Below are 56,075 nucleotides of genomic sequence, written 5' to 3' on the forward strand. Positions count from 1 at the left end.
CCTTGCCGCGCTTGAGCGCGAACAGCATCGCGTCCGCCGGCTCCTTGATATTGACCGTCAGCGTTTCGTCCGGGCGAATGAATTCGAGCGCGGCTTCGGCATCGGCTTCGTCGTGCTGGGTGCCGTACGGCAGCCGCATCGCGACGAACTTCGCTTCGTAGCCACGCGCGCGCAAGCGTTCGACCGACAACTGCGCGAGACGGCCGGCGGTCGATGAGTCGACGCCGCCGCTGATGCCCAGCACATAGGTGCGCAAGCCCTGCGACGACAGATAGTCGCCGAGGAATGCGACGCGTCGCTCGCGCTCGTAATCGACGTCGAACTCGCGCGCGACGCCGAGTTCGCGAATCACTTCCTGTTGCCACGTTTGGGTATCGAGTGAAGAGAGCAGGTTCATCGTGCGGTTTCCGGATGGCGTTCCCGCTCTCATCGTGCGGTTTCCGGATGGCGTTCCCGCTCGGCGAGCGGGAGCTGGTTGAAGTAGTGTGCGACGAGCGACAGCGCGTATAGCGCGGCCTGCGAGCGCACGTCGTTTCTGTCGCCGGCGAAGCGGCGCGTTTCGGTGAAGGTCTTGAGGGCGTTGCCGTCGCGCAGCCGGAACGACCACGCGAAGCATTGCGTGCCCGGCGGCGGCTCGTTTCCGGCGCCGTCGTTCGGGCCACTGTCGGCGAGGCCGGTGTTCGATACCGCGATGTCCGCGTTGCAGCCGTCCTGTCGCAACGCGCCTTCGGCCATCTCGCGTGCGACCGCTTCGCTGGTGAGTCCGCAGCGTTCCATCGTGCTGCGCTGCACGCCCAGAAAACCGGCTTTACCGGACGGTGAGTAGCTGACGAAGCCGACGTCGAGACACGCGCCGCTGCCCGGCACGCCCGCGAGATTCGACGCGATCAGACCGCCGGTGCAGGACTCGGCGGTCGCGAGTTTCAGCTCGCGCGAAGTCAGAAAGGACACGACCTGTTCGGGAATGTTCATCGATGGGCCTCCGTGTCGAGTGTCGCGGACACGCCGAGCAAGGATCGGTCCGCGTTCGCGCGGACCGGCTTGTCTGCAACGGCTGGCCCGGCGGCATGTGCGTTGCTCAGCTAACGTCGGTTGCGCGCCCCGTTGCCGCGAGGGGTGATCTTCGCCGTTGGACGATCGCGCGTATATCGACACGCTGGGGACGGCACCGCTTCGCATCCCTGAACATCGTTACATTCGGCGGCCCGCGCACTGGGCCCATCAACTTTGGAGTACGACATGAGAGCCCTGTGTTGGCACGGCAAAAAAGACGTTCGCGTGGATAACGTTCCGGACCCGGTCATCGAGCATCCGCGCGATGCGATTGTCAAGGTGTCGAGTTGCGCGATCTGCGGCTCGGACCTGCATCTGTTCGACGGTTTCATGCCGTCGATGAAATCAGGCGACATTCTCGGCCACGAATTCATGGGCGAAGTAGTTGAGGTCGGTCCCGGCAACTCGCGGCTGAAGATCGGCGACCGGGTGGTGGTGCCGTTCACGATTGCGTGCGGCGAGTGCGATCAGTGCCGGCGCGGTTTCTATTCGGTCTGCGAACGGTCCAATCGCAACAAGGAAATGGCCGACAAGGCATTCGGTCACACCACCGCGGGACTGTTCGGCTATTCGCATCTGACCGGCGGTTATCCGGGCGGGCAGGCCGAATACGTGCGGGTGCCGTTTGCGGACGTCACGCCGGTCAAGGTGCCGGACAGCCTGACTGACGAGCAGGTGCTGTTTCTCGGCGACATCCTGCCCACCGGCTGGCAGGCGGCGGTCCAATGCGAGATCGAGCCGACCGATACGGTCGTGGTGTGGGGCGCGGGGCCGGTCGGGCAGTTCGCGATTCGCAGCGCGATCGTGCTGGGCGCGAAACAGGTGGTCGTAATCGACCGCGTGCCGGAGCGCCTCGCGATGGCCGTGCAGGCCGGCGCGATTGCGATCAACTTCGACGATGAGAGCGTGCTGGAGCGGCTGAAAGAACTCACGAACGGCAAGGGGCCGGAAAAGTGCATCGACGCGGTCGGAATGGAATCGCATGCGACGCGCTCGTTCGATTCGCTCTACGACCGCGCGAAGCAGGCTGTGATGCTGGAGACGGACCGGCCGCATGTGCTGCGCGAAATGATGTATGTGTGCAGGCCGGCCGGGGTGTTGTCGATTCCGGGCGTGTATGGCGGACTGATCGACAAGATTCCGTTCGGCGCGGCGATGAACAAGGGGCTGACTTTCCGGATGGGGCAGACGCATGTGAATCGTTGGACCGATGATCTGTTGAAGCGGATTCAGGAAGGGCAGATCGATCCGTCGGTGGTGATCACGCATACGGTGCCGCTGGAGAAGGGCCCGGAGATGTATCGCGTGTTCCGGGATAAGGAAGATGGGTGTGTGAAGGTGGTTTTGAAGCCGTAGGCGGGGCGGTAGGGCGATGCCGTGGCCGGTGATTCATTAACCCCTGCTGCGCCGGTCACCTGTCAGTGGCGTCTTCGTCTTGATACGTGGATCAATCCTTTAGAAGGCGCTGTATCTCGTCAAGGAATGAGGTGACCGTGTAGCCCCAGGGTTCCGGGGAAAATTCTGTCAAGTAGGTCTCCTCGAACGCAAAGGCAAGATCATCTATGTGCTCCTTTCGGTAAGAATCGATTTCCAGAATCAGATTTTTAAAGCGATGAGGGGAATTTTTCTTATAGGAATCGACAATCTCTGAAACCGATCTGCCGAATAAATCGAAGTCCTGGCCGAAATAAATGCTGAAAAATTGATCCATCTCGGGATAGTGTTTTGAAGAATTCATTGAATTGTGGACGATCGGTGGCGAACATACCCGGACGAGTTCACTCGTTCAGGCCACGTTGCACCTCGTCGAGGAAAGATGCGATTGTGTAGCCCCATCCTTCGGGACGGAACCCTCGTCTAAACGGATTGAATGCAGCTTCCAGATCGTCCGGATGCTGCTTCCTGAACGACTCGATCTCGCGAATCGCGTCAGCATAACTGTGAGGACTATGCTTCCTGTAACACGCGACAATCTCCGGGACAGTCTCCCCGAATAAATCGAAGTCCTGGCCGAAATAAGTGCCGAAAAGATGGTTCATTGCCGGATAGCGATCTGACGGAGTCATTTTTCGTTCAATTGATGTAAGCGGTAAGGATGTAATACGGCATGCCGTTATATCGCTCGCATTTCAACACGACGGAGACTTCGTTCATTCGTGTAAGTTTACCAGTCGATCGCGTCACGCCGTAGGCGATATCACCCGACACGAGTTTCAACACCGCAAGCGTTTGGTATCGCTAGACCTATCTGTCATTTTCTGGGAGACAGCGGACCGAGCGCCACTGTCTGAACTGCCCAACGCGCTGCGGGACAAATTGGTCAAGAGGCCGATGAGACTGGCCCGAGTGCAGAATCTGATGCTGGCGTTCAATAAGGCGGTCGTCGAACGCGCGATAGGTGCCGAACGAACCTTCATTTGGGCTACCCGCCGGGCCAGTCCAAATCAGCCGGGCAAGCCAACGAGCGCAACGGCGCCCGTGGCAGGACAGTCATTCCGGATGGCAGCCCCGTGTCGGCGAGGTGCCCCATGAACCAGTTTGCTATTCCGTTTGACGCCCGATTCACGCAAGCGCGCGGGTAACGACTACACTAAGCGCCTCAAGATGCGCCCTGAGACGAAGGGGCACCCACATCAGCCGACGCCGGCGGCGCACGGATCACTCGTGCAGAAGGCGCTGAATTTCGTCGAAAAAAGAGGTGACCGTGTAGCCGTCCCCTTCGGGGCGAAACCCGCGTCGAAAATGTTCGTAAGCGATATCCAGGTCGTCGGGGTGTTCGCTCCTGAAGGACTCTAGTTCGCGGATCAGGTCTTTATAGTGGTGAGGGCTATCCTTCTTGTAACAGGCGATTATCTCAGGAACCGTTTCGCCGAACAGATCGAAGTCTTGCCCGAAATAGATGTCAAAAACATGCTCCATTTCTGGGTAGCGGTTTGAAGAAATCATGGTTTTTCTCATTGCAGGAAGGCGGTCAAGATGTAATAGGGCATGCCGTTGTACGTTTCGTATTTGAGCGTTACAACCACCTCGTTCATCGGTGTAAGTTTGCCAGTTTTCCGTGTCAAGCCATAGCCGATGTCGCCGGAAACAACCTTGATTACCCGTTTCGGAGTTCTTCGATTTGCAGTTTGTGCCCACGCTTCAATTAATGCTGCGTTAGCACGCAAAGTCTCAGAGATGGCGTGCTCGGCGGCGTGAAGATTGGTAAATGACGATACGACGTCCCTCTTTGGCTCCCGCTTCAACCTCGCCCGAAGCCACGCTTCATCCTTCCCAACATGTTTTCGAAGTGTATGCCCACCGAGATTCGGCTGCGCGGCTTTCGCTTCATGCAGATGCAGGTCGATCCGGCCACGCGTAATACTGGCCGCCCGCGCAGCCTTGATAGACCCCGCAAATCCGAACGGCACCATCAGATCGAGTGAGACGGCGATATGGTTCGCCATCTCCGGCCCGGCCTTCATGGCTTGAGCCAGCTTGCTGGTGCCCTGCTGCGTGAGTGTGAAGCTGTCGTAGCCGGTCCATACCTGCCGCAAACCCGCAGCCGCGGTGTCCGATCCATGCGCGCCGAACACGATGCAGCCGGCTTTGCTCGCCATCGTCGGGTCGGGCAACACACATAGTGCCGCCGCGCCGACCATCTCCAGAACTCCACCGACCACCTGCAAGCCGCCCCAAAGCCGGTTGGTCAGCATCTCTGTCTGACTGATCGACTGACGGGCCAACACCGCCGCCAACTGCGGCGCGCTCAGCACTATCCGCAGGCCGTCTGAATCATCTTGATAAGACATCCGATTCGCTCTCCTTTTATGGCGAGCGAGAAAGCTAACAATTAGCCCGGATGTATTAAATGGGCGAAGGATGATTTTTGGATGTCACTTGTCCTAGTTTTGACTTGGGTCAACGAATCGCAGGGCGTGAAGTCCGCTTGTTTTCACGCAGTTCTGGGAATGCGACAGCGCTGGATAAGATGCACCGCAGCCGGCAAGTTTCGTTACCTGATTTCATCGAGCGCTAGCAGTAGGCGTTGCCCCAGCCTGCTCAACCATTGTCCAACCACAGGATTTACACAACACCTAGGGCCGGGCACGATGCATCGCGCCCGGCAAGTTTTGCCCACACCTTCTTCGGCCCCTGGCGTGCGCGGCCCACATCACAGTGCGTGGGTAGACGACCGCCGCTAACGGGCGCCCGGCGGCCCGTCTCTTTTGCGAACCCGCCCGAGCGGCAATTGCATCCAGCGCACGCAGGCGATGCTTCGAGCCGGGCCCGAGCGCTCCCCCATGTGGGCGCGGCCCTGTCAGTTTTCCGGGGACACTCCCCCGCTCCCATGCCGCACGGCATCACGACAACCGCGCTGCGAATTCCACGCGATCGAACCGGCTCCCGGACGCTTATGGACAGCGTTCGTCACTGGATCGGCGGCACCGCGCCAAGCTTCTCCGCGAGCATCCGTTCGTAGACGCCGAAGTGCAGATCGACCTCGTCCTGCGTCACCGGGTGGACCAGGATGTTGACCTGTTCGGGCAACAGTCCCATGACGGTGGCGATCGCGCTCTCCAATTGCGCCGCGCACGTCCGGTCCTCGGCCAACGTAGTGCCGATAGTGATGTCATAAGTCTTTTCATGGTGGAAAAAAATCTCCACGATGCGTGCGCGCGCGCTCATGTTGTTGTCGACGGCCACGCGTGTCAGCTGCGCGACCTGGTGCATCAGCTCGGTCGGAAAGCCCTTTGACGAGCGCAGCTTGATCCGGTGTTTGCCCAGGGTTATCCAGTCTGTGTCGAATTCCATACTAGTCTCCGGAAGTACATCGGTGGGGCGGACGATATGGGCGACGGCGGCAGAATTCAAGGCCCCGATTTCGTCATTCGACGCCCTTGAAATTTTCGGCAGATGTCCTATTTTGTTTTTCGCTCAGGCAGTGGAACCGGCGGTTCGCGGTCACTGCGTTCTCAACCTTGATCGTCCGCGGCGTGGGGCCTCCGGACCAAAGCATGTATGCCGGTTATCCCCTTGCCGTCAGAGGAGAAATCGACCATGAGTGACCTTTACTATGGGACCGAACTTTTCGGCGAACTCGATCGTCTGCAACGCCAGATGTCGAGTCTATTCGGCGGCTATCCTGCAAGCCTTCGTTCCAGCCGGTTCGGAACCTTCCCTCAGATCAATATAGGCACGACCGATGACTCGATCGAGATCGTCGCGTTCGCTCCCGGGCTCGACCCGTCGAAATTTGACATCTCGATAGACAAGGGTTTGCTGACCATCGCGGGCGAGCGGACGGACAGCCAGACTCCACGTTCCGAAGAAAACCGCCGCTATGCGCAGGAGCGCTTCAGCGGTTCGTTTCGCCGTGTGGTCGAGCTGCCGCAGCAAGCCGACCCCGACAACGTTAAGGCGCGCTATGTGGACGGCTGTCTGCTGATCTCGGTCGGCAAGCACGAGGCGTCCCGGCCGCGTGCAATTACCGTTCAATGACGAGGTGACATCATGACCGACAATACGCAACTTGCTCCTCGCGAAAACGGCGCGGTGGCCCGCGCGAATACCGATGAAGCGGCCCGTCGGGTGACGCTGACACCCGCGGTCGATATCTGGGAGGACGCTCACGCGGTCACGCTGCTGGCCGATCTGCCGGGGGTGCAGAAGGACAAGCTCAACATCGCGGTGCACGACGGCAGCCTGACCATCGAGGCGGAATCGGTGGTGCCGGTGCCGCCGAACCTTGCGTTGTCACATGTGGAGTTGCGGGTGCCGCACTTCTCGCGCCGCTTCTCGATCAGCGACGATCTCGACACGTCGAAGATCGAGGCGTCGCTCAAAGATGGGGTGCTGAAGTTAAGCATCCCGCGACGCGATGAAGCCAAGCCGCGCCGCATCGAGGTGCGGGCCGGGTGAACCGGAGCGTTAGGGCGATAGCCCGGCGCGCCGGGGCGGTGTAACGCAAGCTGGAGTCCGGTCTTTGACTGGGCTCCAGCGCTCGACTGTGGTTTGCAGCCGCGCCAGGCGCCTGGCCGGGCGAACCCAGTGTGCGTGGCTGGAACGCTGCGGATAGTACGGAGGGCAAAATGAATACGAACAAGTGGAATCCTTTTAAATTTCTTCGTGGTGCCGGACGGAAATTAGAGGCGGAGAGCCCGGAAGCAGCGTCGGCGAATGAACAGCGGCGCGCTGCGTGGACTGAGGTTTCGAAACTTTTCTCACGCGAACCTTTCCGGTCAGTGGAAGAATTCTTTCACGACCCGTTCGCGGGACGCGGTGCTCTGGAGCGCTGGTTCGGAGACTTCAGTTCTTCGAGGTTTCAGCCGCGAATCGACGTAGTGGACGAAGGCCCTGTGTTGCGAGTCACCGTGGAGCTGCCCGGAATCGAGCGCGAGGATATCTCCGTTGCCGCGGAGGACGGGACACTCATCTTGCGAGGCGAAAAAAAGCAGGATGTGCGCAGTGAGGAGGACGGCTGCTACCGGCTCGAACGGGCCTACGGAAGCTTCGTGCGCACGATTCCAATGCCGGACAACGTGGATCCCGAACGCACTTTGGCCAAATTCGATAACGGCATACTGACATTGACCGTTCCGAAGATCGAGCCGTCTCGCTCCGCGGGTCGAACCATCGATATCAGCTAATGTAGAAAGGCGAGCCGGTGGAGAAGCGTTAGAGAGTGGGGCCGTTAGCTCAGCTGGTAGAGCAGCGGACTTTTAATCCGTTGGTCGCGTGTTCGAATCACGCACGGCCTACCACACACACCCTCGCGAATCAGTTACTTAATCGCCACTCTGAAGCGCGCTGCCCGTAGTGATTCGGGACCGGTTACTGCATCGATTTCCACGTAGTTTTTTACAGGTCCGCGCAGGGTGGTCACCCTGTGCGTAGCTTCCAGCCCTCCACGAGACTCACGTCCTTCCAGCCCCCCGCGATGCATAGGTGCATCGGCGTCGCGCAGCTTGTGCGCAGCCATCGATTGAAAATGGCTTCGAACGCGAGCATCGTTCGAATGTAGGGAATCTCCGCTGAATAATGCAGAATAGCCGGATTCCAGGATGCGGAGATCAGTGGTGGGCATTAACTTCGACTTGAACGACTTGCAGGCGTTTCGCGCGGTAGTGGAGCTGGGGAGCTTCCGAAAGGCCGCCGACGCGGTGAGCATTTCCCAGCCAGCGTTGAGTCGTCGGATCGACAAACTGGAGGACGCGCTCGGCGTGCGTCTGTTTGAGCGCACCACCCGCAGCGTCGCGCTGACCACCGTCGGCCGCGTGTTCGCCCGCAGCGCGGAACAACTGCTCGATGATCTCGACATCGCGCTGCTCGGCATTCGCGACGTTTCATCGAGCCGCCTGGGGCATGTGACTATTGCCTGCGTTCCTTCGGTCGCCTACTACTTTCTGCCGAGCGTCATCGCCAGCTACCATCGCCGCTTTCCTCGCATCAGGGTCAAGCTGCTCGATTCGAGTGCGAACGAGGTGCTGAGCGCGGTCATCAGCGGCGAGGCTGATTTCGGCGTGAGCTTCATGGGCAGCCAGGAGTCCGAGATCGAGTTCAAAATGCTGCTGGAGGAGCGCTTTGTTGCGGCCTGCCGCCGTGATCATCCGCTCGCGCGCAAGAAGCGCGTGACCTGGAGCGAGCTTTACGAACACGAATACGTGTCGGTGGACAAGACATCCGGCAATCGTCTGTTGCTCGACCAGGCGCTCTCGAGCGTGGCGCCGAGTGTGCCCAGCGTCTGCGAGACCCGGCACGTGACGACGATGCTCGGATTGATCGAAGCGGGGCTCGGCGTCGCCGCGGTGCCGTCGATGGCCATGCCCGGCCTCGACCATCCGATCCTCACGAGCGTGCCGCTCGTCGAACCGGTGGTCAAACGGCGCGTGGGAATCGTAAGGCGGCGCGGACGGCCGCTGACGCCGGCCGCCGCGGAATTTCACCGGACGATCATCGAGACGAGGCGCGCCAACGGCGCAAGCAATGATGCCGTGGGCAACGGCGCGGCCACGGCGACCACGGCGACAACGACGGCGACGGCGACCACGACCACGACCACGACGGCAAAGTCGAAGACGAGAAGGAAGAGCGCATCGTGAGGTTGGCAAGACCGCTTCGTTTCCTCTATTTGCAGGTCCTGCTGGCGATGGCGCTCGGCATGACCGTCGGCCACTTCTGGCCTGCAGCGGGCGCGCTGCTCAAGCCGCTCAGCGACGCGTTTGTCGGGCTCGTAAGAATGATGGTCGCGCCGATCGTCTTTTGTACGATCGTCTCGGGCATTACATCGCTTGCCAGCGGCAGGGCGATCGGACGAACGATCATCCAGGCGCTGGCGCTCTTTTATGTGCTGACGGCCGTCGCGCTGATGGTCGGACTCGCGATCGCGTTCGTGCTGCGACCCGGCGCCGGCATGCACGTCGATGTTCGTCATCTGGATCCCAGCATCCTCGCGCAATATGCGCAGCACGCGCAGACGGGGGGGCTGGTGGCGTTCGCGTTGAGCGTGATCCCGGAGACGATGCTCGGCGCGTTCGACAAGGGCGAGGTGCTGCCGGTGCTGCTGGTCGCGCTGCTGTTCGGCTTTTCGCTCAATGCGTGTGCGCAGGCCGGCCGGCCAGTGCTGGCGCTCATCGACGGCATCGCGCAGATGCTCTATCGCGTGCTCGCGATGATCATGCGACTCGCGCCGCTCGGGGCGTTCGGGGCGATGGCTTTCACGGTGGGCCGGTTCGGCATCCGCTCGGTCGGCTCGCTCGGCATGCTGATGGTGTCCTTCTACGTCGCATGCGTGCTGTTCGTTGCGCTGGTGCTCGGCGTGCTCGCGCGTCTGCACGGTTTCGCGATCTGGCGACTGTTGCGCTACATCCGTGAGGAATTGCTGATCGTGCTCGCGACCTCGTCGACGGAGCCGGTGCTGCCGCGTTTGATCGTGAAGCTGGAGGCGCTAGGGTGCGAGAAGGGCGTGGTGGGGCTGGTACTGCCCGCGGGCTATTCGTTCAATCTCGACGGCACCGCGATCTATCTGACGCTCGCGTCGATGTTCATCGCGCAGGCGTGCGATGTGCCGCTTTCCGCGGCGCAGATCGCGATGATGCTCGCCGTGATGTTGCTTACGTCGAAGGGCGCGGCCGGCGTGTCCGGCAGCGGGCTGGTCGCGCTCGTCGCTACGCTCACGGTGATTCCGGACTTGCCCGTCGCCGGGGTGGCGCTGCTGGTGGGCATCGACCGCTTCATGTCCGAGGCGCGCGCGTTGACGAGCGTGATCAGCAACGCGTGCGCGGTGATCGTCGTGTCGATCTGGCAGGGCGCGTGCGACCGCGCGCGTCTCGCCCAGATGCTGCGGGCGGCCGGGCCGGGGCGCCCGGAGGTCGCGAAGGACCCCGCCAAGGACCCCGCGCCAGGCACGCCGGGGTGACCGGGAGCCTGGCCGGGAAAGGCGTTGCCGTCGTGCCGCGTCAGTGCGCGGAGACGGAATCGAGCCCGGTCGATCTCACTTCGGTTTGCACATCGGGCGATGCCAGGTAGTCGAGCAGCGCCTTCGCTTCCTTCGGATGCTGCGCGCCGACCGGGATGCCGGCGGCGTAACGCGTGACGGACTGCAGCGACTCGGGAATCTTGCCGACGAACGTGACGCCCTGGACCGGCAGCAGTTCGCTCACTTGCTGGAAGCCGATTTCGTAGTCGCCTTTCGCGACCACCGACGCCACCGGAATCCGCGGAATCATCTTCGCCTTCGGCTTCACCTGGTCCTCGATGCCGAGCTTCTTGAACAATTCCCGCTCGATATAGACGCCGCTCGCGCTGTCCGAGTAGGCGACCGACTTCGCATGCAGCAAGGTCTGCCGCAGGCTTTCGGGCGAGCTGATGTCGGGCTTCGCCGCACCTTCGCGCACGACCACGCCGATGCGCGAGTCCGCCAGTTCGACCCGCGATTCCGGAATCACCTTACCTTGCTTGATCAGCTCGTCGAGTGCGTAGCCGACCATGATCACGGCGTCCGCGGGCTCGCCACGCGCGAGCCGGTTCGGAATTGCCTCGGGCGATTTGCCCATCGACGGCCCGAGTGTGGTGTCGAGCGTGTTGCCCGTCTGGGAGGCGAATTTGGGGCCGAGCGCCTTGTACGCGGCGGTGAAGCCGCCCGAGCTCATCACGTGAAGGTCGGCGGCCTGGACGTTCGCCGGGGCGGCCGAGCTGGCGACGAGCGCCGCCGCGCAAAATTTCAGAAGCAGATTTTTCATGGTTGTGGACATGCAGGGTTGCGATGGATGCAGGACAGACGAATCAGTGGGCCGGCGTCAGCGTCACTGCGCGCCGGCGATACAGCGCGAAGGTCGCCAACAGCGCGCATGCCGCGGCGAAACTCATCCAGTAGCCGGGCGCGGCCTTGTCGCCGGTCATATGAATGAGCGCCGTCGAGATCGCAGGCGTGAAGCCGCCGAACACGGCGGTCGCGAGGCTGTAGGCGAGCGAGAAACCAGCGACGCGGACGTGCGCCGGCATCACTTCCGTGAGCGCGACGACCATCGCGCCGTTATAGATGCCGTACATGAACGAGAGCCACAGCAGGACGAGCAGCATGTTGACGAAGCTCGGCGCGTGAGCGAGCAGCGAAAGCGCCGGGTAGGCGGTCGCGATGGCGAGCACCGTCATGCCGACGAGCAGCGGCCGGCGGCCGATCTTGTCGGAGAGCGCGCCGCCGATCGGCAGCCACACGAAGTTCGACACGCCCACACACAGCGTCACGAGCAGACTGTCGGCCGTGCTCAGATGCAGGACCGTCTTGCCGAAGGTCGGTGCGTAGACCGTGATGAGATAGAAGCTGGTGGTGGTCATCGCGACCAGCATCATGCCGGCGACGACCACGGCCCAGTTGTGGGCCAGCGTGCGGAACACTTCCTTCATGCTGGGCCGGTGCTGGCGCGCCTTGAACTCCTGGGTTTCCTCCAGATTGCGACGCAGCATGAAGATGAACGGCACGATCATGCAGCCGACGAAGAACGGTACGCGCCAGCCCCACGCGGCGATGGCCGATGTGCTCAGCCACTGATTGAGCGCGAAGCCAAGGCCCGCCGCCACGACGATCGCCACTTGCTGGCTAGCGGACTGCCAGCTCGTGAAAAAGCCTTTGCGGCCGGGCGTGGCCATTTCTGCGAGATACACCGACACGCCGCCCAGCTCGGCGCCCGCCGAGAAGCCCTGGAGCAGCCGTCCGAGCAGCACGAGCGCCGGCGCGAGAAGTCCAATCGTTGCATAGCCCGGTACGAACGCGATCAGGATCGTGCCGCTCGCCATGATGGACAGCGTGACGATGAGACCCTTGCGGCGGCCGACGTCGTCGATATACGCGCCAAGCACGACCGCGCCCAGCGGCCGCATCAGGAAGCCGGCGCCGAACACGGCGAACGTCATCATCAACGACGCGAACTCGCTTTGGGCGGGAAAGAAGACGTTGGCGATCTGCGTGGCGTAGAAGCCAAACAGGAAGAAGTCGAACTGCTCGAGGAAATTGCCGGCCGTTACGCGAAAAACCGCGGCGGCCTTTGACTGTCCGGGCGAAAGGCTAGACGAGGGGTGCATCGAGGTGTCTCCTGAAATCCAGAAACGCTGCGGCGTTCCGGGTGGATTTTGATTTCGGCAATATTCGCCCGGCGGGGGCAAAACGTTAAGTGCAATTTTCGGAACGATTGATGTTCATTCGTTATCAATCGAGGTCCATAAACACCACCGCGTTGGCCGGCCCGGCTGCGTCGCAGCGTTTCAGCGAGGCAGCGCCAACCCGCCGCCTTCAGAGGGTTCGCTGTGCGACAATGTCGACCTACTCTTCCGGGAGCACGCATGTCCGAACCGACATCTTCCGCATCTTCGGCACCCGCAGCCGACTGTGGGAGAGAGCCGATCCACATTCCTGGCGGCATCCAGCCTCACGGCTTTCTGTTCAGCATCGCCGACGACGGCACCGTCCTGCAGGTCAGCGCAAACGTTGCGCAACTGACCGGCGCGCCTCCCGAGACCGCACTCGGCCAACCGCTCTGCCGGCTGGTCGGGGACGAGTGGTCGGCGCGTATCGTCGCCGCGCTGGCCTCGCACCGGGAAGACGGCATTCCTCTTTATGTCGGTTCGATGGACGACCCGCGCCGCGCCGCGAGTGCAAAGACTGCCGGGCACCCGTCGCCGTTCGCGGTCGTCGTACACCGGCATCAGCAACTGGCGATCGTCGAACTGGAACCGGCGCGCGGCACCATCGACGTGTTTTCGTCGATGTATCCGCTGGTGCGCACTTTCATCAATCGTCTGCAGGACGCGGATTCGGTCGAGGCGCTCGCGCAGCTCGCGGCCGACGAAGTGCAACGGATCACCGGTTACGGTCGAACGCTGGTCTATAACTTCGACGACAGCGGCAGCGGTCATGTGATCGCCGAACACGTCGAGCCGGGCTACGCGTCGTATCACAATCAGCATTTCCCGGCCTCCGACATTCCGCCGCAAGCTCGCGCGCTGTACGTGCGCAACCGCATTCGCCTGATCGCGGACGCCGACTATCGGCCGACGCCGCTCGTGCCGCCCCATCATCCGTCGACGCACAAGCCGACCGACCTTACCTACGCATCGCTGCGCAGCATCTCGCCGGTCCACGTGCAGTACATGAAGAACATGGGCACGCTGTCGTCGATGTCGATGTCGATCGTCGTGCGCGGCAGACTGTGGGGGCTGATTTCCTGCCACCACGACAGCGCCCGCGTGCCGCCATTCGAAGTACGCACCGCCTGCGAACACATCGCGCAGATCCTGTCGCTGCAGATCGAGGCCAAAGAGGACAACGCGCAGGCCGAATACCGGCTCGAATTGCGCCAGACGCTGGCGCGGCTGCTCGCCACGATGGCCAATAGCGAAAGCTTCACGGACGCGCTCGCGAACGACCCGAAAAACCTGCTCGGCCTGACCGCGTCGGACGGCGCCGCGATCGTGTTCGACGGCCGCATGCTGCTGGTCGGCACGACCCCGGACGAAGCGGCCGTCGCGAAGCTGGTCGAATGGCTCGACACCCAGGTGGACGACACGTTCGACACCGACACGCTCGCCACCGCGTGTCCGGTGTTGCCTTCCCATCCCGATCACGCGGGTCTGCTCGCGGTGTCGATCTCCAAACTGTTCCGCAATTACGTGCTGTGGTTTCGTACCGAGGTCGTGCAGTCGATCGAATGGGCCGGCGACCCGCGCGCGAAACTGGCCGGCTTGTCGGCCTCGCTGTCGCCGCGCCAGAGCTTCGACGTGTGGACGGAAACGGTGCGCGGCCGCTCGCTGCCGTGGCGCGCGGCCGAACTGGAAATCGCGCTCGAGTTTCGCACCGCGCTGCTCGGCATCGTGCTGGGACGCGCGGAAGAACTCGCGCAGCTCGCGCTCGAACTGGGGCGCGCGAACCGCGAACTCGAAGGCTTTTCGTACACGGTCTCGCACGATCTGCGCGCGCCGTTGCGGCACATCGTCGGCTATGCGGACCTGTTGCGCGAAATGGAAAGCGCGCGGCTCAGCGAGCGCGCCCGCCATTTTCTCGAACGGATCATTTCTTCGGCGAGCTTCGGCGGCAAGCTGGTCGACGACCTGCTGGCGTTTTCGCAGATGGGGCGCGCGGCACTGCGCCCGCAGTCGATCGACGTGCAGGCGATGACCGAAGCGTTGATCGCCGACGAACTGCGCAATGCCGAGGCGCGCGAAATCAGCTGGAAAATCGGCGAACTCGGCGAGGTCACCGCCGACGCGGTGCTATTGCACGTAGTGCTGCGGAACCTGATCGAGAACGCAGTAAAATTCAGCTCCACGCGCGAGCACGCGGTGATCGAAATCGGCCGCTACGCGGGCAGCGGTGAACTGGCCGGCCAGCAGGTGTTCTTCGTGAAGGACAACGGCGTCGGTTTCGACATGCGCTATGTCGACAAGCTGTTCGGCGTGTTTCAGCGCTTGCACCGCAGCGAGGAGTTCCAGGGCACCGGGATCGGTCTGGCCAGCGTCAAGCGGATCGTCGAGCGACACGGCGGCAGCGCGTGGGCGCAAGGCGAACTGGAGCGCGGCGCGACCGTGTTCTTTTCGCTGCCCGACGCGTTCGTTGCGGACTCGCGACCCGGGGAGGAGTCGGCCGCCGCGACCGTCGCCCGGCTCACCGCACTGTCGCCGGGCAAGCAGTTCCGGCCCGTGCCGAAAGAGTCGAAGGATGAATCGAAATGAAGGACAACAACGTGTTGAGACCGATCCTGCTGGTTGAAGATAATCCGAACGACGTGGAACTCACGCTGATCGCGCTCGAGAGAACGCGCCTCGCCAATCCCGTGCTGTCGTTGCGCGACGGTGAAGAGGCGTTGCAGTATCTGCGCCGCGAGGGACAGTGGGCCGATCGCGACGAGGAAAATCCGGCGGTGATTCTGCTCGACAAGAAGCTGCCGAAGATCGACGGCCACGAGGTGCTGAAGGAAGTGCGCGGCGACGAGCGCCTCAAGCGCATCCCGATCGTGATGCTGACGTCGTCGCGCGAGGAAAGCGATCTGCTGCGAAGCTACGATCTCGGCGTCAATGCTTATGTGGTGAAGCCGGTCGCGTTCGACGACTTCATGGCCGCGATCAGCGACCTCGGCTTGTTCTGGGCCGTCCTGAACGAACCGCCGCCGTATTCGCGCTGAAGCTGGCGGGGGTCGCGCGGCCCGCGTCTAGCGATACACCGGCAACGTGACGCGGAAAACCGAGCCGTGGCCGAGGCCGGCGCTTTCGGCGCGGATCGTGCCGCCATGCATCTCCAGCAGATTTTTGACCAGCCACAGGCCGAGGCCGAGCCCGGCCACCCGTCCGCCGCCGCTCGCGCCCGACTGTTCGAAACGCTCGAAGATCCGTTCGAGCGACGCCTGATCCAGACCCGCGCCGCTATCGCGCACCGTCAGTTCGACCTGCTCGCCAAGAGCCCGCACCGACAGTTCGATCGTGCCTTGCGCGGTGAACTTCAACGCGTTCGACACCAGATTCCAGACCACCTGTTTCATCCTGCTTTCGTCGGCCAGCACCAGCACCGCCGCCAGATCGTCGGCGATCAGGCGCAGGCCTTTCGCTTCGGCCTGCATGCGCAGGTCTTCCGCGACGATCCCGGCCAGCGCGCCCAGATCGACCGGCTCCAGCCTGACCGACAGCTTGCCGGTGACGATCGCACCGCTGTCGAGCAGATCGTCCACCATATGGGAAAGCTGCCGGGCGTTGCGGCCGATCACGTCGGTTGCGCGGGTGACGTGCACGGGGTCGGGCAGGCGCCGCAACAGATCGGTCCACGACACGATCGCCGACAGCGGCGAGCGCAATTCGTGGCTGACGGTCGTCACGAAATGGTCCATCGCCATCGCCAGACGCTCGCTCTGCTCACGCGCGCGCTTCTCGGATGCGGCGATCGCGCGCTGCTCCAGTTCCGCCTCTTTACGCACCGTGATGTCCAGCGTGAAGCCGATCACTGAAGCGAGCGTGCCGTCGCGGACGAAGCGGCCCACTCCACGCACCAGAATCCAGCGCACCACGCCGCTGGCCCAGCCGACCCGGTAGTCCACTTCGAAATGCTCGCGCGCGGCCAGCGCGCGCTCCATCGCGACACGCACACGCTCGCGGTCATCCGGATGAACCACCTGCTCGAGCAACAGCTGTTCGGTCAGCGTCGTGCCCGGCGCGAGGCCGAGATTGGCTTTGCATTGATCGGTCGCGTCGATCGCACCGGTCGCCGGATACAACTCCCACGCGCCGAGCTGCGAGAACGCCAGTGCCAGCTGGAAACGCTCCTGATGTTCGCGCAACTGCTCGCGCGCTTCGTCCGCCAGCACCTGACGCAATTGCGCCTGCGATCGCAGCTTCGCGCGCTCGCGCTGGTTGCGCTCGTCCTCGAAAACCTGCGCGGTCTCTTCGCTCACGCGCAGCAGGATATGGGCGGTCGCGCTGTCGGAGCGGCTGCCGGCGAGCGGCGTCGCCAGCAGGCTGGCCTTGATGCGCCAGTAACGCGGCACAGCCGGGGCTGGGCGTGCCGCTGCGCCGGCGCTACCGGCGCTACCGACGTTCGGGGGTTCAGCGGGCGCGTCGTAACGAAACTGCGACGACCACTTGCCGTCGCCGCCCGACAACTCGCGCAGCGCGGCGCTCAGCCATGCGCGCCGCGCGTCGCGTTGTGCCGCGCTGCCGACCTGGTTGGTGTCGAGGATCGACTGGCCGAGCAGGTCGTCCAGCTTCTGACCGGTCAGTTCCAGATAGCGCGCATTGGCCAGCACGATCTGATAGTGGCCATTGAGGATGACATAGGCTTCGGGCAGCAGATCGAATGCGCTCGCCGCATCGAGCCCATCCTGGCCGGCGACGCGTCGTGACATGCCCATCAGCGCGCCTGGTGCTCGAGGCTAACGCCGCGCGGGCTTGCCGTGCCGGCGGCCTCGCGTGCGAGTTCGATCAGGCGGTCGAACGCATGGGCCGCGCCGCGGCAGGCGTCGTCGATCGCCGTGGGCGTGTGCACGTCGGCGGCCAGCGCGCGGATGAAGGCTCGCCAGCGTGCGGCGAGCGCGTCGCGCCCAGCGTCGAGAAAACACAGGGGATGGGGGGCGAGGCGTTCGCGCAAGCGCGCGTACAACACCGCGCCCCCCAGCTGCGAGCCTTCGATCACATAGCAGATGCCCCAACGATAGGCGGCGTTTTGCGCTTGCGGCCATGCGGCGCTCTGATCGCCGCAATGCGTGGAAGCCGCACGGAGACCGGCGAGATCGTCCGGCTGCACCGACTCGTGCGACAGGTCGGCATCGATCAGCGCGAGGCGATCGACGTAGGTTGCCGGGTGAAGTGACTGCGGGCCGTCGCCGAAGGTAGCGAGCCACGCTTGAAGCGGCGCGAGCCAGTTGCGCAGTACCGCGAGATGAGCGACGTAGTCGCGCAGCGCGACGCTGTGCACCGACAGCGGCATCAGCTCGTGCAGCAACTCGTGGCGCTGCGCGGTCGCGTTGCGCAAAGCGGCCAACACGGCAGGCGTCTCTTCCTGTCTGCCTGGCGAGCGGGCAGTCGGGTCGGCGGTAGCGATCAAGTGGTACGGTTCCACATGAGGGGGAAGAGGTCGATTATAGAGGTGCATTCCCGTTTAGGCGATGGGTTGGGGCGGCCTCCCAAATAAGCAGGTGTGCAGGTTGCTCACCGGGTAAACGTCCCTTTCGGGGTTTTGAACTGGCCTCTTAGCAGGTCGCTGCAGAGGTCGCTGCAGAGGTCACTTCAGAGGTCGCATCCCAGGTCGCATCACAGGTCGTATCAGGCGCTGCAGCAGGGGGCCGCGATGAGCGATTTCAACGAAGCGCGCGAATGGATGGTCGAGCGGCAGCTCGCGCAGCGCGGCGTGCGCGATGCCCGAGTGCTCGCGGCGATGCGGCATGTGCCGCGCGACGCGTTCGTGCCCGCCGACGTGCGCGAGTTCGCGTACGACGATACGCCGTTGCCGATCGGCGGCGAGCAGTCGATCTCGCAGCCGTTCATCGTCGGCAAGATGCTGGAGGCCGCGCAATTGCGGCCGGGCGATCGCGTGCTCGATATCGGCACGGGCTCGGGTTACGCGGCGGCCATTGCCGCGGAAATCGTCGCGCGCGTCGATTCGATCGAACGCGATGCGGCGCTTGCCGAGACCGCGCGCGAGTGTTTGCAGCGGCTCGGTTATGCGAACGTCGAGGTGCATATCGGCGACGGCACGGCCGGGCTCGCCGCGCACGCGCCGTATGACGCGATCATCGTAGCGGCGGGCGGCCCGCATGTGCCGCAGGCGCTGCGCGCGCAACTCGCGCCCGGCGGCCGGCTGGTGATGCCGGTCGGCGGCAGCCCGAGCCGGCAGCGGCTGGTCAAGGTCGTGCGGCGCGGCGAACACGACTACGACGAACAGGCGTTCGGCGATGTGCGATTCGTGCCGCTGGTCGGCAGCGATGGCTGGCCGGATTTGTCGGATGCGGGGCAGGGCGATCACCGGGCGGCCACCGCAGCGACGACAGGAATGGAACCGCGTTGCGCAGCCGCCGAAGCGACAACTCCGGGGAACAACGCCAGCAACGAAGCCGCAAGCACCATGCAGGCCTCGACGGCGAACCACCCCGCCGAACGCAACGAAACTCCTGAACCCGGCCGCCCCCTCACTTTGGAAGCCGCCATCGGCGTGGCCGCCGAACCCCTGCCGAACCTCGACTCCGACCAGTTCGCGACCTTCATCGACCGCTTCGCCAACCGTCGCGTGATCCTGCTCGGCGAAGCCAGCCACGGCACCTCGGAGTTCTATCGCGCGCGCGCCGCGATCACGCGACGCCTCGTCGAGCAGCACGGCTTTTCGATGATCGCGGTCGAGGCCGACTGGCCCGATGCCGCGATCATCGATCGTCATATCCGCGCGCGTCCCGCGCCGCCCTCGCGCGCCGCGCCGTTCCGCCGCTTCCCGGTATGGATGTGGCGCAACGCCGAGTTCATGGCGTTCGTCGCGTGGCTGCGCGCGCACAACGCAACGCACGCGGCGCAACCCGAGCGGCAGATCCGCTTCTACGGACTGGACATCTACAGCCTGTCGGAATCGATCGAAGCGGTGTTGCGCTATCTCGACACCGTCGACCCGGACGCCGCGCGTGTCGCGCGCGAGCGGTACGGCTGTCTGAGTCCGTGGCAGAAGGACCCGGCCGTATACGGCCGCGCCGCCCTCAGCGGCGGCTACGCGCAGTGCGAAGAGCACGTGATCGCGCAACTGGCGGATCTGCTCAAGCACCGGCTTGCGTACGAACACGCGGACGGCGAGCGTTTTCTCGACGCCGCGCAAAACGCGCGGCTGATCGCGGTCGCCGAACAGTACTATCGCGCGATGTATTACGGCGGCGCGCAAAGCTGGAATCTGCGCGACACGCACATGTTCGACACGCTGCGTCACGCGCTCGACAGCGGCGGCGCCGACGCGCGGATGGTCGTGTGGGCGCACAACTCGCACATCGGCGACGCGCGCGCGACGGAAATGGGCCGCGCGCAGGAAGAACTGAACCTCGGCCAGTTGTGCCGCACGCATTTCGGCGACGCGGCCGCACTGATCGGTTTCGGCACGCACGGTGGCACGGTCGCCGCGGCCAGCGACTGGGGCGGTCCGCTGCAAACGATGACGGTGCGTCCGTCGCGCGAAGACAGTTACGAATCGCGCATGCACGGCGCGCAGATCGGCCGCTTCGTGCTGGACCTGCGACCGGGCGTGCACGACGCGTTGCGCGAGCGTCTGCGCGAACCGCTGCTCGAACGCTTTATCGGCGTGATCTATCGTCCGGATACCGAACGATATAGCCACTATGCGCAAGCATCTCTGGCCGAGCAGTTCGACGCGTATCTATGGTTCGACCATACCGACGCGGTGACCGCGCTGCCGGTGTCGGACGGCGAGCAGGACGGCCCGGCGGAAACTTTTCCGTTCGGCATGTGAAGCAACCGGCCCGCACGGTTCGAGCGGTCGCGTCGACGCACTGCCGCGCCGGGGATGGAACGCGGTTTGCAGCAGCACGGACAGTGGACATCGAATCCGTCCGGCTGGGGAGGCCGCCAATGAAACTCAAGAAGCTGGTACTGCGCGCCGTCGGCGTGGCGCTGTTCGCGATGCTGTTGTTCGCGGCCGGCAGCGCAATCGCGCAGCAGCAACAACGCGAAGCTGCGACGCCGCGTATTTCGACCGGCGCGGCCCAGCTGCTGCTCGCGCAGGCCGGCCACAGCGCGGGCACCGAGGGCGGCGCGGGCGCGGCCGGTCAGACGGGCACGCCGCCCGCCGAGTTGAGTCGCGATCAGGTAAGGCGCGAACAGGCGGGGCGCGCGAAGCCGCCGCCGCGCACACCGGACCCACACGCGGCGGGCAAAGGCGAACGCCCAGCTATGCCGCAAGGCGCGAGCGATGCGCGCTAGGCGCCGCGCGGCTCGTCGCCGGCGACAGTTGCGCGCGCCCGAACTCCCGACATGAGAGACGAACCGCTGTGGTTCCTGCTGATCGGCGCGCTGCTGACGTTCATGGCGGTCGCGCGCGGACCGATCCGCCGCCTGCCGCTGACGGGCGCGATGATCTATCTCGCGGTCGGCGTCGCGATGGGGCCGGGCGTGACCGGTCTGGTCGGCGTCGATCTGCTCGGCAACACGGTGTTGCTCGCGATCATCGCGGAAGTCGGGCTGGTGGTGTCGCTGTTCTCGATCGGCATGCATCTGCGCGTGCGTCTGAACAATCCGCTGTGGTGGTTGCCGCTGCGCTTGGGCGGCCCCGCGATGCTGGTCACCGTCGCGATGATGTTCGGCTTCACCGCGTGGTTGAACGGCCACGCAAGCGGCGCCGCGCTGTTTCTCGCCGCGACGCTCGCGCCGACCGACCCGGTGCTCGCCAACGAACTGCGCGTGAAGCAGGCCGGCGACGACGAACCGGTGCGCTTCGCGCTGTCCGGCGAAGGCGGGATGAACGACGGCGCCGCTTACCCGTTCGCGGTGCTCGGGCTGACGATGGCCGGCGCGCAGCTGTACGGCTCCAGCAGCGGCGCGCATTTCGCCGGCTCGGTGGCGTGGGGCATCGTGAGCGCGCCGGTGATCGGCGGCGTGCTCGCGATCGTGTTCGCCCGCGCGATCCTGTTTCTGCGCACCCGCTACGGCGAGGCGATCGGCCTCGACGGTTTTCTCGCGCTAGGTCTGATGGCGACGTCGTACGGCGCGGCGCTGCTCCTGCATGCGTATGCGTTCATCGCGGTGTTCGTCGCGGGCGTCGCGCTGCGTCACGAGGAATTGCGCGCGACCGGCGACAGGAATCCCGCGGAAGTGCTCGAAGACGTGCCGCGCGGCGAACGGGTCGAGGTCGCCAAAGACCCGCAAAAAGCGCACGCCTATCTGGCCGAGTCGATGATGGGCTTCACGCTCGAAATGGAACGGATCGGGGAGTTGTCGCTGATGCTGATCATCGGCTGCGTGGTGTCCGCGCATTGGCGCGACATGCTCGACGTTCGCGCGGTACTGCCCGCGCTGTTTCTGTTTTTCGTCGCGCGGCCGCTGTCGGTTTTCGTCGCGATGGGCGGCGCGCGCATCGACCGAGGTCAACGGCAACTGATGGCGTGGATGGGGATTCGCGGCGTCGGTGCGTTCTACTACCTGATGTTCGGACTCGAATTCGCACGCGATGCGATCGCGCCGCTGTTGCCCGCGGTGCTGGACGCGATCGTTCTGTCGGTGCTGTTGCACGGGTCGAGCGCGAATTACGTGTTGGGCCGGTATTTCGCAGGGCGGCGATGAGCACGGCGCCGGGCTCAGTGGTCCGCCGGGTGGGCGCGCGCGGCGACAGGCACGAATGATGCGGAGCAGAGCGCGAAGTACCTGACGGCCTTTCGCGCACAACGTGTCGAGGGAGCCTGAGCGGTAGAAGTCCCAGGGAGCGCGCTCGACATAATGGAAAAACATCACGCGAAACCGTCATTGCCGTTACTGGCGGTCAGCTTCTTTGCCGCGGACGTGCAGGCCGGCGCCGGCCCTTTTCTCGGCATCTTCCTGCAGGAGCACGGCTGGAGCGCCGGCCTGATCGGCACGGTGCTGACGCTTGGAGCGATCGTCGGCGTGCTCGTCACAGCGCCGGCCGGCGCGCTGATTGATGCGACTTCGCATCGCCGCTCGGTGGTGGTGGTCGCCAGCGCGCTGACGGTCGTGGCCGCGGGCGTGTTCTGGATATCGCGCAGTTTCTGGCCGATCGCGCTGTCGCAGATCGCGACAGCGGTGGCGGGCTCGGTGATGGGCACCGCGTTGACCGGGCTGACGCTCGGCATGGCGGGCCGCAAGAATTTCGACCGCCTGTACGGCCGCACCCAGGTCGCGAACCATGCCGGCAATATCGCGGCGGCCGCGTTGTCCGGGGCGATCGGCTGGTGGCTCGGCGTCGTCTGGGTGTTCGCGCTCGGCGCGGCATTCGGGCTCGCCTGCATCGTGTCGGTGCTGCTGATTCCGGCGCGCGCGGTGCATCGGCACTATGCGCGCGGGCTGTCCCACGAGGACGACAGCGACACCTCGCAGATCCACGCGCAAGGCATCCGCGCGGTGCTGCGCTCGCGCCCGCTGCTGTTGCTGTCGATCGTGCTGGCCGCGTTCAGCCTCGGCAATTCCGCGATGCTGCCGCTTTACAGCATGGCCGAAGCGGCGCTGCATCACCGCAACGCGAGCGGCATCGCCGCGGCGAACATCATCATTTCGCAGGTCGTGATGCTGATTGCCGCCGTCTACGCGAGTCGCCTGATTCGCCGCTTCGGCTTCTGGCCGATCATCCTCGTGACGCTGATCACGCTGCCCGCGCGCGCGGTGACGGCCGCATGGCTGACCGCGACGTGGGGCATCTTGCCGGTGCAGATTTTCGACGGTCTGGGATCCGGTCTGCAAAGCGTGGCGATTCCCGCGCTGGTCGTGCATCTGTTGCATGGCAGCGGACGCGTGAATCTCGGTCAGGGCGTGGTGAAAAGCGTGGAAGCGGCGGGCGGCTGTCTGAGTCCGTTGCTCGGCGGCTGGCTCGCGACCCGCTTCGGCTATCCGGCTGCGTTCATCGCGCTCGGCAGCCTCGGTTTGATTTCGCTGGTGGTGTGGATCGGGCAACGCGCGTTGATCCGGCGGGCCTGCGATACGCGTCGCGACGAACTCGACAAGATGGCTGACATCGATACGTCGGCGCTGTTTTCATAGAACGGCGGCTGCGGCTGCGGCTGCGGCTGCGGCTGCGGCTGGTTGCTGATTATGGGCGTTAGCGGTCGCGGGTCGATTCTTCCTGCGCGTTTCGTGCGGCTGGCGTCTATTCTTGTTGTCACCGCCGAGGCCGGCAGCCGTGCCGACCTGGCCGGTCGGATGCTTCGGACATGGCCTGCGCACGCAGGACCCACCCAACTGGAGAAAACCAAATGTCACGATCGATCTCGCAACGCGCCTGCATGGTGTTCGGTGGTCTCGCTTTAGCGGGTGCTTTGAGCTTCGCCCAGGCCGCGCCGGTTTCGTTTGCCGTGCCGTTGACGGGCGCCCAGCAGGTGCCGCCGGTGCAGACGCCCGGCAGCGGCAATGCCGCGCTCACGTACGACGCCGGCTCGCGGGTCGTCACGTGGAACATCACCTTCAGCGGCTTGACGAGTCCGGTCACGATGGCGCATTTCCACGGACCTGCCGCCGCCGGTCAGAACGCCGGCGTGAAAGTGTGGATTTCGCAGAAGGGCACGGCCGAGGTGACCAGCCCGATCACCGGGCAGGCGACGCTATCGGCGGACGAGGCCAAGCTGTTCGAGGGCGGTCAGATGTACATCAATGTTCATACGAAGAACAATCCGAACGGGGAGATTCGCGGCCAGGTGACGCCGCCGAAGTAAGCGCGGCCGCTGGGGCCGGCCGATTGTGCCGGCCGCTGCTGCCGGCCATTTGTGTCGGTTTGTGCCGTAGTGCTGCAGGAATGAGGCTCGCGGCGGGCGCAGGCTCAAAGATAAGCCGCGAGCAGCATCACCACGCCGATGCCGACGCCGAGCGGCAGCAGCGCAAGCCATGGCGGCGCTTGCCGCGGGGCGTCGAGCGACAACGGTAGCCGCTTGTAGCCGGTCAGCATCGGCCGCAGCAGGTGGTGGCCTTTCACCGCCGCGTAGAGCGCGATCACGACGACGTGCAATGCCACCGCGGCGAGCAGCACGTCCCAGACCAGACCGTGTAGCGACGAGATCGCGTTGGCGAGCCACACGGGCACCCGTTCGCTCAACGGGCCTTCGTCGGCGATGTCGTTGTTGATGTAGAGGCCGCTCAGCGTCTCGATCAGCAGCAACGCGAGCAGCAACAGAACCATCCAGCCGCCGGCCGCATTGTGGCCGACCTGCACATCCGGTTCGCGATGAAACAGCCGCCGCAAGTGACGAAACGCGCTTGCGGGCGACGCGACGAAACTGCGAAAGCGCGCGGTCTCGCTGCCGACACAGCCCCACAGCAACCGCGCGATGAGCAGTGCCAGCAGCGTTTCGCCGGCGCGGATGTGCCAGTCGATCAGGTTCAGTTTCAGCGTGACATAAGCGGCCGCGACCAGCGCGACGGTCAGCCAGTGGAACAGACGGACCGGTGCGTCCCAGACCAGAACCGGGCGGGTTGAAGGTTCGGGTGGGTGCTCGATGGGGGCGGGCATGGGTGGCTGGGCGGTGACAATGAAGTCTAGTGCAAGGATTGCACCGGCGGGGCTGGCCTCGAGCTGTCGTCGAAGCGATAGACGCAGCGCTAGCTCCCGTTCTCGGCAGACTTGCGCGCAGCGGATGGGCGCAAGTCCACGCATCGGTTTTCAGTTGTGCCGCCCTTCAGCCTCTTCAAGCCGCCCGGCGCGCCTGCCGCGCGGCGGCCAGCGTGCCGCGCAGCCCTTCGAACGAGTAGAGCGCGAGTGCCACCCAGATCGCGCCGTAGCCGACCGCCTGCACGGAGCCGAACGGCTCACTGTAGATCAGCACGCCGGTGAGCAGCTGAAGCGTGGGCGTCACGTACTGGATCAGGCCGAGCATCGACAGCGGGATACGTCGCGCGGCGGCCGCGAACAGCAGCAGCGGCACGGCCGTGATCGGCCCGGCGGCGGCCAGCAGCAGTTGCAGCCCGAGCGGCGCATGCGTGAAATGGCTCGCGCCGGCCATGCCGATGATCAGCAGATAGACGATCGCCACCGGAAACAGCAGCACCGTTTCGAGCGCGAGGCCTTCCAGCGCGCCCAGCTTCGCGGTCTTGCGCAGAAGCCCGTAGCCGCCGAACGTCAGCGCGAGCGCCAGGCTGATCCACGGCGGCGCGCCGTTTTGCCAGGTGAGCCAGACCACGCCCAACGTCGCGAGCGCGACCGCGCACCATTGCAGCGGGCGCATCCGCTCATGCAGGAACACGAAGCCGAACAGCACGTTGATGAGCGGATTGATGAAGTAGCCCAGGCTCGCTTCGACGATATGCCCCGCGTTTACCGCCCAGATGTAGATACCCCAGTTGGCCGAGAGCAGCACCGCGCTCGCGACGAAGCGTCCGAGCACGCGCCTGTCGCGCAGCGCCGGGCGCAGCCACGCCCAGTGATTGCGGACCGCGAGCACCGCGACGATGAACACGAGCGACCACGCCATGCGGTGGGCGAGTATCTCGAGCGCGGGAATCTGGTGGAGCGTCTTGAAGTAGACGGGAAAGAGGCCCCAGATGACGAAGGCGGAAAAGGCGTAGACGATGCCGGGATTCATGGTTCGTGTTAGTTGGCGCGATGCGCGTGGTCGGGGCGGGGGCGCCGGTGGTCAGGCGTCTCGTGCGGGTTTCACCGGGCCCTGCGCCGATCGGCCGGTTTTGCGACGAGGGATCATTTTGGCTGGCGGCGTTTGTTGCTGTCCAGCCTGACGTCGCGCTTACGATGAAAGGTAGCGCGCAGCAGATCACCGTGGCGTGTCCCGGGCACCGTCGGTCTTTCTGCCCATCGCTCGGCCGCTGCCCGCAGCGCGCTAACCGCTAGAATTGCGTTTTTAGCCCGGAATACGCCGATGTCTTTTGCCTCCCTTGGCCTGATCGATCCCTTGCTGCGTAATCTGCAGGACCTCAATTACCAGACACCGACGCCGGTGCAGAACAAGGCGATTCCTGCCGTGCTCGGCGGCAAGGACGTGATGGCCGCGGCTCAGACCGGCACCGGCAAGACGGCGGGCTTTGCGCTGCCGCTGCTGCAAAGGCTGGTGCAGCACGGCCCGGCGGTGTCGAGCAACCGCGTGCGCGTTCTGGTGTTGTTGCCCACGCGCGAACTGGCCGAACAGGTGCTGCAAAGCTTCATCGCTTACGGCAAAGGTCTCGACTTGCGATTGCTCGCCGCCTACGGCGGTGTGAGCATCAACCCGCAGATGATGAAGTTGCGCAAAGGTGTGGATGTGCTCGTTGCCACGCCGGGCCGTTTGCTCGATCTGAATCGCCAGAACGCGGTGCAGTTCGACCAGGTGCAAACGCTGGTGCTGGATGAAGCCGACCGCATGCTTGATCTCGGCTTTGCGCGCGAACTCGACGCCGTCTTCGCCGCGTTGCCCGCGCGGCGCCAGACGTTGCTGTTCTCCGCGACGTTTACCGACGATATCCGCGCGATGGCGACGAACATCCTGCGCGACCCGGTCAATATCAGCGTCAGCCCGCCCAATGCCACGGCCAGCAAGATCAAGCAGTGGGTGGTGCCGGTGGATAAACGGAACAAGCCCGAGCTGTTTATGCACCTCGTGGCCGAGAACCGCTGGGAGCACGCGCTGGTGTTCGTCAAGACCCGCAATGGCGTGGATTACCTCGCGGCGAGGCTCGATGAAGCCGGCTACGCGGTCGATACGATCCACGGCGACAAACCGCAGCCCGCGCGCTTGCGTGCGCTGGAGCGCTTCAAGACGCGCGAGGTACAGATGCTGGTCGCCACCGATGTCGCCGCGCGCGGACTGGATATCGACGATCTGCCGCTGGTGATCAACGTCGATCTGCCGATCGTCGCGCAAGACTATGTGCACCGGATTGGCCGTACCGGCCGCGCGGGGGCGAGCGGTGTGGCGGTGTCGCTGGTGTGTGCGGATGAAGCGCCGCAACTGGCCGCGATCGAAGCGCTGATCCGGCAAACGCTGCCCCGCAAAGAAGAGCCGGGTTTTGAGGCCGACCATCGCGTGCCGGAAACCAGCGCGACGGGCGAACTCATCAAGAAGCCGAAAAAACCGAAGAAGCCTAAAGTGCCGCAAGCTGCGGCGGTCGCGGCGCAGGCGCCCGGCAAAAAGCCGCGCCCGCAAGGTGGCGAAAGCAAGGGTAAGCCTGCGACGCAGCGCGCCGTGGCCGCGGATAACGACACGCGCTTCACCGTCGGTAGCCCATTTAGCGTGCAAAAGCCGCGCAGCAAACCCGCCGGCAAACCCACCGGCAAGAAGCCGGTAGCGGATTCACGTAAGCCGGCGAACAAACCCGCTGGCGGACGCGGCAAACGCCAATCCTGATCTTTGGGGATAAGTAACGCCGGCTCCGGAAACAGCTGACTGCTTCCGGCGCAATATCGACGCACGAGCGTCCGAACCTCGTTGCCGGCGAATGTCCGCTTTCTCAGCGGACCGCATACGCTGGCCGGACTCGCCGTCAGCGGCCATTCAAAAAAACGACCTCGACCAGCTCGTCCCGCTAGCGATCCCGGCTCAAGCCGTCCCCGCCTGTCCCATCTCCAACACCCGAAAACACTTTTCACATCGCGGAATTCGTCCGGAATTTCGTCGGCGCGATTTTTTCGCCGCTTGAAAGTGCTTTTTGCATCGCAAAAAGAGTTGCGTATCTCATTGAAAAAGAACGAAAAATAAACTCTTATGTCTTATATAAGACTTCACCCGAGCGCGTCGGCCAACGCTACTATTTAGTCCATGCAGCTCGCACCCACAGACGTAGCGGCGAGCCGAACGGTTTAGTCAAACACCCTTAGCTCAGGAGATGGACATGGCCCAATATCAAGACGACATCAAGGCAGTGGCTGGTTTGAAGGAGAAACAAGGCAGTTCCTGGAATGCCATCAGCCCCGAATACGCGGCACGTATGCGTGCGCAGAACAAGTTCAAAACGGGCCTCGACATCGCGAAGTACACCGCTAAAATCATGCGCGCGGACATGGCCGCGTACGATGCCGATCCGGCCAAATACACCCAGTCGCTCGGCTGCTGGCACGGCTTCATCGGTCAGCAGAAGATGATCTCCATCAAGAAGCACTTCAACAGCACCGAGCGCCGCTATCTGTATCTGTCGGGCTGGATGGTGGCCGCGCTGCGCTCCGAGTTCGGCCCGCTGCCGGACCAGTCGATGCACGAAAAAACCTCCGTCAGCGCGCTGATCCGCGAGCTGTACACGTTCCTGCGTCAGGCCGATGCCCGTGAGCTCGGCGGTCTGTTCCGCCAGCTCGATGCGGCCGAAGGCGCTGCGAAGGCCGCAATTCAGGAACAGATCGACAACCACGTGACCCACGTGGTGCCGATCATCGCCGACATCGACGCCGGTTTCGGCAACGCGGAAGCAACCTACCTGCTGGCCAAGCAGTTCATCGAAGCGGGCGCATGCTGCATCCAGATCGAAAATCAGGTGTCCGACGAGAAGCAGTGTGGCCACCAGGACGGCAAGGTCACCGTGCCGCATGAGGACTTTCTCGCCAAGATCCGTGCGATCCGCTACGCGTTCCTCGAACTGGGCGTGGACGACGGCATCATCGTGGCCCGTACCGACTCGCTCGGCGCCGGCCTGACCAAGCAGATCGCGGTGACGAACAAGCCGGGCGACCTGGGCGACCAATACAACTCGTTCCTCGATTGCGAAGAACTGTCGGCCGACCAACTCGGCAACGGCGACGTTGTCATCAAGCGCGACGGCAAATTGCTGCGTCCGAAGCGCCTGCCGAGCAACCTGTTCCAGTTCCGCGCCGGCACGGGCGAAGCGCGCTGCGTGCTCGATTGCGTGACCGCGCTGCAAAACGGCGCCGACCTGCTGTGGATCGAAACGGAAAAACCGCACATCGCGCAGATCGGCGGGATGGTCAGCGAGATTCGCAAGGTGATTCCGAACGCGAAGCTGGTGTACAACAACAGCCCGTCGTTCAACTGGACGCTCAATTTCCGCCAGCAGGCGTACGACGCGCTGAAGGCCGCCGGCAAGGACGTGTCCCGATACGACCGCGCGCAGCTGATGAGCGTGGAATACGATGAGACCGAACTGGCGACGCTCGCCGACGAGAAGATCCGGACCTTCCAGGCCGATGCATCGCGTGAAGCAGGGATTTTCCATCACCTGATCACGCTGCCGACGTACCACACCGCCGCGCTGTCGACCGACAACCTCGCCAAGGAATATTTCGGCGACCAGGGCATGCTCGGTTATGTGGCTAACGTGCAGCGCAAGGAAATCCGTCAGGGCATCGCCTGTGTGAAGCACCAGAACATGTCGGGCTCGGATATCGGCGATGACCACAAGGAATACTTCAGCGGCGAAGCAGCGCTGAAAGCGGCAGGTAAAGACAACACGATGAATCAGTTCTAACAGCAGTCATACCTGATAGAAGTCATACTCTCGCAGCGCAATGCCAACCCTTTAGGGGTTGGCATTTTTTTTGTGCGCCGGTATATAAAATGCTACACGTTACCCATTACATAGCCTCGCACGCGTTGCAAAACATTTCAGGGGAAAAACATGCGCCTCGATGATGAAGCAGAAAGCCAGAACGTCGAAGACCGGCGAGGCGGCGGCGGGATGCGCGTCGGTGGCGGCATTGGGATCGGGACCGTCATCATTGCGCTGGCCGCTTCGTATTTCTTCGGCATCAATCCGATGACGATCATCAATGGCGCGCAGGTGCTGCAAGGCCGCACCGAGCAGCGTCAGGCGCCGGCGAATGCCGCCCCCGTCGACGATCAGGGCGGCCATTTCGTTCGCCGTGTGCTCGGCAACACCGAACGCACGTGGCAGCATATCTTCCAGACGCAGGTCGGAGGTCACGACTATCCGGCGCCCAGGCTGGTGCTTTTCACGGACGCAACGCAAACCGCATGCGGCACCGGCCAGTCGGCAATGGGTCCTTTCTACTGCCCGCAAGATCGCACGGTCTATATCGATCTGTCGTTTTATCGCGAACTGCGCGAACGTTTCGGCGCGAGCGGCGACTTCGCGCAGGCGTACGTGATCGCGCATGAGGTCGGGCATCACGTGCAGAACGTGCTCGGCATCTCCGATAAGTACGACGCAGCGCGTGCACGCATGTCCGAAGCACGGGCCAACGCGTTGTCCGTGCGGCTCGAATTGCAGGCGGATTGTCTGGCGGGGGTGTGGGCCGCGGTCGCGCAGCACCAGAATGCGAAGCTGATCGAGCCGGGCGATTTCGAGCAAGGCCTGAACGCAGCCGGTGCGATCGGCGATGACCGGCTGCAGCGGCAATCGCAGGGGCGCGTCGTGCCCGAGGCGTTCACGCACGGCACGAGCGAACAGCGTCAGCGATGGCTCAAGCGTGGTCTGACGAGCGGTGACGTCCGTCAATGCGATACGTTTTCGGCGCAGTCGTTGTGATCCGGTGGCGGACCGGGAATTTCGCGGTGTGACGACGGCGCAGCCTCCGATCTTTCCCGGTCGGTCGGGGCTGGCCGTGCGGTTCCGATCGCACCATTTTCGCTACGAAAAAACCCGCGACCATGCGGTGCGCACGCGTCTTGCCTTGTCTTCGAGCAGATATGACGCCGCCAATGCCAACAGACCGGATACCACTCCGGTCATCAAATGCTCCACAAACGGAATGCGGTAATGGTTCGGATGAGAGAAAGCATCGCCGATCGTGGTCAGTACGCCGACAATCAGCGCATTGCCATACCGGTGCTTATAGAATCCGGCCGCGGGCGTGAACGTCAGCAGTACCGCGAGAAGTCCGGTCAGCAGACCTGTCTGCAATGCAATCATCCAGTGGGGGAGGCTGAGGATATTGCCCCAGCTTCCAGGCATGCACGTCATGCACGCGCTGACCGGCTGCCAGAAACGCTGAATGAACAACCTGGCGCGGCGCTTCCATTCGCTCGCCATGATTTCCCCTCGTTACTGCCGGCGCCGCTGGGCGTTACGCCCGTCCGGGGGACAGGCATTACCCATGCTTCACGAGCCGCCGAACCAGTTGTAACCCTGATCGACCCAATAGCCGCCCGGAAACGTGTTGGTCACGAAAATCTCCATGATGTGCTTGGGATTCTTGTAGCCGAGCTTCGTGGGCATTCTGAGCTTCATCGGATAGCCGTACTTTTCGGGCAATTGCTGCCCGTCGAACGTAAAGGTCAGTAGCGTCTGCGGATGCAGCGCGGTTCGCATATCGATGCTTTCATAGTAGTCGTCCGCGCATTTGAAACCCACATATTTCGCCGACGTGTCGGCACCGACGCGCTTCAGGAATTCCGCGAATGGCGTGCCGCCCCATCGGCCGATCGCGCTCCAGCCTTCGACGCAGATATGTCGCGTGATCTGTTCAGCCTGCGGTAATGCGTAAAGCTCCGCGAGCGTCCAGTCCTTCCTGTTCCGCACGAGCCCGCTGACTTTCAAACGAAAGTCGCTGCCGTCGACGTGCGGTACCTCGTCGATGCCGTAGAACGCATTGAACGGAAACGGCCGCGTGATCTGTGCTTCTGTATAGGTCGGCGCGAGACGGTTCGGATCGAATAGCCAGGCCTGCACACGGTCGTTCATGCGCGACACGCTAGCCAGAAACGTGTCGACCGATTTGTCGTCCGACAGGCTGCAGCCGGTTAGCATCGCAAGGCCGCCGAGCGTCAGGATGCGTTTGCCGAACAGCCGCCGCGACGGCATGTCAAGCTCACCGCGCACGTCGATACTCAGCGACGCGAGGTCGATATCCGACGGCACACGATTGGATGGCTTCACGATTTTCCCTCCTCCGTTATCTCTGTTAGCGACCGCGAATCATCGTCAGCAGCGAACGCGGCACGAGCGCGACCATGGCCAGATGGACGACGATGAAACCAGCCAGCAACGCCATCGCGCAGAAATGAACAACACGCGCGCGGTCGTATCCGCCGAGCAACTCGCGCAGCAACGGAAACTGCACCGATTTCCAGATCACGAGCCCCGATACGATCAACACCGCAATGTCGACCATCACGAACAGATAAGCGAATCTCTGCACCGCGTTATAGCGGCTTGGGTCCGCGTGCGACAGACGGCCTCGCAATGCTTCGCCGAGATCGTGAAGAATCGCGCGTGGCGAGAGCGGGAAGAACTTCGCACGCAGTCGGCCGGTGACGATGTTCATCGCCAGATAGAAGAGCGCGTTGCCGAACAGCAGCCACATCGCCGCGAAATGCCATTGCAATGCGCCACCGAGCCAGCCGCCCAAGGTAATACTCGGCGGGATTACGAGATCGCGGAACACCGGCGACGCATCGTAGATGCGCCATCCCGACAGCATCATCAGCACCACGGCCAACGCGTTGAGCCAGTGCGCGATGCGCACCCACGCAGGCTGGATCGTGCGCGTCGCTCGGGGCGACGCGCCGGGTTGGGCAAGCGCATTCATATCGATCTCCGGGCAATCCGTGGGCTGGTGTGCTCGGGTGCGGTCGCGGCGCGAGGCCGCGAGCGCACCCGCGCGTGTTACTGGCTCATTGCGTCGTCTTTCTTCATCGCGTCGGGTTTCATCTTGCCGCTGTCCTTTTTCATCGGGTGTTTGGACATCGCGTCCTTACCCATTGCATCTTTGGACATCGAATCCTTGGCCATCGAGTCTTTGCTCATCGAGTCTTTCGACATCGAATCGTTGGCCATCGCGCCGCTCGCCTGGGCGAATGCCGGGCTGCCGCCGACGAGCAACGCTGCGGCGATTGCCGCGACTGCAATGTGTTTCATGACAACTCCTTTGAATGTCGTTAATCGGACCGTGACCGCTCAGCGTTGTAGCTCGTGACCGGCCGCTGTCCATCGGGGAAGAGCGTTATCCAGCAACTACCGATGCGTCGCCATCGCGCATCTGACAGATAGTTCGCGATGCATCGCGGCGCGGTTACAGGCTCGCGGAAATTTTTTTCTTCCACCGCAAAAGACACGAGCGCAGGCCGGCCACGAACGCCGCGGCAAGCGACGATGGAATAAACTTCTGTTTCCTGTAACCGGCACCCCAGATGAACCGAACTACCGATATCTCCGCGGCGCAGGCAAAGGAGTCGCATCTGCGCGCCCTGTTCCTGCGCGGCCTCGATGGCGATAGCGCCGGGTACCGGCAATTTCTCGCGGAACTGGGTCCGCACCTGCGAGGCTTTCTGCGGCGCAGGCTTTACGATCGCGCCGCCGATGTCGAGGATCTGGTGCAGGAAATATTGCTGGCAGTGCACAACGCGAGGCACACCTATCGCGCGGACGAGCCGCTGACCGCGTGGATTCACGCGATCGCGCGCTACAAGCTGACGGACTACTTTCGCGCGCGTTCCCGCCACGATGCGTTGAACGATCCGCTCGACGATGCGTTCGAGTTGCTCGCCGCGCCCGATCTCGAACCGGCGCAAGCGAGGCGCGACGTGGCCAGCCTGCTGGAACATCTGCCGGAGCGTCAGCGTCTGCCGATCGTGCACGTCAAACTCGAAGGGCTATCCGTGACGGAGACCGCGAAGCTGACCGGCATGTCGGAGTCGGCGGTCAAGATCGGCGTGCATCGCGGGTTGAAGGCGTTGGCCGCGAGGATTCGAGGAACACGATGAGAACGGATGACTTCATTTCGCTGCTTGCGACCGGCGTCGCGCCGGTGGACCGCCACGGGCCGACCAAACGCTTTGCCATTGCAGTGCTGATCGGCGCGGCGAGTGCGACGCTGATTACCGCGGCGCTGCTCGGTATCCGCCGCGATCTCGCCGAAGTCGCGGTGACGCCGATCTTCTGGGCCAAAGTCGCGCTGCCGTTGTGTTTGATGATTGGCTCGCTGTGGATGTCGACGCGGCTTGCCAGGCCCGGCGTGCGCGCGGGACGCAGCCGCTGGGTGGTCGCCGCGCCGGTCGTGCTGGTGTGGCTGGCCGCGGCCTATGTGTTGAGCGCCGCGCCGGATGGCTCGCGGCTCGCACTCGTGCTCGGCTCGACCTGGCGCGTGTGTCCGCTGCTGATCGCGCTGCTGGCGGCGCCGGGCTTTGTCGCCGTTTTTTGGGCCCTCAAAGGACTGGCGCCGACGCGGCTTGCGCTGGCGGGCGCGGCGGGCGGTTTGCTGGCGGGTTCGACGGCAACGCTTGCGTACTGTCTGCATTGCCCGGAAATGGGCATTCCGTTCTGGGCCGCATGGTATCTGCTTGGGATGCTCGTACCCACGGTGATCGGCGCGCTGCTCGGTCCGCGACTGCTGCGCTGGTAGGCAGCCGGCAATTCGGCGCTACAGGTATCGACCAACCAGTTAACGCCTCATACAGCGCGCCCCATACAGCGGCGGCGCAAACCGCTTCGACATCGGGCTCGAAATCAGTGCGATGACCTGTTTGTATCGCACTGTATCAACCGCCATTCCAGATACGCCCGCATACCAAACCCGCTGATCCAGACACACGCGCGATACACCCGCGCGTTCCAATACGTGCACCGCAAGTCGAACCCAACGCTGCATCGCGAGCCGCTCCGGCGAAGCGCCGGCGACGGCGTCGACCTCGGACATACCGCATCGAAATTCACTGGATCAACAGGAGCATTCACCATGACCCGCATCGAAAAAGTGCTGTACACCGGCAAGACCCACACCACCGGCGGTCGCGATGGCGCCGCGCGCAGCTCGGACGGCCGTCTGGAAGTCAAACTGTCGTCGCCGGGATCGTCGGGCGCCGGCACCAATCCCGAGCAACTGCTCGCCGCCGGTTGGTCCGCGTGCTATATCGGCGCGCTGGGTCTGGCCGCGCGGGCGGCGCACCTGACGCTGCCGGTCGATACCAGCGTCGATGCAGAAATCGATCTGGGCACGACTGACGGCGCGTACTTCCTGCAGGCGCGTCTGAACGTGAGCCTGCCCGGCCTCGAGCGCGACGTGGCGCTTGGCTTGATCGAGCGCGCGCATCAGACCTGCCCGTATTCGAAGGCGCTGCGCGGCAATGTGGACGTTCAGACCACGCTGGTCTGAAGAGAGAAATTCGCTTGGCACTGCTAGGCGAACGAGCGTGAAGACGAGGCCCATCGAGGCCTCGTTTTTTTACTTGCGGTGGCGCGCGCCCGAGCGCTACGCCAACAGCTTCGAAATCTGCGCGGCGGCGCGTTTGACCGGCTGCGCGAGCGCCTCGTCATGCTCGGGCCGGTCGGCAAAGAGCCGCGACGGGCCCGCGATGCTGAGCGCCGCGAGCGCATTGCCGCTTGCATCGACGATCGGCGCCGCACACGAATCGATGCCTGCTTCGAGCCCCGAGTGGCTCCACGCGCAACCGTCGGCGCGGACCTGCGCGAGACGCGCGGACAACTCGTCGAACGACGGCGCATCGGGCTCCGTCCACTGCGTCGCGCACATCTGCTCGAGCACGGCGGGTTCCAGCAACGCGAGCATCGCGAGCCCCGGCGTCGCGCGATACGCGGGCAACCGGCTGCCGACGCGAATCTGCGAGACCAGCGGCGTGTCCGGCACTTCGGCGAGCGAATAGACGATCTGCGCGCCTTCGCGCACCACCAGATACGCGGACATCCGCGTGAGCGCGGCGAGCGTGGGCAGCACCGCGCGCGCATGCCCGATCAGATCCGACGAGCCGAGCGCGGCCGACGCGAGCGTCAGAAACGGCAAGCCCAACCGATGCCCGGCCGGTCCGTCGACGATCAACCCGAGCGCCTCGAGCGATGCGATCAGCCGCATCAGCGTGATGCGGTTCACGCCGAGCTGCCGCGCCGCTTCGCTGACGTTGCCGGTCTGTCCGCCTTCGGCGATGAAACGCAACAGCCGGAACGAGCGCTCAACGGCGTTCGACGATTCGTTACTGCGGTCGGAGTTGTCAGCCATACGATGGACGAAGAGCGAGGCGAGGGAGTCGGATCATGCCACAGGAACAGTCCACGCATCGTAGCCGTAGACCCAATCGCCGTTGCCGCCTTCCTTGAGCCAGTTGTTGCCGCGGGAGCCGATCTGGATGCGCGCGGTGCGGTCGCGGCGCGCTTGTTCGTAGCGCGTGAGCGCGGTGTCCAGCGTTGCGCTCGATGCGCCGGCCAGCGAGCGCGACAGCACCACCGCATCCTCGATCGCCATGCCGGCGCCTTGCGCCATGAACGGCATCATCGGATGGCAGGCGTCGCCGAGCAGCGTGAAGTTGCCGCGGCTCCACTTCGGCAGCGGATCGCGCACGTACAGCGCGGACGCGAGCACGGTATCGCAGGCGGCCAGCAGGGTTTTCGCGTCGGCGTGGAAGTGCTGGTAGGCGTCGCGCAGCGCGTCGGGGTCGCCCGGCGCGGTCCACGATTCGTTGGTCCAGTCGCTCTGCGCGGTGGTCGCGAAGATGAACACGTCGCGGCCTCGATTGAGCGGGAACGTGACGATCTGCGATTCCGGCGTCGGGCCCCACCATTTGACGAAGGCACCCGTTTCGAGGTTCGCCAGACGCGTGGCCGGCACCACCGCGCGATACGACACGATGCCGGTGAATAGCGGCGCGTCGGGACCGAGGATGAATTCGCGCACGCCCGAATGGATGCCGTCGGCGCCGATCACGAGATCGAAGCGCTGCTCGGTGCCGTCGGCGAGTGTGAGGCTGGCTGCGCCGTCTTCCTGCGCGAGTTGCGTCACACGGTGGCCGAGCCGCAACGCGCCGGCCGGCATCGCGGCTTCGAGCGCGGCGATCACGTCCGCGCGGTGCATCGTCAACTGCGGCGCGCCGTATTTGATCTCGGCTTCGTCGGACATCGGCAGATGCGAGGTTACTGCGCCGGTGTCCCACATCCGGCTGATCCGCGCGGATGGACGCGCGGCGGTCTCGCGCAGCGTCGCGCCGATGCCGAGACCGTCTAGCGCGCGCACCGCGTTCGGCGTCAGGTTGATATCGGCGCCGACCCGCCCGAAACGCTCGGCCTGTTCGAACACGACCACGTCGTGCCCCTGCTTGTGCAACGCAATTGCCGCGGCCAGGCCGCCGATGCCGCCGCCATTGATTCCAATCTTCAGCACTTCGCTTCTCCGCTGTTCATAAATGAACATGATGGTATTAATGTGAACAGGTGCGATTGTGGCGAGAAAGTATTCCGCGCGCAATTGGTTTCTAAATTGGGGGACCTGGGGGAATCCCTTGGGTGGGCAGGCGAAGGGCGGACGGATGCGCAGGCGGGGCAGATAAACTGCGGAGGACGACGAATCACGGGCGCGAGACCTGTGGGTCAGGCGGAGTCGTCGTTGGAGAGAAAGGGGGAAGCCGCGCGGCGGAGGTGCCGCGCGGCGAATGCCTACGGAGCGCGCTGCCCCGGGCGGCAGACCTGCTACGCGGCAGGCGCCACCGAGGCGCCGTTGATCCCGTGCCGCGCAAGCGCGTCGGCGACGAATCCCGACGCCTTCATCTCTTCGACGAACGCACGCAGCGCTTCGGCTGCCGCTTCGCCGCGGCTCTTCGGCGTGCCCATCGCCTGCTGGATCACCATGAAGCGTTCATCGAGCAGCCGCAGCCCGGTGGTATTGCGCCTATCGGCTTCGAGTTGCTGCTTCACGCCGGCCGCGACTTCGAGCTGCTGTTCGATGAAGGTCGGCACGACGCTCGGCGAACTCGGTGCGCGCACGATCTGCGCGGCCTTCAGTTCGCGCGTGAGAAACAGATCGTACGCACTGCCTTTGCCGACGACCACGCGGTTATGCGCCTGATCGACATCGCGATTGCTGCGCACCGGCGAATCGTCGCGCACCAGGTAGAAGCCTTCGATCAACACATACGGCGCGGTGAACGCGATCTTCTCGCCGCGCAACGGATCGACCGCGAAAAAGCCGAAATCCGCGCGCTCCTCGTTGATCGCCTCGACCGACTTGCCGGCCGTATCGAACACCACCAGTTCGAGCTCGACGTTCAGCTTCGCGGCGAACGCGCGCGCAAGGTCGATCGACACGCCGAACGGTTCCCCCGACGCGGGATCGCGGTTCGCGAGGATCGGATTGCCGAGATTGATCGACGCGCGCACTTTGCCGGTCGGAGTGAAGGCGGAGACGATGGAGGGGGCGAGGGTCATGAGTGCTCTCCTGGCGGCGCGATACAGCGAACGCGCGGGGTTGGTCGGGGTTCGGGGAGTTTGGTGATGCGGGGTGGGGCGTTGAGCGGTTCGGCTGCGAGCTTATCACCCGGTTGGGAAAATGCGCGAAATGGGTCATCCGTAAGATTCGTCTGAAAGACACGGAAGCTCTGCCGCATTACGGTTGACGCTTTTCAACCGAAAAGGCAAACGCGGACACTTCCGGCTCCATCCGTTGGGCGGTCAAGGCATTTCTCAAGAATGTATTACGTTGCCCGACCACGATGATTTCCGGACCATCCGCAATTCGCTTTTGCATTCATCCACTGTGCCGGTTCGCACTTCCGGGCTTTCGGCGTACGGCACCATAGAGGTTATCGCGCATGGCGAAACCTGTCCGTAAGCTGTTCAAGGCAGGATTATTTGTTGGCCTATTTTGTCTTGCCGTTCGCTATGTGCACACCTATCCCGTGCCAATGCCGGATCGCCAGGTCGCCACATTGTTGGACATCTCGGATTGGCTTGGCATTAGCGATCCCGAGGCGCTTTATATTTATGGGTTCACGACTGTCGATCTGATTCTTGCCGTCTTTGCATGGTTCTATCTGATACGTTGGCTCGAAATCCGGGATTCCGATGATTTATATTTCCTGATCCTGCTGATTGTTCAGTCCGGTGCGTCGATGGTTGTGTTGCTGGTATTGGCAGACTGGCTTGGATTCAACGATAGGGATAGTTTTTATATTTTTATCGTCCTGACTTCTCACACCATACTTGCAGTTTGTGCCTACGTTGCCTTCGCTGAACTATGGCGGCGTTATCGCACGAGTTAGAAACGAGAGGGCGAGCGTACGTCGCTTCCGGTGACGCCCGCCCGCTTTCGTGCGCGCTCCTCGCGACGCCGCCGCATATCCGGGTCATCTCTGCTAGCACCCCGCCCGAGTTTGTCCTACTGTCCACCATGCCTTGATTCATCGAATCACGGCAATTCCCAAAACGCGATGTGGCATCTCTTACTTGAACAACAAAGAAGGAGATAAGAATGACAGGCTCCCCGATCGCACGCAGATGCACAGGCAGAACAGCACGACTGCGTACCGCCAAAGCTCCAGGAAAAGCACTAGGAATAGCCATAGCAACAGCATGCGCGGCACTCGTCGGCACTGCCCACGCGACCGACCATGATAACGACCGTCACGTCGACTCGAACCCATTGCCTTCGTTCGTCGTACCAAACAGTCTTTCGACCGTCACCTACGACGGCACCACCGACGACCTGCTCACCGCCGGCCTCGGCAAAACCGGACTCGCCAGCGCGGTGGCACCCGCCATCGCGAACGCCGCCAGCCCCACCTCAGCCGAACTACGCAGACTCGCGATCTGGTCGAACTACCGCGCGCTCGTCGACATGACGGCGGCCGGCGGCTACGGTCGCTTCTGGGGGCCCAATGTCGATCTCGACGGCAACGACACGCTAGGCGAAGGCAAAATCGCCGGCACCGAATATCTGGCCTACGCCGACGACGGCAGCGGTCGCCAGAACGTCAGCCTGCTCGTCCAGGTGCCTGCAAGCTTCAACCCGGCCAATGCTTGCATCGTCACCGCGACGTCGTCGGGCTCGCGCGGCGTCTACGGCGCGATTTCCGCGGCCGGCGAGTGGGGTCTGAAGCGCGGCTGCGCGGTCGCCTATTCCGACAAGGGCAGCGGCAACGGCGCGCACGAACTGATGAGCGGCCTCGTCACGCTGATCGACGGCCGGCTCGCCAGCGCCGCCACCGCCGGGAACGCGAGTCTTTTTACCGCCGACGTGTCCGCCTCCAAACTCGCCACCTACAACCAGAAGTACCCGTATCGCTATGCATTCAAACACGCGCACTCGCAGCAGAATCCCGAGCAGGACTGGGGCAGGGACACGCTCGATGCGATCCAGTTCGCGTACTGGGTGCTGAACCAGCAGTTCACACCGCGTGACGACTCGCTGCATCATCGCGTGCGCTATCAGCCCGGCAGCATCACCACGATCGCGGCATCCGTGAGCAACGGCGGCGGCGCGTCGCTCGCGGCCGCCGAGCAGGACACGAAAGGCTGGATCACAGCGGTGGTGGTCGGCGAGCCGCAAATCAACGTGCGCATGCCGGGCCGCGCGCAGGTGAAAGAGGGCGGCCAGCGAATCGGCGCGGCCGGCAAACCGCTGGCCGACTACATGACGCTCGCGAATCTGCTCGAACCGTGCGCCGCGCTCGCGGATGCGGCCGCCAACGCGCCGTATCTGACCGCGCTGCCGCTCGCGACCACCACGGCGATCCGCGAGGCGCGCTGCGCGTCGCTGGCGGCGGCCGGATTCGTGCGCGGCAGCGACACCCAAACACAGGCCAACGACGCACTCGCGCGGCTGCATCAAGCCGGCTACGAGGCGGATTCGGATGTGCTGCATGCGCCGATGTGGGATTCGCAGGCGGTGCCGGCCGTCGCCGTCACGTATGCGAACGCGTACACGCGGGCGAGCGTCGTCGACAATCTGTGCGGCTTCAGCTTCGGCACGACGAACCCGTTGACGGGTGCCGCGGGCGTCGCGCCGGCGGTCTCGCCGATGCCGACCGTCTTCGGTCTCGGCAACGGTGTGCCGCCGACCAACGGCATCAGCCTCGTCTATAACCCGACGCCGTCGGCGGGCGCGGACCATCGGCTCGCGACCCCCGATGCGAGTTTCGCGGGCGCGGCATGCGCGCGGGCGTTGTGGACCGGCAAAAATCCGCGCATGCTCGCGAGCGTCGACGCGATCAGCGTGAACGCGCTGCTGCATGGCAAGCCCACGATCATCGTGCAGGGCCGCAGCGATGCGTTGGTGCCGATCAATCACGCGTCGCGCGCGTATCTTGCCGCGAACAGCGTGCGCGAAGGCTCGCATAGCCGGCTGTCGCTATACGAAGTGACCAATGGTCAGCATTTCGACGCGTTTCTGGGCGTGCCCGGCTTCGACAGCCGTTTCGTGCCGGTCCACTACTACAACCTGCAGGCGCTCAATCTGATGTGGAGCCACCTGAAGAGCGGCGCGGCGCTGCCGCCTTCACAAGTGATCCGCACGATCCCGCGTGGCTCTAGTGCGGGCATCGTGCCGGCGTTGACCGTGTCGAACCTGCCGCCGATCGTCGCGAACCCCGGCAGCAACGCGATCAGCGCGGAGCATGGAGTGGTCGACGTGCCGCATTAGCCGGAGCATCCGCGACGCGACGCTCGCAGCAAGCTGTCGATACGAGGGCCGCCGTTGGCGGCCCTCGCTGTTTGGGGAATCGGCATCGGTAGCGCCGTCATGCGCCAATACCCGCCGCTAGTTCCCCGCCGCCGGCGCGCCGCATTATTCAGAACTTCAGTCGCGCAGCTTTACCGGCGTCATCCGCGGCATCAGCAGATGAATGATGCCGAGCGCGATCAGGTACGCGGATGCGCCGACCACGAACAGCGCCCAATACTGGCCGGTGCGCTGCAAGGTTTCGCCGATCACGCCGGAGAAGAAGAACGAGCCGACCATCCCCGCGACGCCGCCGATGCCGACCACGGTGCCGACCAGCCGGCGCGGAAACACGTCGCCGACGGTCGTCACCAGATTGGCCGACCAGCCCTGGTGCGCGGCGGCCGCCAGCCCGACCGCGAACACCGCATACCACAGACTCTGGAAGTACGACAGCGTTGCGATCGGCACCACGCACACCGCGCAGATGGCCATCGTCACCTTGCGCGCGAAGTTCGGATGATTCGAGCGCGCCATCAGACGCGACGACAGCCAGCCGCCGGCGACGCTGCCAACCGATGCCATCGTGTAGATCGCGATCAGCGGCAGACCCATGGGGCCGATATCGATGTGACGCGACTCGTTGAGCCACTTCGGCAGCCAGAACAGGTAGAACCACCACACTGGATCGGTCAGCAGCTTGCCGAAGACGAACGCCCACGTCTCGCGATACTTCAGCACCGACAACCAGCTGACGCGCTGCTCGACGACTTCGTCGCGATCGGCGTTGATGTAGTCGAGCTCTTCCTTCGATACCGACGGATGCTGCGCCGGCTGCCGATAGACGAGCAGCCACACCGCGAGCCAGATAAAACCGGTTGCGCCGCCCGCGATGAAGGTCGCGCGCCAGCCCCAGGTGACCGCCGCGATCGGCACGAAGGCCGGCGCAACGATCCCGCCGATCGTTGCACCCATGTTCCAGAAGCCGGTCGCGAGCGCCCGTTCCTTCTTCGGGAACCACGTGGCGGTGGTGCGGATCGCGACCGGGAAGTTGGCCGCCTCGCCGAAGCCGAGCAGGCCGCGCACGGCGGCGAAGCCCGGCACGGTCGCCGCGACCGCGTGCAGCATCGCGGCGAGGCTCCACATCGCCATCGCGCTGCCGTACACGAGCTTGGTGCTGACGCGGTCGGCGATCCGGCCGAAGATCGCCAGACCCACCGCGTATGCGACCGTAAACACCATCACGGTCTGCGCGTACTGCACCTGGGTCCAGCCGATGTCCTTCTGCAGCAGCGGCGCGAGCAGGCCGAGCATCTGCCGGTCCATGTAGTTGATCGTGGTCGCCGCGAAGATCATCGCGCAGATGGTCCAGCGGTATCGTCCGACCGCCGTGCGGGCAGCGGCCGCGTTGGCTTCCAGTATTTTCATTGCGTCTCCGTAGGTTTGCTTTAGTAGGTTGTCCGGATGGTTCGGGATACCTGGTTTGCGGTGTTCAACGGGCGTGCGGGGCGGGCGCCGGCAGGCTGTCGCGAGGGCTCATTCGCGCGAGGAACACGACGCCGGCGGCGAGCACCGACATGGCCGCGAGGCCGGTGAGTCCGCCTTCGATCGAGCCGGTTTTCTGCTCGAGCAGGCCGAACATCGCCGGCGCGACGAAGCCACCGAGATTGCCGATCGAATTGATCAGCGCGAGCACCGCGGCGGCGATCCGCGCGTCGAGATAGCCCTGCGGAATCGGCCAGAATAGCGACGACGCAGCCTTGAAGCCGATCGCCGCAAAGCAGATCGCGATGAACGAGAACACCGGGCCGCCCTGGCCGGCCGCATACATGCCGGCCGCGGCGATCAGCAACACGCACGCGACCCATGCCTGCTGATACTTGAAGCGCGCGGCCAGCATCGCGAACAGATACATCGCCGCAATCGAAATCAGCCACGGGATCGAGTTGAGGAAGCCGACCTGCAGATCGTTGAAGTGGCCCATCTTGCGGATGATGCTCGGCAGCCAGAACGTCGCGCCGTAGATCGTCAGCGACACCGCGAAGTAGATCAGGCAGAAGATCAGGATTTGCGGGTCGCGCAGCAGCGTCCACAGCGACGGGTGACCGCCGTGCGACGCGGCGCGCCGGCGCTGCTCGTCGTCGATCTCGCCGATCACCGCATCCTGCTCGGCGCGGCTGAGCCACTGCGCGTCGCGCGGCTTCGAGTCGAGCCATAGCCAGATGAAGCCAGCCAGCGCGACCGAGAACATCCCTTCGATCACGAACATCCACTGCCAGCCGCGCAGCCCGCCGCCTTCGATCATCATCAGCCCGCCGGAGATCGGCCCGGACAGCACCGACGCAAGCGCGGAACCGCTCAGAAAGATCGCCATCGCCTTGCCGCGTTCGTTACCGGGCAGCCATTGCGTGAAGTAATAGATCACGCCCGGAAAGAAGCCGGCTTCGGCCGCGCCGAGCAGCAAACGCATCGCGTAGAACGAGGTCTCGCCGCGCACGAACGCCATGCCGGCCGCCGCGAGCCCCCACGTCAGCATGATGCGGGTCAGCCACAGTTTCGCGCCGAAGCGTTGCAGCAGAATGTTCGACGGTACTTCGAAGACCGCGTAGCTGATGAAGAAGAGTCCCGCACCGAGTCCGTAGGCGGCCGCGCCGATGCCGAGATCGGCGCTCAGATGCTGACGCACGAAGCCGATGTTCACCCGGTCGATGTAGTTGACGATGAACATCACGACGAACAGCGGCAGCACCCGCCACTTGATCTTGCGTACCGCGTCTGCGAGCAGGGCGGCGCGCTCCGGCCGCGCCGCGTCCGGGGTGGAACGGTTCATGGACTTGTCTCCTTCGGTGGCAGCACGGTACGGATGCCGGTTGCCGGCGGTCCGCGCGGGTCGAGCGCGCGGATCAGATGCGCGGATCAGATGCGGGATGCAAAGCCGCGGCGCAAAAGCTCAAAAGCTCAAAACCGCGGGTTCTTGCCGGTGAAGCTCGGGTCGTACTTCTTCATCTGCTTCAGGTCGTCGCGATTGCGCACGCCGCACGACAGGTACTGCGCGTGCAGTTGCGCAAGCCGCTCGCGATCGAGTTCGACACCCAGACCCGGCGTGCCGGGCACGCGCACCGCGCCGTTGTCGAAGCGCACGCGGCCGCCCTTGATCACTTCTTCTTCCTGCCACGGGTAGTGCGTATCGCACGCGTAGGTCAGGTTCGGAATGCTCGCGGCGACGTGGGTCATGGCCATCAGGCTGATGCCCAGGTGAGAGTTCGAGTGCATCGACATCCCGAGGTCCCACAGCTTGCACATGCGCGCGAGCGTCTGCGTTGCGCGCAGACCGCCCCAGTAGTGGGGATCCGACAGCAGCACCTTGACCGAGCCCATTTCGGCGCCGCGGCGGAACTCGTCCATCGTCGTGATCACCATGTTGGTCGCGAGCGGCAGACGCGTGTGCTTCGCGAGTTCGGCCATCCCCGCGAGACCCGGGCACGGGTCCTCGTAGTATTCGAGCAGCTCGTCGAGTTCGGGCGCGGCGGCGATGCTGGTTTCGAGCGTCCAGTTCGCGTTCGGGTCGAGCCGCAGCGGCGTGCCGGGGAAAGCGTCGTGCAGCGCGCGCATACAGGCGATTTCATGCGCGGGTTCGAACACGCCGCCCTTCAGCTTGATGCTTTGGAATCCGTACAGATCGATCATCCGGCGCGCCTGCGCGACGATCTGCGCGGGGCTGATGCCTTCGCCCCAGGCGTCGGGCGCATAGGGTCTTTCGATGTGTTCCGCGTACCTGAAGAACAGGTACGCACTGTACGGCACCGCGTCGCGCACCTTGCCGCCGAGCAGATCGACGATCGGTGCGCCGACGAGCTGCCCTTGCAGGTCGAGCATCGCGACTTCGAGCGTGCTGATCACTTTCGGCGCGTTCTTCGCCGCGTGCGAGCCGGGCGCGAGTTCGAACTCGACCGCGCCGGGGCTCGCCTTGATCGTCGCGCGCACGCGCTCTTCCATCCGGTTCAGGTCGAATGGCGACAGCCCGAGCACCAGCGGCCGCGCCTGTTCGAGCACGCGCAGCATCGGCTCGTCGCCGTAGGTCTCCGAGATTCCGACGCGGCCGTCGCTGGTTTCCAGCTCGACGATGGCGCGCAACGCCCAGGGTTCGTGGATCCCGGCCGCGTTCAGCAGCGGGCCGTCGCGGAAGGCGATCGGCGTAATTCGCACCTGCGTGATGGTGATGTCGCGAGTCATGGTGGCAGTCGGCAATAAAAAAACGAGATGGGACGGATCGTAAAGCACTAATGTATTAGTGTGTCAGTCGGGTAAACGCTTATCCGACGGTTTCGCTCCGTTTCGCTGAAAAGCCCGCTGGACGGGGCTCGGGTCCGCTATAGTGCTAGTGTTTCAGCGCCCGGCCAGACCGGGCGCTCGCGTCAACGCTTCATTCCAGCCATGAAAAATCACCTTTCCCGGAGCGCGGTGGTCCACCGCATCGACCGCTCCCGCCATGCCGCGCCGCAGGTTTTCGAACGCCTGCGCGAAATGATCCTGTCGCTCGAATTGACGCCGGGCACGGTGCTGTCGCGCACCGAACTGGCGAGCCGCTACGGTCTGAGTCAGACGCCGGTGCGCGACGCGCTGATGAAGCTCGGCGAGGAAGGGCTGGTCGACATCTATCCGCAACACGCGACAGTGGTCAGCCAGATCAATGTGACCTCGGCGTTGCAGGCGCTGTTTCTGCGCCGCTCGATCGAACTTGAAGTGGTGCGCACGCTCGCGCAGCAGCGCGATGTCGGGCTGCTTGCCGAGCTGCGCGCAACCATCGAGAAACAGGCGGAACTGCTCGATCTGAAGAACTTCGAACAGTTCTCGCTATTCGATCAGGCGTTTCACCGGCAGATGTACGAGGCAGCGGGGGTGCCGCAACTGTGGGACCTGGTGCGCAGATTGAGTGGCCATATCGACCGGCTGCGGCGGCTGCATCTGCCGGTCGAGGGCAAGACGCTGGCGGTGGTGCGCGATCACACCGAGATCGTCGATGCGATCGGCAACGGCGATGTGGACGGTGCGCAGGCGGCGCTGCGCAAGCATCTGTCGAGCACGCTCAATCAGATCGATCAGATTCGCGCGAGTCATCCGAATTTCCTCGCGGACGACTGAACCGTCGATTGACCTGCTGATCGAGTAGGGCGGCAATTCAAACCGCCTGCAATTCGAACACCGGCCGCTTAAGCGCTGGCGTGCCGCCGCCCAGCGCGCGCCGGTACCACGCATGGAAATGGCGCATCCCGTCTTCGAGCGGCGACTGGTACGGGCCGGCGTCGCTGCTGCCGCGCCGCTGCAAACGCAGCCTGCCCGCATCCATCCGCTCGGCGATCTCGTCGTCTTCGATCACGGTTTCCAGATACGCGGCGCGCTGCGCGTCGACGAACTCGCGCTCGAACGCGGCGATGTCCTCTGGGTAGTAAAACTCGACGACGTTCAGCGTTTCCTGCGGCCCCTTTGGATAAAGCGTCGACACGACCAGCGTGTGTGGATAAAGCTCGATCATCTGGGTCGGGAAATACGCAAGCCAGATCGCGCCGAACGACGGCGCCTGACCGCCGCGATATTCGAGCAGCCGGTCGTGCCACGTGCGATACACGTCCGAGCCCGGTTGCGCGAGCGCGTTGTTCACGCCGACGCGCTGCATGCTGTAGGTGTCGGCGAATTCCCAGTCGAGGTCGTCGCAGGTGACGAACTGGCCGAGTCCCGGATGGAACGGCGCGACGTGATAGTCCTCCAGATAGACCTCGATGAAGGTCTTCCAGTTGTAGCGGCAGGTATGTGTTTCGACATGGTCGAGCACGTAGCCGGAAAAATCGAACTCGGGGCGCGCGAACACGCGGGCCATATCGTCGGCCGGTTCGCGCGGTCCTTCGTAGAGGAGTCCGTGGCAATGCTTGAGCGCGAAGCGTTCGAGATTGCGGCACGGTTTGCGCTCGAACTCGGGCGCGCCGATCAGTTCGCCTGTGCCGTCGTAAGTCCAGCGATGCAGCGGGCAGACGATATTGCCGCCGGTCGCCGCGAGATTGCCGCTGGTTTGCGGCGGGGCGCTTGCGCTCGCTGCTGCGCTCGTGTGGCCGACCGGAGTGCCGCCGGGCTTGCCGCTCACATTGCCGCTCACATTGCCGGCCGCGCCGCCCAGCATCAGCGCCTGACGGTGCCGGCATACGTTCGACAGCAACTGCACGCCGCCCGCGTTGCGCACCAGCACGCGACCGCCTTCGTCCTGCGGCAGCGCGCGCCAGTCGCCGGGATTGGGCACCGACTGCTCGTTGCCCACGTACAGCGCCGAGGTCGCGAAGATGCGCGCCATTTCGAGTTCGAACAGCGCGTCGTCGAAATACGCGCTTGCCGGCAGTTGGAGCCCCCCGTCGCCGACGTCGTCCGTCAGGGCGAGATGGGGCAGGTTGCTGATGTCGTTCATCGGTCGTTTCCTTTGGTTGGAGCACCCGCGCGTGCCGGCGGCCGCTTTCACGCGGCAGCCGCGCCGTCGTGCTCCGCATTCAACCGGGCGATGCGCTCGCACTGCTGCAGCCGCGGACAGGTGCTGCACAGTTCGCCGTCGCGTCGCCGATAGTGGTAGCAGCAGGTCTGTCGATCGAGCGCGAGCGCGCTCGTGCGGTCGCTGCGTGCATAGGTGAAGAAGCCGCCGCGGCCGTCGAGCGCGAGCGCCGCGAGCCAGCGTTTGCCGAGCGCGTCGACCTGCGCGTGGTCCCACTCGGGGTGTCGCGCGCGCGCCGCGAGCAGCGCCGCGAGTGCGCAATCGGCCTGCATCGCCGCGGCGGCGATCGGGTTCACGCGAATCACGCGCGACAGCTCGTCGAAGATCTGCCCGCAGCAGCCGGCGATTTCTCGCGCGGCGAGTTCGATCAGCGCGTCGGGTGGCGCGTGCGCCGGTTCGTGCGCCGGCACCCGCACTTCGCGAGTCCAGCCGTTGTCGATCGGCTGCTCGACGCGCGCGAGCGACACCACGCGCTGCGCGGTATGCACGCCGATCACGCTCAGATAGATCGGCTGCCAGATCAGGATGCCCCAGCAGCGCAGCGACCAGTACGCGCGCCCGGCCTCCGGATATGCGCCGCTCCAGTGCGCAAGCAGCGTTTCGAGCGCGACGCGGTTGGCTTCGACGGCGGCGGGGCGCAGATGCGCGACGCCGCGTGCAGCTTCAGCCGGGGCGCCCGGCGCCGCGCCGCTCGCCGCGCCGCCGCCGACCCCAACCGTGCCGCGCAGTCCCGGTACGACGCTGGCGGCGAGCCGCAGCAGTTGCTCCAGTGCAGGGCTCGTCGTCATGCTCAGGCCTCGATCGCTTCCGCGAGCACGCGTTCGCCGGCGGCGCGGCCGGCTGCCCGGCGTCCCGCGAGCGGATTGCGCAGATTGCCGGCCATCTTCAGATTGCCGGCCGGATCCGACAGGTTGACCATCTGCAGGTTATTGCCGAGTTGCAGACGGTTCAGGCACGAATGCAGGAACTCCGGCGCGAACATGTCGTACTGCTCGTACTTCTGCGCAAGCTGCGGATGAGCATCCTGATAGCGCGTCACGCAGCGCGCAACCGCGTCCCAGAACACGTCTTCGGTGCAGCAGCCGTGCTCGACCAGAATCTGGTTCACGTAGCGGAAGAAGCCGTCGAACACGTCGATGAAAATCGCCAGCAGCTTTACGCGTTCGGGTACGTCGACCGCGAGGCGCTGCACGTTCTCCGGCAGCTTCGCGTCCTTGTTCAGGATCGCCGATTCTTCCGCGATGTCCTTCATGATCGCGCGCACCGGCACGTGGTTTTCGAGCACCAGAATCAGGTTCTCGCCGTGCGGCATGAACACGAGGTCGTACGTATAGAAGCAGTGCAGAAGCGGCGCCAGATACGCTTGCAGATAGCGGTCGAGCCACGCCTGCACCCCGAGCCCGGACGCTTCGATCAGCGCGGGCAGCAGCGCGCGGCCGTCGCGGTCCGTGTGCAGCAGCGCCGCCATCGTCATCAGACGCTGGCCGTCGCCGACGTGCTGGAGCGGGTTTTCGCGCCACAGCGCGGAGAACATCTTCTTGTACGGCGTATCGACCGGCACCGCCGCTTCGTAATAGCCGTTGCGGAAGCCGAGCGACGCGACTTCGCGCAAAATCGTGAAGCCCTGGCCGCGCAGATACTTATCACCGCTGACGAGGCCGAGAATGTAGTCGTTGATCGCTGGCGTGCCCGACATGTAGTACGGCGACAGCCCGCGCATGAAGCCCATGTTGAGGATCGACAGCGAGGTCTTCACGTAGCGCTTCGAGCGGTCCGACACGTTGAAAAACGTGCGGATCGACTGCTGCGCAAGATAGCGGTCCTCGCCGTAGCCGAGACAGATGATCCGGTTGGTCGCGACATAAGACGCGAACGCGATGGAGAGCTTGTTGAACCACTGCCACGGATGCGCGGGCATCAGGTGGTAGTCGTCGAAACGGCAGCCGCGCGCCTCGACGATCTCGCGAAAGCGCGCGACGGCCGGCGCGCCGAGCTCTTCGTCCATCAGCCGCGCGTAGTCGAGATCGGCCGAGCAATGAAATGCTGCGTGGTCCTTATGAACGGCCAGCCAGATCACCTGGATCGTCGAGCCGGCTTCGGGTGCGAACGCGCGGTAGTCGCCTGCATCGAAGCCGAGCCGGCCGTTGTTCGCGACGAAGCCCGGATGCCCTTCGCTCATCGCGGTCTCGATCGCCTGGAAATCCGCGTGCAGCAGATCGGGCGTGTCGGGGCCCGGCTTGACCGCCTTGTAGGCGGCGCCGTACAGCGTGCTGCTGATTTCGTCGAGATAGATCGGCAGCATTTCTTCCTTGATCGCGAGGCGCGCGCGCACGTCGAGAATGAACGCGAGCGCGTCGAGCGGCTGCTCAATGCCGTCCTTCGTGCAGACGATCGATTCCGGCCGGATGCTCCAGTGGCGCAGCGCCAGCTGGCGTGCTTCGAACGTATAGGCGCGCGAGCCGTCGTCCGACTTCACTTCGTAGTACGCATAGTGTTCGCCCGGCGCGTCGCCGAGCTTTTGCGGTTCGACGATCAGTTCGTGCGCGTACTCGGCGATCGCCTTGCGCACCAGCATCCGGTTCGCGTTGCGCCACACTTGCGGCGTCAGATGCGCGGCGGCCTCGGGCGGGTTCAGCAGTACCTGTTGCTGGGCCTGTTGCATCGTCAGTTGGGTCGGCAGGTTGGTCGTTAAAGTCATTGCTGTAGATCCTTTTCGGTGGTGGTTCGAATGGCTGCGTAGAAGTCGGCGCGCGTGCAGAAAGCGAGCGACGCGGTCTTCTCGCGAAACGCGACGTCCTTCGCATAAACGAAGCCCATCGCGCGATTGAGTGCGTGAATCCGGGTGTTGCGCGCGTCCGGTTCGACGACGATCCGCGCGGCGTCCAGCTGCTCGAACAGGAACGTCATCAGCGTGCGGAACACCTGCTGCGTGTAGCCGGAGACCGGCTGCGCGGCGGGGCCGACGAACAGATGCATGCCGAGGTCGCCGGGCCGCGGCGTGTAGTGCTCGCCGACTTCGTCGTGCGCCGGGTCGTAGGTTTCGAACAGGAACGCGCTCGCGCCGTGCTGGCTGCCGATCCATGCGCACGCATGCGCCGAGTCCTCGATCGCCTGATAGAACGCGGCGACCTCGGCGACGCTTTTGTCGCGCATGTTCCAGAACGCGGCGCGTTCTTCGATGAACCAGCGATGCAGCGTCGGCGCATCGCGCGCGACGTCGAGCGCGCGGATCTCGAAGCCGGCGACACTCGCGGTGCGGGGCGAGCGTTGGGCGGCGTGCGGGGGCGCGGGGTAGCGCAGCGCGAGTTCGTCGGCGACGATGTCAGTTCGCATGGGCAGTGGCTCCGGTATCGGCAAGTTCGGGGGTGAGTCCAGTGGTCAAGTCGGTGGCAAGCGTCGCGTCGGCGAGCGCGGCGACCGGCGCTGGCGTGGCGTTCGCGGCGCGGCCGGCGGCAGGGGCAGCGCGGGTAGCAGTTTCAGCAGAAGCGGCAGCAGAAGCGGCGCTCGCCCGTTCGAGCAGCCAGGCGCTCAGCAACGCGGTCCCCACTAGACCCGCGGCGGCGGCGAAGAACGGCGCGCGCAAACCGGTTGCATCGACGATCGCGCCGGCCGCGAACGACGCGAGCAGCACGCCGAGGTTCTGGAAGAAATTGATCACGCTGAAGTCGGCCGCATACCACGCGGGTTTGCTGAGCGCGAACATCGTCACGTCGAGCTTCACGACGATCTGGAAGAACGCCCAGCCGAACAGCAGCCGGCCGGCGATGATCGCGAGCGGCGCTTCGACGCCCTGCAACAGCAGACCCACGGTGCACAACAGCAGGTTGCCGAGCATGTGATCCGGCAAGCGACGGCCCGCGTCGGCGATGCGCTTGTTGATGCGCAGCGCGACCAGCGCGACCATGCCCGGAATCGCGAATACGGTGCCCGACAGCAACTCGCTCGGCGAGCCGCTGACGCTTTGCCAGTACGACGACATGAACGGCCGGATCAGGTACACGCAGAAGTCGAACGCGAGCATCAACAGCGCGAGCCGCAGGATCGGCAGACGGTCGCGCAGCGTGCGGCGCGCGGTGCTTGCGCCGGCGTGCGCTCCGTCCGCTTGATCCGCTTGATCCGCTTCGTCCGCAAAACGGCAGCGCCGCGGGATCGCATGCGCGCGGATCAGCCACAGGCAGATGAACATCTGCGCGAAGTCGCCGGCCGCCATCGCGAAGATGCAGCTATGCGCGCTCCATACCTGCATCACGAAGCCGCCCGCCACCGCGCCGGCAATCGCGCCGAAATGCACGACCACCGATAGGAGTCCGATCGTATGCGCGTGCGACTCCTTCGGCTCGAAGCGCATCATGTACGGATACATCAGCAGATAGCTGCTCTTGCACATGAACATCGCCAGCGACAGCACCCAGAACAGCGGCACCGTAGGCGCCCAATAGCTCGCGACCGACAACACGCCCGCGGCGAACTGCGTATAGACCAGCAGATGCATCGCGTCGAGCCGCTTCGCGACGCGCGCCCATACAGGCAGCGTCAGCATCACGACGATCGAAATGAACGCGACATACGCGCCCGCGTGTACCGGACTCGTCACGCCATAGCGCGCGGCGAAGAACTGCGGATAGAACGGGATCAGGATCGCATCGCTGATGACGGCGAACGTCGTCATCAGGATGATCATGTTGCGCAACGTCATGCGGCCTCCAACGGCACCTTCACGAACGCGTCGGTATCGGGCACCGAGAAGTCCTGCAACGCGATGCGCCGCTCGATCTTGTAGTGCTCGACGCCGGTGATTTCGCGCAGGATGCACGAGTTGCGGTAGCAGCTCATGCCGAGGTCGGGGTTGGTCAGGCCGTGGCTATAGAGTCCGGCGTTCTGCACGAACACGTCGCGCTCGTCGACATCGATTGCATAGTTGCGCGACAGCCGGTAGCGGCCCTTGTCATCCCAGCGGATGCGCTCGCGAATGCCGTCGATAAAGCCCGGCACGTTCTGCGTATACCCGGTCGCGAAGATTGCGCCGCCGGTCACGTGCGTGTACTGGACGCCTTCGTCGCGCTGCACGAAACGCAGGTGATAGCGATCGTCGATGCGGTCGTAATGGCAGCCGGTCAGCTCGGAGTTGGTGATCAGCCGCGCGTTCTGATGACCGCGGCTGCGGCGGTCGTCGAGCAGATCGTAGATCTGGTTGATCAGCGACGCGTTCACGCCTTTGTACAAACTGTCCTGCTTCGCGATGATGCTTTCGCGCACGCTGTCCGGCAGGTTGTAGAAGTAATCGATGTAGTCCGGCGAGATCATCTCCAGCGTGAGCTTGGTGTTCTCCATCTGGAAGAAGCGCGGCGAACGCGTGATCCATGTGAGCGAATAGTCGTGTTCGTCGCTTTCCTTCAGCAGGTCGTGGAAGATTTCGGCGGCGCTCTGGCCGCTGCCGATCACCGCGATCGAGCGCTTGTGCTGCAAGTCCGCCTTGCGTGCGGTGTACTGCGCGCTGTGAATGCAGTGCTCGCGCACCTCGTCGCAGCACGCCGGCAGTTGCGGCACCGAACCGACGCCGACCACCAGTCGCCGCGCGCGATGCACGAACGGCTGGCCGCTGCGCACATGGCGTCCGCTCACCACGTAGTGCGTGCGTTCGGCGTTGTATTCGACACGCTCGACGTTCGAACCGAACGCGATGCTGGACAGCTGCGCGATCGCCCATTTGCAGTAGCGGTTGTATTCGGCGCGGCTCAGATAGAAGCGCTCGCGGATGTAGTACGCGTAGAGCTTGCCTTCCTGCTTGCAGTAGTTGAGGAAGCTGAACTTGCTCTGCGGATCGGCGAGGCTGACGAGGTCGGCGAGAAACGGATTTTGCAGCGTGGTGTCGTCGATCAGCATGCCGGGATGCCAGTCGAAGTCCTCGTTGCGCTCCAGAAAGAGACCGTGCAGATCGCAGATAGGATCGGCCAGACACGCGAGACTCAGGTTGAACGGTCCCAGCCCGATCGCGACGAAGTCGAGGACCTCGGGCTGCGCTGCGGCACGCGTCTGCTTTCCTGCATGGACATTAGGTGTACTCATGGTTGGATTCCTGTTTGGCCGGATAAGACCATGTTGAGATGCCTCATCGATCGACGTTAAAGCGGAGAGATGCCGGACGGCTGCGCAGCATGACACCTGCGGCTTGAGACGGGTTTCAAATGAGAATCGATCCCATTCGTGTTGGCGAATCATAGGAAGTTTGTCGGCCGATCGCAAGTGCGAAATTTGGATTCAGAAGGATCCCGAAGTAATTGCCAATTCGTTCAGCATCGCGAAGCAATAGGCCGGGCCACGGCGAAAGTCCCTGTGGATCGGAATGGCGCCCCGATGGCAAGGCGTTTGATCGAGCGCGCGACGCCCGCCTGCCGCGGCATCTTTTTTGAGATTTCTTTGCAGCTAAAACCCTTCAATTAGTAGGGCCAAATGCCGTACGCATAGTTGGCTGCCTAGCCGCGCGGGCTCGGGCGCTGTCGCCAAATTGCCATAGGCCTTATGCGAAATGCTTTCAAACCACCAACGACTTTGTTAAGATCGCCGCCTCAAGGAATAAGAATCAATCTCATTTGCACAACCGACGGAGGCGCTCGTTCGCTGGCTGACATGAAGAATCAAAAGAACACACGTAAAAAAGGGCTGTCGCTTCATCGTCCGGTGCAGCTTGCGGCGTGGCTGGCCTTTGCCGGCGCGGCGCAAGCTGCTTTCGCACAGAGCGCCGTCGGCGGGGAAACCGCGGCGCCGGGAGCCGCGGCAACGGGCGCGGCGGCGGGCGGGGCCGCGAGTGGGCCGGCAAGCGGAGCGGCCGGCGGCACCGAGCAGGCGCTGCCTGCCGTCAATGTCAGCGCGAGCGCCCAAAGCGATTCGCCGTTGAACCTGCGCACGCAAGTGTCCGCCGGCGCGCTGGGGTCGCGCTCGCAGCTCGAAACCCCGTTTTCGACCACGGTCGTAACCGGCGAGGAGCTCGCCGACCGTCAGGCCAACAAGCTCGGCGACGTGTTCATGGGCGACGCGTCGGTGACCGACAACAGCAACGCGTATAGCGCGTGGGCCACCTATATTTCGATTCGCGGTCTGCCGATCGACTGGCAGAACGGTTTCCGCATCGACGGCAATCCGTTTATTTCGTACGGCATAACGATGCCTTATGAAAACCTCGAGCGGGTCGAATTGCTGAAGGGCCTCGGCGGCTTCATGTATGGCTTCGCGCAGCCGGGCGGGATGGTCAACTATGTGACCAAGACACCGGGCGACAAGCCGGTGACGAGCGTGTCGGTCGGCTACCGGATGGACAGCGTGTTCAGCCAGCACGCGGACCTGAGCCGCCGCTTCGGTCCGGACGGAATGTTCGGCGCGCGCATCAACTATACGCACGAGGCGGGCAAGACGTATAACGCGGGCGACATCAATCGCAATTCGCTGGCGGTCGCGCTCGACGGTCAGCTCACGCGCGACCTGCAGGTTTACTTCAACGCGATCTACCAGCAAAGCCGTTCGAGCGGCCAGACGCCGGCGATCTACATCTCCCCGCAATATGTGGGTACTGGATTGCCGTCGCCGATC

At 64.1% G+C, this 56,075-nt stretch carries 54 protein-coding genes, 1 tRNA gene and 1 pseudogene (2 of these 56 cut by a window edge); 26 read left to right on the forward strand and 30 right to left on the reverse strand.

Annotated features, from left to right (window positions below; all coding sequences use genetic code 11):
• Both nadE and LJ656_RS23175 read right to left on the reverse strand, forming a co-directional pair.
• On the reverse strand, positions 1-397 hold the start of the coding sequence (gene nadE, locus LJ656_RS23170; RefSeq protein WP_230511851.1) for an ammonia-dependent NAD(+) synthetase. 461 nt of this gene lie to the left of the window's left edge; only the first 397 of its 858 coding nucleotides appear in the window; the start codon lies at positions 395-397; the stop codon falls past the left edge of the window.
• Between the two features lie 29 nt (positions 398-426).
• A complete protein-coding gene (locus LJ656_RS23175) occupies positions 427-972 on the reverse strand; it encodes a CinA family protein (RefSeq protein WP_230511852.1) in 546 nt (181 codons plus the stop codon).
• Between the two features lie 267 nt (positions 973-1,239).
• On the opposite strand from LJ656_RS23175, the gene LJ656_RS23180 reads away from it, so the two are divergent.
• The gene (locus LJ656_RS23180; protein ID WP_230511853.1) at positions 1,240-2,409 is read left to right on the forward strand and encodes a zinc-dependent alcohol dehydrogenase; all 1,170 of its coding nucleotides are present in this window, start codon (positions 1,240-1,242) and stop codon (positions 2,407-2,409) included.
• A gap of 91 nt (positions 2,410-2,500) precedes the next feature.
• On the opposite strand, the gene LJ656_RS23185 is transcribed toward LJ656_RS23180, so the two are convergent.
• From LJ656_RS23185 to LJ656_RS34895, 3 genes are read right to left on the reverse strand one after another with little or no spacing between them, the layout of a single operon-like run.
• The gene (locus LJ656_RS23185; RefSeq protein WP_329958893.1) at positions 2,501-2,791 is read right to left on the reverse strand and encodes a contact-dependent growth inhibition system immunity protein; all 291 of its coding nucleotides are present in this window, start codon (positions 2,789-2,791) and stop codon (positions 2,501-2,503) included.
• 40 nt (positions 2,792-2,831) lie between these two features.
• A complete protein-coding gene (locus tag LJ656_RS23190) occupies positions 2,832-3,119 on the reverse strand; it encodes a contact-dependent growth inhibition system immunity protein (protein ID WP_230511855.1) in 288 nt (95 codons plus the stop codon).
• Positions 3,120-3,126: 7 nt separating this feature from the next.
• Entirely contained in the window at positions 3,127-3,273 is a 147-nt protein-coding gene (locus tag LJ656_RS34895) for an RNase A-like domain-containing protein (RefSeq protein WP_329958894.1), read from the reverse strand.
• 33 nt (positions 3,274-3,306) lie between these two features.
• Between LJ656_RS34895 and LJ656_RS23195 the strand changes: the two are divergent.
• Positions 3,307-3,590, forward strand: a pseudogene (locus tag LJ656_RS23195) (IS256 family transposase); the annotation flags it as partial.
• Between the two features lie 121 nt (positions 3,591-3,711).
• Here LJ656_RS23195 and LJ656_RS23200 read toward each other — a convergent pair.
• The 3 genes from LJ656_RS23200 to LJ656_RS23210 all read right to left on the reverse strand — a co-directional run bounded on the left by LJ656_RS23200 (position 3,712) and on the right by LJ656_RS23210 (position 5,847).
• Positions 3,712-3,999, reverse strand: coding sequence for a contact-dependent growth inhibition system immunity protein (locus LJ656_RS23200; protein WP_230511856.1), 288 nt, complete (start codon positions 3,997-3,999; stop codon positions 3,712-3,714).
• An 8-nt stretch (positions 4,000-4,007) separates the two neighbouring features.
• Positions 4,008-4,844, reverse strand: coding sequence for an RNase A-like domain-containing protein (locus tag LJ656_RS23205; RefSeq protein WP_230511857.1), 837 nt, complete (start codon positions 4,842-4,844; stop codon positions 4,008-4,010).
• Between the two features lie 619 nt (positions 4,845-5,463).
• The gene (locus tag LJ656_RS23210; protein ID WP_230511858.1) at positions 5,464-5,847 is read right to left on the reverse strand and encodes a hypothetical protein; all 384 of its coding nucleotides are present in this window, start codon (positions 5,845-5,847) and stop codon (positions 5,464-5,466) included.
• Between the two features lie 246 nt (positions 5,848-6,093).
• Between LJ656_RS23210 and LJ656_RS23215 the strand changes: the two genes are divergently transcribed.
• From LJ656_RS23215 to dctA, 6 genes are all read left to right on the forward strand, one after another.
• Complete coding sequence (locus LJ656_RS23215) at positions 6,094-6,534, forward strand: Hsp20/alpha crystallin family protein (RefSeq protein ID WP_230511859.1); 441 nt, start codon at positions 6,094-6,096, stop codon at positions 6,532-6,534.
• Between the two features lie 12 nt (positions 6,535-6,546).
• Entirely contained in the window at positions 6,547-6,954 is a 408-nt protein-coding gene (locus LJ656_RS23220; protein WP_230511860.1) for an Hsp20/alpha crystallin family protein, read from the forward strand.
• A gap of 170 nt (positions 6,955-7,124) precedes the next feature.
• A complete protein-coding gene (locus LJ656_RS23225) occupies positions 7,125-7,682 on the forward strand; it encodes an Hsp20/alpha crystallin family protein (RefSeq protein WP_230511861.1) in 558 nt (185 codons plus the stop codon).
• Positions 7,683-7,720: 38 nt separating this feature from the next.
• Positions 7,721-7,796: transfer RNA gene (locus tag LJ656_RS23230), tRNA-Lys, on the forward strand.
• Positions 7,797-8,111: 315 nt separating this feature from the next.
• Positions 8,112-9,134 (forward strand): LysR family transcriptional regulator, encoded by a 1,023-nt coding sequence (locus tag LJ656_RS23235; RefSeq protein ID WP_230511862.1) that lies wholly within the window; start codon positions 8,112-8,114, stop codon positions 9,132-9,134.
• A complete protein-coding gene (gene dctA, locus LJ656_RS23240) occupies positions 9,131-10,450 on the forward strand; it encodes a C4-dicarboxylate transporter DctA (protein WP_230511863.1) in 1,320 nt (439 codons plus the stop codon). Before LJ656_RS23235 ends, dctA begins: the two co-directional genes overlap by 4 nt.
• 40 nt (positions 10,451-10,490) lie before the next feature.
• Here dctA and LJ656_RS23245 read toward each other — a convergent pair whose 3' ends face one another.
• Entirely contained in the window at positions 10,491-11,273 is a 783-nt protein-coding gene (locus LJ656_RS23245) for a substrate-binding domain-containing protein (RefSeq protein WP_230511864.1), read from the reverse strand.
• Between the two features lie 43 nt (positions 11,274-11,316).
• On the reverse strand, positions 11,317-12,612 hold the full coding sequence (tcuC, locus tag LJ656_RS23250) for an MFS transporter (RefSeq protein WP_230511865.1): 1,296 nt from the start codon (positions 12,610-12,612) through the stop codon (positions 11,317-11,319).
• Positions 12,613-12,870: 258 nt separating this feature from the next.
• On the opposite strand from tcuC, the gene LJ656_RS23255 reads away from it, so the two are divergent.
• Both LJ656_RS23255 and LJ656_RS23260 read left to right on the forward strand, forming a co-directional pair.
• Positions 12,871-15,255, forward strand: a complete 2,385-nt coding sequence (locus LJ656_RS23255) for an ATP-binding protein (protein ID WP_230511866.1) — start codon at positions 12,871-12,873, stop codon at positions 15,253-15,255.
• 11 nt (positions 15,256-15,266) lie between these two features.
• Positions 15,267-15,704: a response regulator gene (locus LJ656_RS23260; RefSeq protein ID WP_230511966.1), complete on the forward strand. Its 438-nt coding sequence runs from the start codon at positions 15,267-15,269 to the stop codon at positions 15,702-15,704.
• 27 nt (positions 15,705-15,731) lie between these two features.
• Here LJ656_RS23260 and LJ656_RS23265 read toward each other — a convergent pair whose 3' ends face one another.
• Both LJ656_RS23265 and LJ656_RS23270 read right to left on the reverse strand, forming a co-directional pair.
• Positions 15,732-17,411, reverse strand: coding sequence for a sensor histidine kinase (locus LJ656_RS23265; protein WP_230511867.1), 1,680 nt, complete (start codon positions 17,409-17,411; stop codon positions 15,732-15,734).
• 5 nt (positions 17,412-17,416) lie between these two features.
• On the reverse strand, positions 17,417-18,109 hold the full coding sequence (locus tag LJ656_RS23270) for a biliverdin-producing heme oxygenase (protein ID WP_268998746.1): 693 nt from the start codon (positions 18,107-18,109) through the stop codon (positions 17,417-17,419).
• Between the two features lie 243 nt (positions 18,110-18,352).
• On the opposite strand from LJ656_RS23270, the gene LJ656_RS23275 reads away from it, so the two are divergent.
• The 5 genes from LJ656_RS23275 (at position 18,353) to LJ656_RS23295 (ending at position 24,419) form a co-directional block, all read left to right on the forward strand.
• Positions 18,353-20,500, forward strand: coding sequence for a protein-L-isoaspartate(D-aspartate) O-methyltransferase (locus LJ656_RS23275; RefSeq protein WP_230511868.1), 2,148 nt, complete (start codon positions 18,353-18,355; stop codon positions 20,498-20,500).
• 119 nt (positions 20,501-20,619) lie between these two features.
• Complete coding sequence (locus LJ656_RS23280; RefSeq protein WP_230511869.1) at positions 20,620-20,970, forward strand: hypothetical protein; 351 nt, start codon at positions 20,620-20,622, stop codon at positions 20,968-20,970.
• A gap of 51 nt (positions 20,971-21,021) precedes the next feature.
• Complete coding sequence (locus tag LJ656_RS23285; protein WP_230511870.1) at positions 21,022-22,326, forward strand: cation:proton antiporter; 1,305 nt, start codon at positions 21,022-21,024, stop codon at positions 22,324-22,326.
• Positions 22,327-22,479: 153 nt separating this feature from the next.
• A complete protein-coding gene (locus tag LJ656_RS23290) occupies positions 22,480-23,751 on the forward strand; it encodes an MFS transporter (protein WP_230511871.1) in 1,272 nt (423 codons plus the stop codon).
• A 212-nt stretch (positions 23,752-23,963) separates the two neighbouring features.
• Positions 23,964-24,419: a CHRD domain-containing protein gene (locus tag LJ656_RS23295; RefSeq protein WP_230511872.1), complete on the forward strand. Its 456-nt coding sequence runs from the start codon at positions 23,964-23,966 to the stop codon at positions 24,417-24,419.
• Positions 24,420-24,523: 104 nt separating this feature from the next.
• On the opposite strand, the gene LJ656_RS23300 is transcribed toward LJ656_RS23295, so the two are convergent.
• Positions 24,524-25,210: a cytochrome b/b6 domain-containing protein gene (locus tag LJ656_RS23300; RefSeq protein ID WP_230511873.1), complete on the reverse strand. Its 687-nt coding sequence runs from the start codon at positions 25,208-25,210 to the stop codon at positions 24,524-24,526.
• Between the two features lie 175 nt (positions 25,211-25,385).
• Positions 25,386-26,279 carry an EamA family transporter RarD gene (gene rarD / locus LJ656_RS23305; protein WP_230511874.1) on the reverse strand — a complete coding sequence of 298 codons (894 nt, stop codon included), beginning with the start codon at positions 26,277-26,279 and terminating at the stop codon, positions 25,386-25,388.
• A gap of 291 nt (positions 26,280-26,570) precedes the next feature.
• On the opposite strand from rarD, the gene LJ656_RS23310 reads away from it, so the two are divergent.
• The 3 genes from LJ656_RS23310 (at position 26,571) to ypfJ (ending at position 31,116) form a co-directional block, all read left to right on the forward strand.
• Complete coding sequence (locus LJ656_RS23310) at positions 26,571-28,031, forward strand: DEAD/DEAH box helicase (RefSeq protein ID WP_230511875.1); 1,461 nt, start codon at positions 26,571-26,573, stop codon at positions 28,029-28,031.
• A gap of 484 nt (positions 28,032-28,515) precedes the next feature.
• Complete coding sequence (locus LJ656_RS23315; protein ID WP_230511876.1) at positions 28,516-30,096, forward strand: isocitrate lyase; 1,581 nt, start codon at positions 28,516-28,518, stop codon at positions 30,094-30,096.
• A gap of 150 nt (positions 30,097-30,246) precedes the next feature.
• A complete protein-coding gene (ypfJ, locus tag LJ656_RS23320) occupies positions 30,247-31,116 on the forward strand; it encodes a KPN_02809 family neutral zinc metallopeptidase (RefSeq protein WP_230511877.1) in 870 nt (289 codons plus the stop codon).
• Between the two features lie 102 nt (positions 31,117-31,218).
• Here the strand turns inward: ypfJ and LJ656_RS23325 are convergent, their stop codons facing one another.
• The 4 genes from LJ656_RS23325 to LJ656_RS23340 form a co-directional block, all read right to left on the reverse strand.
• Positions 31,219-31,620: a hypothetical protein gene (locus LJ656_RS23325; RefSeq protein WP_230511878.1), complete on the reverse strand. Its 402-nt coding sequence runs from the start codon at positions 31,618-31,620 to the stop codon at positions 31,219-31,221.
• 69 nt (positions 31,621-31,689) lie between these two features.
• The gene (locus LJ656_RS23330) at positions 31,690-32,466 is read right to left on the reverse strand and encodes a molybdopterin-dependent oxidoreductase (RefSeq protein ID WP_230511879.1); all 777 of its coding nucleotides are present in this window, start codon (positions 32,464-32,466) and stop codon (positions 31,690-31,692) included.
• A 25-nt stretch (positions 32,467-32,491) separates the two neighbouring features.
• On the reverse strand, positions 32,492-33,118 hold the full coding sequence (locus LJ656_RS23335; RefSeq protein WP_230511880.1) for a cytochrome b/b6 domain-containing protein: 627 nt from the start codon (positions 33,116-33,118) through the stop codon (positions 32,492-32,494).
• A gap of 77 nt (positions 33,119-33,195) precedes the next feature.
• Positions 33,196-33,447: a pentapeptide MXKDX repeat protein gene (locus LJ656_RS23340; protein ID WP_230511881.1), complete on the reverse strand. Its 252-nt coding sequence runs from the start codon at positions 33,445-33,447 to the stop codon at positions 33,196-33,198.
• Positions 33,448-33,719: 272 nt separating this feature from the next.
• Here LJ656_RS23340 and LJ656_RS23345 point away from each other — a divergent pair, with 272 nt between their 5' ends.
• The 3 genes from LJ656_RS23345 (at position 33,720) to LJ656_RS23355 (ending at position 35,680) form a co-directional block, all read left to right on the forward strand.
• Positions 33,720-34,292 carry a sigma-70 family RNA polymerase sigma factor gene (locus LJ656_RS23345; RefSeq protein ID WP_230511882.1) on the forward strand — a complete coding sequence of 191 codons (573 nt, stop codon included), beginning with the start codon at positions 33,720-33,722 and terminating at the stop codon, positions 34,290-34,292.
• A complete protein-coding gene (locus tag LJ656_RS23350; protein WP_230511883.1) occupies positions 34,289-34,930 on the forward strand; it encodes a DUF1109 domain-containing protein in 642 nt (213 codons plus the stop codon). The genes LJ656_RS23345 and LJ656_RS23350 overlap by 4 nt, the downstream gene beginning before the upstream one ends.
• A 333-nt stretch (positions 34,931-35,263) precedes the next feature.
• Positions 35,264-35,680 (forward strand): organic hydroperoxide resistance protein, encoded by a 417-nt coding sequence (locus LJ656_RS23355; protein ID WP_230511884.1) that lies wholly within the window; start codon positions 35,264-35,266, stop codon positions 35,678-35,680.
• Positions 35,681-35,776: 96 nt separating this feature from the next.
• On the opposite strand, the gene LJ656_RS23360 is transcribed toward LJ656_RS23355, so the two are convergent.
• From LJ656_RS23360 to LJ656_RS23370, 3 genes are all read right to left on the reverse strand, one after another.
• Positions 35,777-36,538, reverse strand: coding sequence for an IclR family transcriptional regulator (locus LJ656_RS23360; protein ID WP_230511885.1), 762 nt, complete (start codon positions 36,536-36,538; stop codon positions 35,777-35,779).
• 33 nt (positions 36,539-36,571) lie between these two features.
• On the reverse strand, positions 36,572-37,693 hold the full coding sequence (locus LJ656_RS23365; RefSeq protein ID WP_230511886.1) for an FAD-dependent monooxygenase: 1,122 nt from the start codon (positions 37,691-37,693) through the stop codon (positions 36,572-36,574).
• A gap of 305 nt (positions 37,694-37,998) precedes the next feature.
• A complete protein-coding gene (locus tag LJ656_RS23370) occupies positions 37,999-38,733 on the reverse strand; it encodes an ABC transporter substrate-binding protein (RefSeq protein ID WP_230511887.1) in 735 nt (244 codons plus the stop codon).
• 184 nt (positions 38,734-38,917) lie between these two features.
• Between LJ656_RS23370 and LJ656_RS23375 the strand changes: the two genes are divergently transcribed.
• The 3 genes from LJ656_RS23375 to LJ656_RS23385 all read left to right on the forward strand — a co-directional run bounded on the left by LJ656_RS23375 (position 38,918) and on the right by LJ656_RS23385 (position 41,944).
• Positions 38,918-39,136: a tlde1 domain-containing protein gene (locus LJ656_RS23375; RefSeq protein WP_268998747.1), complete on the forward strand. Its 219-nt coding sequence runs from the start codon at positions 38,918-38,920 to the stop codon at positions 39,134-39,136.
• Complete coding sequence (locus LJ656_RS23380) at positions 39,117-39,566, forward strand: hypothetical protein (protein WP_230511888.1); 450 nt, start codon at positions 39,117-39,119, stop codon at positions 39,564-39,566. The genes LJ656_RS23375 and LJ656_RS23380 overlap by 20 nt, the downstream gene beginning before the upstream one ends.
• 209 nt (positions 39,567-39,775) lie before the next feature.
• Positions 39,776-41,944, forward strand: a complete 2,169-nt coding sequence (locus tag LJ656_RS23385) for a D-(-)-3-hydroxybutyrate oligomer hydrolase (protein WP_230511889.1) — start codon at positions 39,776-39,778, stop codon at positions 41,942-41,944.
• A gap of 156 nt (positions 41,945-42,100) precedes the next feature.
• On the opposite strand, the gene LJ656_RS23390 is transcribed toward LJ656_RS23385, so the two are convergent.
• From LJ656_RS23390 to LJ656_RS23400, 3 genes are all read right to left on the reverse strand, one after another.
• A complete protein-coding gene (locus LJ656_RS23390; RefSeq protein WP_230511890.1) occupies positions 42,101-43,390 on the reverse strand; it encodes an MFS transporter in 1,290 nt (429 codons plus the stop codon).
• 64 nt (positions 43,391-43,454) lie between these two features.
• Positions 43,455-44,792 (reverse strand): MFS transporter, encoded by a 1,338-nt coding sequence (locus LJ656_RS23395; RefSeq protein ID WP_230511891.1) that lies wholly within the window; start codon positions 44,790-44,792, stop codon positions 43,455-43,457.
• 128 nt (positions 44,793-44,920) lie between these two features.
• Positions 44,921-46,195, reverse strand: coding sequence for a glucarate dehydratase family protein (locus tag LJ656_RS23400; RefSeq protein ID WP_230511892.1), 1,275 nt, complete (start codon positions 46,193-46,195; stop codon positions 44,921-44,923).
• Between the two features lie 201 nt (positions 46,196-46,396).
• On the opposite strand from LJ656_RS23400, the gene LJ656_RS23405 reads away from it, so the two are divergent.
• Complete coding sequence (locus LJ656_RS23405; RefSeq protein WP_230511893.1) at positions 46,397-47,104, forward strand: GntR family transcriptional regulator; 708 nt, start codon at positions 46,397-46,399, stop codon at positions 47,102-47,104.
• Positions 47,105-47,141: 37 nt separating this feature from the next.
• Here the strand turns inward: LJ656_RS23405 and LJ656_RS23410 are convergent, their stop codons facing one another.
• From LJ656_RS23410 to LJ656_RS23435, 6 genes are read right to left on the reverse strand one after another with little or no spacing between them, the layout of a single operon-like run.
• Positions 47,142-48,413, reverse strand: coding sequence for an aromatic ring-hydroxylating oxygenase subunit alpha (locus tag LJ656_RS23410; RefSeq protein WP_230511894.1), 1,272 nt, complete (start codon positions 48,411-48,413; stop codon positions 47,142-47,144).
• A 47-nt stretch (positions 48,414-48,460) separates the two neighbouring features.
• The gene (locus tag LJ656_RS23415; RefSeq protein ID WP_230511895.1) at positions 48,461-49,279 is read right to left on the reverse strand and encodes a siderophore ferric iron reductase; all 819 of its coding nucleotides are present in this window, start codon (positions 49,277-49,279) and stop codon (positions 48,461-48,463) included.
• A gap of 2 nt (positions 49,280-49,281) precedes the next feature.
• Positions 49,282-51,153: an IucA/IucC family protein gene (locus LJ656_RS23420; protein ID WP_230511968.1), complete on the reverse strand. Its 1,872-nt coding sequence runs from the start codon at positions 51,151-51,153 to the stop codon at positions 49,282-49,284.
• A gap of 32 nt (positions 51,154-51,185) precedes the next feature.
• A complete protein-coding gene (locus tag LJ656_RS23425) occupies positions 51,186-51,824 on the reverse strand; it encodes a GNAT family N-acetyltransferase (RefSeq protein ID WP_230511896.1) in 639 nt (212 codons plus the stop codon).
• Positions 51,814-53,187, reverse strand: a complete 1,374-nt coding sequence (locus LJ656_RS23430; protein ID WP_230511897.1) for an MFS transporter — start codon at positions 53,185-53,187, stop codon at positions 51,814-51,816. The genes LJ656_RS23425 and LJ656_RS23430 overlap by 11 nt, the downstream gene beginning before the upstream one ends.
• Complete coding sequence (locus tag LJ656_RS23435; RefSeq protein WP_230511898.1) at positions 53,184-54,557, reverse strand: lysine N(6)-hydroxylase/L-ornithine N(5)-oxygenase family protein; 1,374 nt, start codon at positions 54,555-54,557, stop codon at positions 53,184-53,186. The genes LJ656_RS23430 and LJ656_RS23435 overlap by 4 nt, the downstream gene beginning before the upstream one ends.
• A gap of 561 nt (positions 54,558-55,118) precedes the next feature.
• On the opposite strand from LJ656_RS23435, the gene LJ656_RS23440 reads away from it, so the two are divergent.
• Positions 55,119-56,075, forward strand: the beginning of a protein-coding gene (locus tag LJ656_RS23440; RefSeq protein WP_230511899.1) for a TonB-dependent siderophore receptor. 1,281 nt of this gene lie beyond the right edge of the window; only the first 957 of its 2,238 coding nucleotides appear in the window; it begins with the start codon at positions 55,119-55,121; its stop codon lies beyond the right edge, outside the window.

Origin of the sequence: Paraburkholderia sejongensis, assembly GCF_020880815.1 — a bacterium.
In the GTDB taxonomy this organism is placed as follows: Bacteria; Pseudomonadota; Gammaproteobacteria; order Burkholderiales; family Burkholderiaceae; genus Paraburkholderia; species Paraburkholderia sejongensis.

Excerpts from the sequence above, each read along its gene's own strand:
- LJ656_RS23175 (WP_230511852.1), bottom strand. The coding sequence starts at position 972 with ATGAACATTCCCGAACAGGTCGTGTCCTTTCTGACTTCGCGCGAGCTG.
- LJ656_RS23180 (WP_230511853.1), top strand. The coding sequence starts at position 1,240 with ATGAGAGCCCTGTGTTGGCACGGCAAAAAAGACGTTCGCGTGGATAAC.
- LJ656_RS23185 (WP_329958893.1), bottom strand. The coding sequence starts at position 2,791 with ATGAATTCTTCAAAACACTATCCCGAGATGGATCAATTTTTCAGCATT.
- LJ656_RS23190 (WP_230511855.1), bottom strand. The coding sequence starts at position 3,119 with ATGACTCCGTCAGATCGCTATCCGGCAATGAACCATCTTTTCGGCACT.
- LJ656_RS23200 (WP_230511856.1), bottom strand. The coding sequence starts at position 3,999 with ATGATTTCTTCAAACCGCTACCCAGAAATGGAGCATGTTTTTGACATC.
- LJ656_RS23205 (WP_230511857.1), bottom strand. The coding sequence starts at position 4,844 with ATGTCTTATCAAGATGATTCAGACGGCCTGCGGATAGTGCTGAGCGCG.
- LJ656_RS23210 (WP_230511858.1), bottom strand. The coding sequence starts at position 5,847 with ATGGAATTCGACACAGACTGGATAACCCTGGGCAAACACCGGATCAAG.
- LJ656_RS23215 (WP_230511859.1), top strand. The coding sequence starts at position 6,094 with ATGAGTGACCTTTACTATGGGACCGAACTTTTCGGCGAACTCGATCGT.
- LJ656_RS23220 (WP_230511860.1), top strand. The coding sequence starts at position 6,547 with ATGACCGACAATACGCAACTTGCTCCTCGCGAAAACGGCGCGGTGGCC.
- LJ656_RS23225 (WP_230511861.1), top strand. The coding sequence starts at position 7,125 with ATGAATACGAACAAGTGGAATCCTTTTAAATTTCTTCGTGGTGCCGGA.
- LJ656_RS23245 (WP_230511864.1), bottom strand. The coding sequence starts at position 11,273 with ATGAAAAATCTGCTTCTGAAATTTTGCGCGGCGGCGCTCGTCGCCAGC.
- tcuC (WP_230511865.1), bottom strand. The coding sequence starts at position 12,612 with ATGCACCCCTCGTCTAGCCTTTCGCCCGGACAGTCAAAGGCCGCCGCG.
- LJ656_RS23255 (WP_230511866.1), top strand. The coding sequence starts at position 12,871 with ATGTCCGAACCGACATCTTCCGCATCTTCGGCACCCGCAGCCGACTGT.
- LJ656_RS23265 (WP_230511867.1), bottom strand. The coding sequence starts at position 17,411 with ATGTCACGACGCGTCGCCGGCCAGGATGGGCTCGATGCGGCGAGCGCA.
- LJ656_RS23275 (WP_230511868.1), top strand. The coding sequence starts at position 18,353 with ATGAGCGATTTCAACGAAGCGCGCGAATGGATGGTCGAGCGGCAGCTC.
- LJ656_RS23280 (WP_230511869.1), top strand. The coding sequence starts at position 20,620 with ATGAAACTCAAGAAGCTGGTACTGCGCGCCGTCGGCGTGGCGCTGTTC.
- LJ656_RS23285 (WP_230511870.1), top strand. The coding sequence starts at position 21,022 with ATGAGAGACGAACCGCTGTGGTTCCTGCTGATCGGCGCGCTGCTGACG.
- LJ656_RS23290 (WP_230511871.1), top strand. The coding sequence starts at position 22,480 with ATGGAAAAACATCACGCGAAACCGTCATTGCCGTTACTGGCGGTCAGC.
- LJ656_RS23295 (WP_230511872.1), top strand. The coding sequence starts at position 23,964 with ATGTCACGATCGATCTCGCAACGCGCCTGCATGGTGTTCGGTGGTCTC.
- LJ656_RS23300 (WP_230511873.1), bottom strand. The coding sequence starts at position 25,210 with ATGCCCGCCCCCATCGAGCACCCACCCGAACCTTCAACCCGCCCGGTT.
- rarD (WP_230511874.1), bottom strand. The coding sequence starts at position 26,279 with ATGAATCCCGGCATCGTCTACGCCTTTTCCGCCTTCGTCATCTGGGGC.
- LJ656_RS23310 (WP_230511875.1), top strand. The coding sequence starts at position 26,571 with ATGTCTTTTGCCTCCCTTGGCCTGATCGATCCCTTGCTGCGTAATCTG.
- LJ656_RS23315 (WP_230511876.1), top strand. The coding sequence starts at position 28,516 with ATGGCCCAATATCAAGACGACATCAAGGCAGTGGCTGGTTTGAAGGAG.
- ypfJ (WP_230511877.1), top strand. The coding sequence starts at position 30,247 with ATGCGCCTCGATGATGAAGCAGAAAGCCAGAACGTCGAAGACCGGCGA.
- LJ656_RS23325 (WP_230511878.1), bottom strand. The coding sequence starts at position 31,620 with ATGGCGAGCGAATGGAAGCGCCGCGCCAGGTTGTTCATTCAGCGTTTC.
- LJ656_RS23335 (WP_230511880.1), bottom strand. The coding sequence starts at position 33,118 with ATGAATGCGCTTGCCCAACCCGGCGCGTCGCCCCGAGCGACGCGCACG.
- LJ656_RS23340 (WP_230511881.1), bottom strand. The coding sequence starts at position 33,447 with ATGAAACACATTGCAGTCGCGGCAATCGCCGCAGCGTTGCTCGTCGGC.
- LJ656_RS23345 (WP_230511882.1), top strand. The coding sequence starts at position 33,720 with ATGAACCGAACTACCGATATCTCCGCGGCGCAGGCAAAGGAGTCGCAT.
- LJ656_RS23350 (WP_230511883.1), top strand. The coding sequence starts at position 34,289 with ATGAGAACGGATGACTTCATTTCGCTGCTTGCGACCGGCGTCGCGCCG.
- LJ656_RS23355 (WP_230511884.1), top strand. The coding sequence starts at position 35,264 with ATGACCCGCATCGAAAAAGTGCTGTACACCGGCAAGACCCACACCACC.
- LJ656_RS23360 (WP_230511885.1), bottom strand. The coding sequence starts at position 36,538 with ATGGCTGACAACTCCGACCGCAGTAACGAATCGTCGAACGCCGTTGAG.
- LJ656_RS23370 (WP_230511887.1), bottom strand. The coding sequence starts at position 38,733 with ATGACCCTCGCCCCCTCCATCGTCTCCGCCTTCACTCCGACCGGCAAA.
- LJ656_RS23380 (WP_230511888.1), top strand. The coding sequence starts at position 39,117 with ATGGCGAAACCTGTCCGTAAGCTGTTCAAGGCAGGATTATTTGTTGGC.
- LJ656_RS23385 (WP_230511889.1), top strand. The coding sequence starts at position 39,776 with ATGACAGGCTCCCCGATCGCACGCAGATGCACAGGCAGAACAGCACGA.
- LJ656_RS23390 (WP_230511890.1), bottom strand. The coding sequence starts at position 43,390 with ATGAAAATACTGGAAGCCAACGCGGCCGCTGCCCGCACGGCGGTCGGA.
- LJ656_RS23395 (WP_230511891.1), bottom strand. The coding sequence starts at position 44,792 with ATGAACCGTTCCACCCCGGACGCGGCGCGGCCGGAGCGCGCCGCCCTG.
- LJ656_RS23400 (WP_230511892.1), bottom strand. The coding sequence starts at position 46,195 with ATGACTCGCGACATCACCATCACGCAGGTGCGAATTACGCCGATCGCC.
- LJ656_RS23405 (WP_230511893.1), top strand. The coding sequence starts at position 46,397 with ATGAAAAATCACCTTTCCCGGAGCGCGGTGGTCCACCGCATCGACCGC.
- LJ656_RS23410 (WP_230511894.1), bottom strand. The coding sequence starts at position 48,413 with ATGAACGACATCAGCAACCTGCCCCATCTCGCCCTGACGGACGACGTC.
- LJ656_RS23415 (WP_230511895.1), bottom strand. The coding sequence starts at position 49,279 with ATGACGACGAGCCCTGCACTGGAGCAACTGCTGCGGCTCGCCGCCAGC.
- LJ656_RS23420 (WP_230511968.1), bottom strand. The coding sequence starts at position 51,153 with ATGCAACAGGCCCAGCAACAGGTACTGCTGAACCCGCCCGAGGCCGCC.
- LJ656_RS23425 (WP_230511896.1), bottom strand. The coding sequence starts at position 51,824 with ATGCGAACTGACATCGTCGCCGACGAACTCGCGCTGCGCTACCCCGCG.
- LJ656_RS23430 (WP_230511897.1), bottom strand. The coding sequence starts at position 53,187 with ATGACGTTGCGCAACATGATCATCCTGATGACGACGTTCGCCGTCATC.
- LJ656_RS23435 (WP_230511898.1), bottom strand. The coding sequence starts at position 54,557 with ATGAGTACACCTAATGTCCATGCAGGAAAGCAGACGCGTGCCGCAGCG.